This is a genomic window from Mycolicibacter sinensis (genome assembly GCF_001673565.1).
Lineage (GTDB): Bacteria > Actinomycetota > Actinomycetes > Mycobacteriales > Mycobacteriaceae > Mycobacterium > Mycobacterium sinense_C.
On the sequence record NZ_LZMF01000146.1, the window covers coordinates 1 to 41,023 of the forward strand.

Sequence of the window (41,023 nt, forward strand, 5' to 3'; positions counted from 1 at the left end):
CGACGAGAGCCTGGCCAGCCTGGGCTACTACCAGAACTGGGAGTTGGCCCGCACCGCCTCGGATTACCTGCGCGCCGGCGAGGCGGTCAGCCCGCTGCAGCACATCTGGTCGATGTCGGTGCAGGGCCAGTTCTATCTCAGCTTCCTGCTGCTGATCTTCGGTTTCGCGTACGCCTTCCGGCGGCTGCTGCGCACCCACCTGCGCACGGCGTTCGTGGTGCTGCTCACCGGGCTGACCGTGGCGTCGTTCTGGTATGCGATCGTCGCGCACCAGTCCAACCAGGCGCTGGCCTACTACAACAGCTTCGCCCGCGCCTGGGAACTGCTGCTCGGCGCGCTGGCCGGGGCGCTCGTTCCCTATATCCGCTGGCCGATGTGGCTGCGGACCACCGTCGCCACCGTTGCGCTGGCGGCGATCCTGAGCTGCGGTGCCCTGATCGAAGGCGTGCGGGAATTCCCCGGCCCCTGGGCGCTGGTGCCGGTCGGTGCCACGGTGGCGTTCATCCTGGCCGGTGCCAACCGGCACACGCACCCGAGCACCAGCGAAAAACTCCCGTGGCCCAGCCGGTGGCTGGCCACCGGGCCGCTGGTGACGCTGGGCGCGATGGCCTACTCGCTGTACCTGTGGCACTGGCCGCTGCTGATCTTCTGGTTGTCCTACACCGGCCACAAACACGCCTCGGTGCTCGAGGGCGCGGGCATCCTGCTGCTGTCCGGCGTGCTGGCCTATCTGACCACCCGGCTCGTCGAGGACCCGCTGCGCTCTCGCGCATCGGCCGCCGCCAAGCCCGCCCCGCAGCGCATTCGCTGGCGGAAACCGTCGGCCGGCTGGTGGAAACGGCCGACGATGGCGTTGGGCTCGACGGTGGTGCTGCTGGGCGTCGCGCTGACCGCGACCTCGTTCACCTGGCGCGAACACGTCACCGTCCAGCGCGCCAGCGGCAAGGAACTGGCCAAGCTCAGCAAAGACGACTACCCGGGTGCCCGCGCGCTGATCAAGCATCAGCGGGTGCCCAAGCTGCGGATGCGGCCCACCATCCTGGAGGCCAAGAAGGACCTGCCGCGCTCCACCCGCGACGGCTGCATCAGCACCTTCACCAATCCGGCCCTGATCAACTGCACCTATGGTGACCCGGAGGCCACCCGAACCGTCGCGCTGGCCGGCGGGTCGCATGCCGAACACTGGCTGCCGGCGCTGGACATCCTGGGCCAGAAACACCACTTCAAAGTGGTGACCTACCTCAAGATGGGTTGCCCGCTGTCCACCGAGAAGGTGCCGCTGATCATGGGCAACAACGCGCCCTATCCGCAGTGCTACGAGTGGGTGGGCAAGACGATGGACAAGTTGATCGCCGACCACCCCGACTTCGTGTTCACCACCGCCACCCGGCCGTGGAACATCAAACCCGGCGACGTGATGCCGGCAACCTACATCGGGATCTGGCAAAGGTTCTCCGAGCACAAAATTCCTATCCTCGGCGTGCGCGACACCCCGTGGCTGGTGCGCGACGGTGACCCCTTCCAGCCGGCGGACTGCCTGGCCTCCGGGGGTGACGCGATGTCCTGCGGCATCAAACGCTCCGAAGTCCTCGTCGACCGCAACCCCACCCTGGATTTCGTCGAACGCTTCCCGCTGCTCAAGCCGCTGGACCTGTCCGATGCGGTGTGCGACACCGACATCTGCCGCGCCGTGGAGGGCAATGTGCTGATCTATCACGACTCCCATCACCTGTCGGCCACCTACATGCGCACCATGACCGGTGAACTCGGCCGGCAGATGGGCGCGGCCACCGGATGGTGGTGAGCCCGGTCGCGCCCGTGGTCTGGCCAGGGCACAGCTACCCGCTCGGCGCCGTCTATGACGGAGCCGGAACCAATTTCGCGGTGTTCTCCGAGGTCGCCGAGCGCGTGGAGCTGTGCCTGATCGACGAGGCCGACAACACCGAGTCCCGGATCCGTCTCGAGGAAGTGGACGGCTATGTCTGGCATGCCTATCTGCCTGGCGTCGGGCCCGGCCAGCACTATGGGTTCCGGGTGCACGGGCCGTTCGACCCGTCGGCGGGGCACCGCTGTGATCCCGGCAAGCTGCTGCTGGACCCGTACGGCAAGGCATTCCACGGCGATTTCGACTTCGGCCCGGAGCTGTTCTCCTACGACCTGAACGACCCGGCCGGTGACGGGCCTCCCCCGGCGCTGGATTCGTTGGGGCACACCATGACCAGCGTGGTGATCAACCCGTTCTTCGACTGGGCCGCCGACCGCTCACCGCGCACCCCGTATCACGAGACGATCATCTACGAGGCGCATGTCAAGGGCATGACCCAGACCCACCCCGGGATACCCGAAGAGCTGCGCGGCACCTACGCCGGGCTGGCGCACCCGGTGATCATCGAGCACCTCAAGTCGCTGAACGTGACCGCGATCGAGCTGATGCCGGTGCACCAGTTCCTGCACGATCATCGGCTGCTGCAACTGGGACTGCGGAACTACTGGGGCTACAACACGTTCGGGTTCTTCGCACCACACAGTCAGTACGCGGCCAGCCGGGTGGCCGGCGGCGCGGTGGCAGAATTCAAGGCGATGGTGCGTGCCTTCCACCAGGCGGGCATCGAGGTCATCCTCGACGTGGTCTACAACCACACCGCCGAAGGCAACCATCTGGGCCCGACGATCAACTTCCGCGGCATCGACAACGCCGCCTACTATCGGCTGTCCGACGACGACCGGCGCCTCTATACCGACTACACCGGTACCGGTAACAGCCTCAACGCTCGCCACCCGCACACCCTGCAGCTGATCATGGACTCGCTGCGCTATTGGGTGACCGAGATGCACGTCGACGGATTCCGTTTCGACCTCGCGTCGACGCTGGCCCGGGAACTGCATGATGTCGATCGGCTGTCCGCGTTCTTCGATCTGGTGCAACAGGATCCGGTGGTCAGCCAGGTCAAGCTGATCGCCGAGCCGTGGGACGTCGGCGAAGGCGGCTACCAGGTGGGCAACTTCCCGGGGCTGTGGACGGAGTGGAACGGCAAATACCGCGACACCGTGCGCGACTACTGGCGTGGTGTACCGGAGACGCTGGGCGAGTTCGCCTCCCGCTTGACCGGATCATCGGACTTATACGAGGCGACCGGCCGGCGGCCCAGCGCCAGCATCAACTTCGTCACCTGCCATGACGGTTTCACCCTGGCAGACCTGGTGTCCTACAACGAGAAACACAACGAAGCCAACGGTGAGGACAACCGGGATGGCGAGAGCTACAACCGGTCGTGGAACTGTGGTGTCGAGGGGCCGACCGACGACCCGGCCATCCTGGCGTTGCGCGCACACCAGGTCCGCAACATCATGGCCACCCTGCTGATCAGCCAGGGCACCCCGATGATCGCGCACGGCGATGAGATGGGCCGCACCCAGCACGGCAACAACAACGTCTACTGCCAGGACTCCGAGCTGTCCTGGATGGACTGGTCGCTGGTCGACAAGAACGCCGACCTGCTGGCGTTCACCCGCGCATTGACCGCCCTGCGCGCCGCGCATCCGGTGTTCCGCCGGCGCCGGTTCTTCGAGGGCCGGCCGATTCGCGGCGGCGACGAGGTGCGGGACATCGCCTGGCTGACACCGGCCGGCCAGGAGATGACCCAGCAGGACTGGGGCAGCGAATTCGGCAGGTGCGTCATGGTTTTCCTCAACGGCGAGGCGCTGCCCGAGCCCGATGCCCGCGGCCAGCGCATCATCGACGACTCGTTTCTGTTGTGCTTCAACGCCGGTGAGACAGCGGTGGACTTCGTCACCCCCAACACCGAGTACGCCCACGGCTGGCAAGCGGTGATCGATACCGCAGATCCCATCGGCGCCAGTGACCTCGAAGTCCAGGCCGGTCAGACCGTGGCGGTCGCCGCCCGCTCGCTGATCATCTTGCAGAAGAGCCGCTGAGCTACGCCGCCCGGCGCCCGAAGTAGCGGATCCCGGCCAGCTGCGGAATCCGGTACGGGCTGCGCACGCGACGCCCCGCGTGTCCGCGACCGCGCAGGTGGTAGCGGCTCAGCTCGCGCCGCACCGAGGGCGCCAACAGCGGCCCCAGCACCGCGCCGGCGCCGAGCGCCAGCGCCAGCCCGACCGCCAATCCGAGCGTGCCGCCGGCGTTGGGCTGGCCGTTGACCAACTGCACGAAGCCCCGGAACAGGGTCAGTCCGGGAACCAGCGGGATGATGCCGGCCATGATGATCACCAGCGGCGTGACGCGCAGCCGGGGCGCGAGCAGCGTGCCGACCAGGCCGGTGGCCGCCGCTGCCGCGAACGAGCTCACGATCGGGTTGGCCTGCACGAGTTGCAGTCCGAAGAACAGCAGCGCCGCGGTCGCCCCCGCAAGACCCGCCGCCAGGGCGGCCTTGGGCTGCGCATAGCCCGCAATCGCGGCGGCCGCCGCGCCGATGGCCCCCGCCAGGGTGTACACCGGCACGCTCAGCACCGCGACCGGCATCTCGGGACTCACGCGCACTGCCACACCGAACACGCGGCCGATCTGTACCGCGATGGAGACGCCGACCAGGATGCCCACCGAGGAGAGCAGGATGTCCATACCCCGCGAGACGGCCGTGAGCTGGTAGCCGGTGATGGCGTCTTGCACCGAGCCGACCGTGGCCAGACCCGACAACAGCACCACGATGTTGGCCGCCACCACCGGCGATACCGGAGTGCCGGCGGGCAGCCAGCCGACGGCGTGCAGGCCGATGGCGACGCCGGTGGCCAGCGCTGCGGCGACCACCTGCTGGAACAACAGCGGCAGCTGCCAGCCGTTGAGCACTCGGCCGACGCGGTCGATCAGTGCGGTGGTGACCGCCGAGACCAGCGCCACCAAGGGCCCGGCGCCGATCAGCACGGAGAAGCCGCCGGCCATGACCGCCCAGCCTACGGTGGCCACCCACCGCGGATAAGGGTGCGCGGCCCGGCTCACGGCGTCCAACTGCTCTTGCACCCACTCGGGGTCGGGCGTCGTGTTCACCACGTGTTCGGCCAGATCGGTGGCCAGCTGCAGCCGGGTGTAGTCCAGCGAGCGCGACTGCACCAGATACATCGCGGTGACCGGGGCGCCGGGCACGCCGCGCGGCACCGACACCCGGATCGAGTTCGCCATGATGTCCACCTGGGTCTGCGGTAATCCGTAGGCGGTGGCGATAGCCAGCATGCTCGAGGCGACGTCGGCGGTTCCCGCCTGTGAGCCCAACAGCAGCTGTCCGAACCGCAGGGCGATATCGAGCACCTTGCGAACGCGGGTTTCATCCATGTGCGTTGTCTGCGATAAAGCCATGGCGGTACCACTACCCGTTCGGCACGATCGGTACCCGCCGCGCGGCGGTCGACTCCGCCCGGACGGCTACAGCAGGTAGCGGTAGGCCGGCGACCCGGGCTCCAGCGGCTCGACGTGGATCTCCGAGGAGCGCATCCGGGCCAGCAGGCCCTCGAGGTCTGCCGCGCAGCCCAGTTGCACGCCGACCAGGGCCTCGCCGGTCTCGCGGTTGTTGCGCTTGACGTACTCGAACAGCGTGACGTCGTCGCCCGGGCCGAGCACCTCGTCGAGGAACCGCCGCAGTGCGCCCGGCTCCTGGGGAAAGTCGACCAGGAAGTAGTGCTTGAGGCCCAGGTGTACCAGCGAGCGTTCCAGTATCTCGCCGTAGCGGGAGACATCGTTGTTGCCGCCGGAGATCAGGCAGACCACCGTGGAGCCTGCGGCGATGCCGGCCTCCAACAACCCGGCCACCGACAGTGCGCCCGCCGGCTCGGCGATGATGCCCTCGTTCTGATACAGGTCGAGCATCGCGGTGCAGACCGCGCCCTCGTCGACGGTGGTGACCGAGACCATGTCGCCGGCGGCGGCGAGCGCCGCGTAGGGCAGCGCCCCGGCGCGCTTGACGGCGGCGCCGTCGACGAACTGATCGACGTGGTCGAGGGTCACCAATTCTCCGGCGGCCAGCGCGGCCATCATCGCGGCGGCTCCGGCCGGCTCGACGCCCAGCACCGCGCTGTTGGTGGTCCGCTGCGCCAGGTAGGTGGTGATGCCGGCGATGCAGCCGCCGCCGCCCACCGGAACGACGACCAGGTCCGGTTCGGCGCCGAGTTGGCCGAGGATCTCCACGGCGATGGTGCCCTGCCCTGCCATCGTCCGCAGGTCGTCGTAGGGCGGCACCAGGGTGGCCCCGGTGCGGGCCACATCGTCCAGCGCCGCCTCCGCCGCCATGTCGTACGTCGCGCCGCCGACGATCAGCTCGATGAAATCGCCGCCGTGGTAGCGGATTCGGTCACGCTTCTGTTTCGGCGTCTTGGCCGGGACATAGACGCGGCCGTGCACACCCAGCGACCGGCAGGCGTAGGCGAACCCCTGGGCGTGGTTGCCGGCCGACGAGCAGACCACCCCGGCGGCCATCTCGTCCTCGCTCAGCTGCACCAAAAGGTTGTAGGCGCCCCGGATCTTGTAGGACCGCACCGACTGCAGGTCTTCGCGCTTGAGGTACACGTTGGCGCCGGTGACCTCGGAGAGCCGGTCGCTGTATTGCAGCGGGGTGGGTGCCACCACCCCGGCAATCCGCTTGGCCGCCGCGTCGACGTCGGCCGCGGTCAGCGGCCCGTTCATCGGGCCCTTCGCGGGGTCACTTCGGGTCTGACGCAGTTCGGCGGACACCGCAATATGGTGCCACCTAGCAGCGGGTTCAGCCCACCGGGGTCAGCACGAACACCGGGATCTGCCGGTCGGTCTTCTTCTGGTAGTCGGCGTAGTCGGGCCAGGCCGCGACAGCCCGCTCCCACCACTGGGCCTTTTCGTCGCCGAAGACCTCGCGGGCTTCGTAGTCGCCGGTGACCGTTTCGTCCTGCAGCTCGACCCGCGGGTTCTTGATCACGTTGTAGTACCAGACCGGGTTTTTCGGGGCGCCGCCCAGCGAGGCGACGATCGCGTACTGACCCTCGTGCTCGACGCGCATCAGCGGCGTCTTGCGCAGTTTGCCGGTCTTGGCGCCGACCGTGGTCAGCAGGATGACCGGCTTTCCCTTCATCTCGGTGCCCTCGGTGCCGCCGGAGGACATGTATTTCTCGGCGTTCTCTCGGGACCAATCCCACGGGCTGGGTGCGTATTCTCCGCTCAGAGGCATGGCGTCAGCTTAGTCCGATGCCGCGACACGCCCACCGGACCGAGAGGTTTCGGCTGGCCTAACAATTGGTTATCGCGTACCGTTAATTGCATGACCACCGCGGAGCGCCCCCGGCAGCAGGTGCCGATCGCGGGCGTGCCCTGGCCGGCCTACAAGCTGGTCGCGCTGGCGGTCGGCGTGGCAACCCTGCTGGGCGTCGGCGCCGTCACGGCCAGTGCGGCCGCCGCGGTGCTGACCGCCGCCGGTGTATGCACCGCGGTGTGGCTCCTCCTGGGCTTGCGGCACGGCTGAGAGTCCGGCCCCGATCTAGTCGGGGGGCGCGCCGTCATAGATCAGCACGTCACCGTCCACTCGTGCCTCCGGGATCGGCCGGTGCGGGCGCAGCTTGCCATCATGCATCAGATGGCGTACCTCGACGCCGCGGACCAGCGTGAGGTAGTCGGCGATCATCCTGCGGTGGCAGCGCCACCACACCGTTTCGGCGCACATCACCGCGATCTGCTCGAGGGCCGCGGTCGCCAGCAGCTCGTCGATCGCGGTCCGGAACTCGGTGGTGCGCATGTGCGCGGCGTAGGACCGAAACGACTCGACGCGCAACCCGGTGTCGGGGCTCTCCCCATTGACTCGGCGCCAGCCGCCCAACCGTGACTCCCACTGGTAGGCGATGCCCGCCTCGGGCAGCCAGCCGGCCATGGCGTCGCGTGCCGAGTCCGGATTGTGCCGGCTGCCGGGCGCGCTGCGAACGTCGACAAGCCGCTGCACCCCGGCGCCGGTCAGCAGCGTTGCGATCTCCGCGGCATCCGCGGTGCCGTGACCGAAGGTGAAAATTGGCGTGGCACTCACCTCTCAGACGGCGGTCGCCGGCCGGGCCGCCTCGGTGGCCGGCGGCTGGTGGATGTGCGGTCCGGGCTCGGCGGCATAGAGCGCCTCGATCTCGTCGGCGTACTTGGCGGCGATCGGCCGGCGTTTCAGCTTCATGGTGAGCGTCACCTCGTCGCCGCCGGGCTCCCACAGCGTGGGCAGCACCTGGAAGCGCTTGATCTGTTCGACCCGCGAGAGCTTGGCGTTGCCGTCGGCCACCCCGGCGGCGATCTTTTCGATCACGCCCGGATCGGCGGCCAGGGCGGCCGGTGTCGCCTCGGCAAGACCGTGCGCGGCGGCGTAAGGGCCGACCGAGTCGGCGTCGAAGACCATCAGCGCGGTGTTGTAGGGCCGGGATTCACCGATGGTGACCATCGCTCCGATCATCGGGCACGACGCCAGAATGGCGTTCTCGATGTTGGCCGGCGACATGTTCTTGCCGGCGGCGTTGATGATCAACTCCTTCTTGCGGTCGACCACCCGCAGATAGCCGTCGGCATCTTGTTGCAGGATGTCGCCGGTGTGCAGCCAGCCATCGGAGTCGATCGCCTCGGCGGTCTTGGCCGGCTCCTTGCGGTAGCCCCGCATCACCAGCGGCCCCCGGACCAGGAACTCGCCGTCCTCGGCGATGCGACTTTCCAAGCCGGGCAACAACTTTCCGACAGTTCCGAGCCGCGCTTCGCTCGGATGGGTGGTCGAGGCGACACAGCTGAGCTCCGACATGCCCCAGACCTCACAGATCGGGATACCGATCCCGGCGAAGAAACCCAGGGTCTCCTTGGGAATCGGCGCCGCGCCCGACACCGCCCAGCGCAGTTCGTCCAAGCCCAGCTTGGCCCGCAGCTTCGACAGCACCAGCTCATCGGCCTGCGCCCACTCGGCCGCCACGTCGTCGGGAACCGGCTCACCGGCCAGCAATGCCGCAGACCGCTTCGCGCCGACCGTCAGCGCCCACTGCAGGGCGGCGCGGCGGTTGTCGTCCGATTCGCCCGCCACCGCGAATTCGATTGCGGCCTTGAGTTTCTCCCAGACCCGGGGAACCGCACCCCAGATCGTCGGCCGCACATCGGGCAGGGCCGCGCCGATTTCGCGGGCGTCTGGCACCACCGTGACCTGCACCCCGGAGATCTCGGAGTTGTAGAGCGCCATCGCCCGGTCGGCGATGTGCGCCGAGGGCAGGTAGGAGGTGATCCGGTCGCCGAAGCGCACCCCGAGCACCGCATCCAGGGCAGCCGCCTCGAACAACAGGTTGGTGTGCGTCATCTCCACCCCCTTGGGCAGCCCGGTGGTCCCGGAGGTATAGATCAGCGTCACAACGTCGTCGGGTTGCACTGCGCGCCACGTCGTTTCGAAGTCGAAGTCGTCTTCACCGGCGGCCAGCAGCTCTTCGATCGACAGGGTGCCGTCGGGGTGCCCGTCGATGCACACGAGGTGTTCGATGGGAGCGCTACTGGCGCGGATCGTCTCGACGTAGGCCTGCTCGCAGATCACCACCTTGGTACCGGCGTTGTCGAACAGGTACCCGAGCTGCTCGGCGGGAAGCGTGTTGTACACCGAGAACGACGTGGCACCGGCGTGTTGAGCCCCGACCTCCAGCGGGTAGAACTCGATCCGGTTGGCCATCATCAGCGATACCGTGTCACCTCGCCGCACCCCGAGCCCCGCCAGTCCGGCCGCCACCTGCTGCACCTGTGCGGCGTAGTCGCGCCAGGTCAGCGTCTGGCCACCGCCGACGGTGCGCACCGCGACCGCGTCGGGATCGATGGCAGCGGTGCGCTGAAACGCCTCACACAACGTCGCCGGTTCACTGCGCGCCATCCCGTCCTCCTGCTCTGCCGCCTCAGCGGCGACTCATCCGTTCCAGATACGCCATTGCCCCCGCCTGCGACTCCGGGTCGTGCAGGGCCGTCACGAGCGCGTCGGCGTCGTTCCAGCTGCGCGCCGTGGCCACCATTCCCTCGCTCACCGCGTTGACCTGACGCTTGGTGCCGCACAACGTGAGCGCGGATTTGCCGACCAGATTCTCGACCAGCGCGTCGACCTCGGCGTCGAGGTCGGCCTGGGGCACCACCCGGTTGAGGAATCCGGCCGCCTTCGCCTCGACGGCGTCGAACGGCCGGCAGGTCATCACCAGTTCCTTGGTGAGCGCCGGGCCGATCTCACGGACCAGCCGCGGGATTCCGCCCCAGGCCAGCGGGATGCCCAAATCGACTTCCGGGATCGAAAACCGGGTGTCCTCGGCGGCCACCCGCAGGTCGCAGGCCGCGGCCAGCACCACCCCGCCGCCGACGCAGTGGCCGTGCAGGCGCGCCACCGTCACCGCCCGCATGGCCTCGATCGCCTCGGCCATCCGCCGCCCGGCGTCAGCGGCCTCCCGCATTGCTGCCGCGCTGTCGCCGGCCGCCGCGAACGCAGCCAGGTCGGCGCCGGCCGAGAAGGCCCGGCCATTGCCGGCGACGACGACGACCTTCACCGCGGGCCGGGCGTCGAACCAGCGGGCCGCCGCCACCAACTCCTCGAGGGTCACGGTGCTCAGCGGGTTGAGCTTGTCCGGGCGGTTCAACGTGATCGAGCCGCGCGCCCCCTCAGCCGCCACCGCCAGGGTGGTCGCCTGCTGCGATTCCATGGCCTCGACCGTAGCGGCGCGACGGGGACATTGGTTCCGGTTTGCCCGCTCGTGTCCAGTCGTCGCCTACGGTGAACCCCATGCCGATTGCCGTGACCGAGTTCAGCCGCCTCGAGCAGACCGCGTTTCTCACCGCCTACGCCCGCGCCCTCGACAACCGCGCCCCCACGCCAATCCTCGGCGACGAGTTCTCGGACCGGGTCGTGGGCTTGATCGACTACGACTTCGCCGGATTCCGGATCCCGGCCAGCGTGGTGCGGCAGACGGCGCTGCGCGCCAAAATGCTCGACGAGCGGGTCCGCAGGTATACCGCCGCGAACCCCGACGCCGTCGTGGTGGATCTCGGCGCCGGCCTCAACGAGCCGCTGGCGCGGGTCCAGCCACCGGCAACCGTCGACTGGTACAGCATCGACCTGCCGCACCTGGTCGCATTGCGCGAGAAGCTGTTGCCGGCTCAGCGCGCCGAGCACGTCATCGCGGCCGACCTGACGTCCACGGACTGGACTGACGGCATCCCGGTCGGCCGACCCACCATGGTGATCGCCGACGGCCTGTTCGCCTTTCTCACCGAACCGCAGGTCATCGCGCTGATCACGCACGTCATCGACTACTTCGGCACCGGCGAGTTGGCGTTCAACGACTACGGCCGGGTGGGCTGGCTCAGTTCCCTGGGGATGAAGCTGGCTCCGCGCGGCATGTTCAGCGTGCTCCGCCAGGTCTGGGCCAACCCCGGCTTCACCGACCCGCACACGCCCGAGCGCTGGGATCCCCGGCTGCGCCTGGTCGAGCAGGCCTGCCTGGCGCACGCCGCCGAGGTCGACTCATTCCCCCCGGCGGCCCGGCGCGTGACCCGGCTTGCCGGCCGCATCAAGTCGGTGGCCGGCAAGGCCCGGGTGCTGCGCTACAAGTTCTGACGGCGCCCGCTACATCGGAGCGGCGCAACCGCCAAGGAAGTCACACGGGTCGAAATCCAGGAGCGCGAACGGGTCGTTCGGGATGACGTAGTCCGGAATCTCTGGAGTCCACGCGTGGAACAGGCTGTTCCACAGCTGTTGCGGGGCCTCCTCGCCGAACTGGATCAAGCCCGCCGAAACACCGTTGAGCGGGTCGGTCACCACCGAGTAGGTCGTGCCGGCGGCGGACATGATCCAGTAGTTCAGGTCGTGCGGCCCCACACCATTGAGGGTCACGTTGGTGAAGGCGCCGTCGAACAGGTTGATCGTGTACATCGAGGAGCCGGCCAGGTAGCCGAAGTTGCCCAGCACACTCAGATCTTCAGGCGTGTCGGCGTTCGGCGTGAAGTCACCGAACTGGTAGGCCGACGTGGAGAACAACGAGTTCCAGTAGTCCTCGATCTTGATGTTGTAGCCGCCGACCTCTTCGCCGTTGAGGGTGACGTTGTAGAGCTGGTCACCCTTCCAGTCGGTGATCCACGGGCGGATGCCCTCATAGGACCAGTCCCGGCCCACGCTTTCGCGGGTCAGCGGCTCCATCACCAGGCAGACAACGCCGTCGCACGTCTCATAGGGGCCGTCCCATCCGGGGACCGGGCTGGTCGTGCTTTCGGCCGTGGCGGTAGCCATCGACATCGGCAGCACAAAGGCCGCGAACCCAGCAGCGGCGCCTACCCCGATCAGGGTAAGAAGACGACGCGATTTCCCCATGAAAGCCTCCGTTAAGCTTGTTGCACTTGAGCACCCGTGATGCCGCAGGTGACCAAACGTTACCCTCGTGTTACCGGATTCACATCCGAATCTGACGAAATTTTTTGTTGCTACTGAGTCTCGGTTCGTTCGGCTTCGACACCATACGCGTTGCTCCTAGAGTCCCGCCACCGAACCGTACTGGCCCGGGTCAAAGTCCAGTCCGGCCCACGGGTCATCCGGGATCAGGTAGTCGGGCACCGGCACATAACTCGAGTTATCGAGACTATTCCACAACAGCGTCGGCGCCGCATCTCCGGTGTACTGGATGTAGTCCTGCGACGCCCCATCCATCGTCACCTCGGTGTTGACGTAGTTCGGCGTGGTGACGATCCAGTAGCTCGCACCGTTGGCCGCGTCATTGATCGTCACCTGGTGGAAGTCGCCAAAAGTGGTGCTATACACGGTCGTACCGGTGAGATCGGCGAAGGCGCCCAGGTCGGCGCCGGTGTCGGCCGCGGTGAAGGCACCGTAGGTGTAGGTGGAGCTGGACATCATCGTGGACCAGTAGTCCTCCACCTTGATGTCATAGCTGCCCGCGTCGACCGTGGCGCCGTCGGCTCCGGTCACCTCGACGTTATAGACCTGGTCCCCCTTCCAGTCGGTGAAGTACGGCCGGAAGCCGCTGTAGGTCCAGGTGTCGGGGTCGTAGACGCCCATGACCAGACACGTCGACCCCTCGCAGGTCTGATAAGGGCCGGGGTCGGCGTAGCCGGCGTGGGCGAGCGCCGCCGGCATGACAAATCCGGCGAACAGGACGGCTGCCACTCCCGCGAGCAGCGATACAACGCGTTGTCGCACAGACATCACTAATAGTCCCTTCCCCCCAGAGCCCCACCAGTTGTGTGGGAAGTTTCAGACGTTACACCGGTGATGCTGTGTTGTTATCGGAAACGGACCTAAGCGTTATGTTGAGGTTGAGCTCGCTTCCGGCCACCGGGCCTGAACAGGCGTTTCAGTGCGCCTCAGCGTGTGGTCGCACCGGCGGCGGGTGGATACCGCAGGTACAGGCATCGATGGAGGGACATCGGCACTGCATGCCCCACTCGATCACCGCCCGCGCCCGGGACAAGGAGTCCAGCTGGGCGTCGATCGCGGCGAGCTTGGCCTGCGCCAGCGCTCGGCTCGCCGGGCGCCCGGGCACGTCGTCGGCGAACAGCAGTTGGATCTCGGTGAGGGCGAAACCCGCGGATTTGCACAGGCCGATGATCTCGAGCCGGGCCAGCACCGCCTCGTCGTAGCGACGCTGGCCACCGAGACGGGCCGGCGGCGCCACCAGGCCGATCTGCTCGTAGTAGCGCAAGGTGGTTGCGGCGACTCCGCTGCGGCGGGCCACCTCACCAATGGTCAATCGGCCGGACAACGACACCCCCTGGCGCTTGACTTAGAGCCAACTCTAGGTTGTTCACTGGCGCCATGCTCGCACAACGACTCGAAGAACTGCACGACGCCCGCTACGCGCTGCTGCGCTCCTTCCGCCGCGACGGCTCGGCGGTGGACACGCCGATATGGTTCGCGCTGGACGGCGCCACGGTGGTGTTCCGCACCAAGATCGGCCCGAAGACCCGGCGACTGGCACTACGCCCGGATGTCGCCTTGGTCCCCTGCGACTACCGCGGCCGGCGCCGTCCCGGCGCCCTCACTGTTGCGGGCCAGGCCACAATTCTCTGTGGCGACGAGGCCGAGGCCGCCAACCGAATCCTGCGCGCGCGTTACGGCTGGCAGTGGACCGTCATACCGATGATCCGGGTTCCGGCCGTGACCAATGTGCACCGCGACTTGCCGCTGCGCGAAAAACTGCGTCGGGCGCGAAGCCGCACCCTCTGGCCGGACAGTGCCATCGTGGCGGTGGCACTCAGGGCCGCTTAGCCGCCCAGGCACCCCGGACCCAGCAGCGCCTTCAGATCGCCCATCAGCGCCGACGACGGCGTCACCCGCAGCGAGGGATCCAACTCCAGCACCGTGATCCGCTCCCCGCTGATCAGCCGCAGCTGCACCTGCGCCGTGCCGGGATGGCGGGTCAGCACCTGCTTGAGAGCGCTGACCTTGTCGATGGTGCATTGCCGGGTCGGCAGACTGACCGCCAGTGGCCGGTCCGCGGCGTTGCCGGAGAAGTCGGGCACCACCAGCTCGTTGGCGATCAGTGAGATCCGGTCGTCGCGGATGGCGACCTTGGCGTTGACCAGCACGACCGCGTCGTCGACGACCTCGGCGCCGTAGGCGGAATAGGTGTGCGGGAAGAACATCACCTCGATGCCGCCGGTAAGGTCCTCCAATTGCGCTGACGCCCAGGGCATCCCGTTCTTGTTGACCCGACGGTTCACCGATGCCAGGATGCCGCCCACCCGCACCTGGGTGTCGTTGGCGATGTCGCCCTCCAGAATCGCCGGAATCTGGGTGTCGACCTGGGTGGCCAGCAGGTGCGCGATGCCGTTGAGCGGATGCCCGGACACATAGAGCCCGAGCATCTCGCGCTCCAGGGCCAGTTTGTGCTTGTCGGCCCACTCCTCCTCGGGAACCCGGATGCCGAACACCGCGTCGGCGCCGGCGCTGTCACCGTCTGCGCCGCCGAACAGGTCGAACTGACCCATCGCCTGGGCCTTCTTGGTGCCCAGCACCGAGTCGACGGCGTCGGTGTGCACCAGGAACAGGCCCTTGCGCGGATGCCCCAGCGAGTCGAAGGCGCCGGCCTTGATCAGCGATTCGGTGACCTTCTTGTTGCAGGCGGCGATATCGATCTTGTTGAGATAATCGGAGAAATCGGTGAACCGGCCCTTGTGCGTTCGGGTGCCGATCAGCGACCCGACCACGTTGGCGCCGACATTGCGCACCGCGCCCAGTCCGTAGCGGATGTCGGCGCCCACCGAGGCGAAGTTCAGTTCGGATTCGTTGACGTCCGGCGGCAGCACCGTGATGCCCAGGCGGCGGCAGTCGGCCAAATACACCGCGGCCTTGTCCTTGTCGTCACCGACCGACGTCAACAGGCCGGCCATATATTCGGCCGGGTAGTTGGCCTTGAGGTAGGCCGTCCAGTACGACACCAGGCCGTAGCCGGCCGCGTGCGATTTGTTGAACGCGTAGCCCGCGAACGGAAGGATGGTGTCCCACAACGCTTTCACGGCCTTCTCGGAGAACCCGTTGGCCGTCATCCCTTCGTAGAAGCCTTTGTACTCGGCCTCCAGCACTTCAAGCTTCTTCTTGCCCATGGCTTTACGGAGCGCATCGGCTTTGCCCATCGTGTAGGAGGCCACCTTCTGCGCGATGAACATGATCTGCTCTTGGTAGACGATCAGGCCGTAGGTTTCCGACAGGATCTCGCGCAGCGGCTCCTCGAGTTCGGGATGGATGGGCTTGATCGCCTGGCGGTTGTTCTTCCGGTCGGCGTAGTCGTTGTGGGCGTTCATGCCCATCGGGCCGGGCCGGTACAGCGCCAGCACCGCCACGATGTCATTGAACTCGGTGGGCTGCATGCGACGCAGCAGGTCACGCATCGGGCCGCCGTCTAGTTGGAACACCCCCAGCGTGTCACCGCGGCCCAGCAGTTCATAGGTGGCCGGATCGTCCATCGGCAGCGAATCCAGGTCGAGGTCCACGCCCCGATTGGCTTTGATGTTCTCCAGGCAGTCACCGATGATCGTCAGGTTGCGCAGGCCCAGGAAGTCCATCTTCAGCAGGCCGATTTCTTCGCACGACGGGTAGTCCCAGCCGGTGATGATGGCGCCGTCCTGCGGCCGCTTCCACAGCGGGATCGCGTCGATCAGCGGCTCGGAGCTCATGATCACCGCACAGGCGTGCACGCCGGCGTTGCGGACCAGGCCTTCCAGACCGCGCGCGGTCTCATAGATGGTGCGCACGTCGGGATCGGTGTCGATCAGCGTGCGGACCTCGGCGGCCTCCTTGTACCGCTCGTGGGTCGGGTCGGTGATGCCCGACAGCGGGATGTCTTTGGCCATGATCGGCGGGGGCAGTGCCTTGGTGATCCGGTCGGCGATCGCATAACCGGGCTGCCCGTAATGCACGCGTGCCGAATCTTTCAGCGCCGCTTTGGTTTTAATGGTGCCGAAAGTGATCACCTGGGCGACTCGGTCACTGCCCCATCGCTCGGCGGCATAGCGCACCATCTCGCCGCGGCGACGGTCGTCGAAGTCGATGTCGATATCGGGGGCCGACGGCCGCTCCGGGTTGAGGAAGCGTTCGAACAGCAGCCCGTGCGGAATCGGGTCGATATTGGTGATGCCCAGCGCGTAGGCCACCAGGGACCCGGCCGCCGAGCCGCGGCCCGGACCCACCCGGATGTTGATCGAGCGCGCGTAGTTGATCAGGTCCGCGACGATCAGGAAGTAGGACGGAAATCCCTTGCCGCAGATGACATCGATCTCATAGGCGGCGCGCTCGGTGTACTCGGCCGGCACCCCGGCCGGAAAACGGTTCTGCAGGCCGGCCTGCACCTCGTGGCGCAGCCAGGACCCCTGGTCGTGGCCGTCGGGAACGGGGAACACCGGCATCCGGTCGCGCGGGGTCCAGATGTCGGCGTAGGACTGCACCCGCTCGGCGATCAGCAAGGTGGAATCGCAGGCGTCGGGGATGGTGTCGTCCCACAACGCCCGCATCTCGGCGGCTGACTTGAGGTAATAGCCGTCCCCGTCGAACTTGAACCGGGTCGGATCCGACAGCGTCTTGCCGGTCTGGATACACAGCAGCGCTTCGTGGTTCTGCGAGGCGTCGCGGGTGACGTAATGGCAGTCATTGGTGGCCAGCGCGGGAATGCTGAGCTTTCGACCGACGTCCAGCAGCCCGTCGCGCACCCGGCGCTCGATGGACAGGCCGTGATCCATCAATTCCAGGAAGTAGTTTTCGGCGCCGAAGATCTCTCGCCATTTCGCGGCCGACTCCAGCGCCTCGCGCTCCTGGCCGAGCCGCAGCCGGGTCTGCACCTCCCCCGACGGGCAACCGGTGGTGGCGATGATGCCCTCGGCGTGCTCGGCGATCAGTTCGACGTCCATCCGCGACCACTTGCCAAGTTGGCCCTCGAAGGAAGCCAGCGAGGACAGCTTGAACAGGTTGCGCAACCCGGTGGCGTTCTCGGCGACCATGGTCAGGTGGGTGTAGGAACCACTGCCGGAGACGTCGTCGCTCTTCTGGCCGGGATCGCCCCAGTGGACCCGGCGGGTGTCGAACCGAGAACCGGGGGCGATGTAGGCCTCCACCCCGATGATCGGCTTGATGCCGGCTTTGGTCGCGGCGTTGTAGAACTCGCTGGCGCCGAACATGTTTCCGTGGTCGGTCATCCCGATCGCGGGCATCTCCAGCCGCTGGGCCTCGGCCAGCATGGGGGCGATCTTCGCCGCACCGTCCAGCATGGAGTACTCGGTGTGGTTATGCAGGTGTACGAACGAAGATCCCATAGGTTCGCCAGTCTATGACCGGCCACCGACGGCACTCGGCGTGTCGGCGGGTGTGTCTTCTCCGCGGGCGTTTCGCGGGACAGCGGCCGCCGCCGTGCACTACGTTGAGGTTCGCCGGAAGCGGAGGAGACACATACATGAGCGTGTACCGGGTGATCGACATTATCGGGACGAGTCCATCGTCGTGGGAGAACGCCGCGGCCGAGGCGGTGCACCGGGCCAAGCAAACCATCGACGACATCCGCGTCGCTCAGGTCGTCGAGCAGGACCTCACCCTCGACGAAAAAGGCGGGATCATCTACCGCACCAAGCTGCGGATCTCCTTCAAGATCCGGCCGCCGAAGGCATCACGCGAACCCAGCTGACCACCGTGCCGCGACGCTTCGACGAGCTGGTCGCCGAGGCCGCCGCCGCACCGGTCGACGGCTGGGAGTTCTCCTGGCTGGACGGCCGGGCCACCGAACAGCGGCCGTCGTGGGGGTATCAACGTCAGCTGGCGCAACGATTGTCGGGCGTGGCGGCCGCAGTCGACCTGCACACCGGTGGCGGCGAGGTGCTGGCGGGCATCGAGCAGTTCGGTACCTTCCCGCCCGCTATGGCCGCCACCGAGTCGTGGCCGCCGAATGCCGCCCGCGCCACCACGCTGCTGCATCCGCGTGGCGTCGTGGTGGTGACCGTGCCGGACCGGCCGCCGTTGCCGTTCGGCGATGACGCATTCGATCTGGTCAGCAGCCGGCACCCGTTGGCGACGTGGTGGGACGAGATCTTTCGGGTGCTGCGGCCCGGCGGTCATTACTTCGCCCAGCAGATCGGTCCGGCGACGATGCTCGAGCTCAGCGAGTTCTTTCTCGGGCCGATGCCGGGCAAAGGCGCCCAATACGAGCCCGAAGCGGTGCGTGCCGACGCGGCGGCCGCCGGTATGGAGGTGCTCGATCTGCGGATGGAACGGCTGCGCGCCGAGTTCTTCGATATCGGCGCGGTGATCTATTTCCTGCGCAAGGTGATCTGGACGGTGCCCGACTTCGCTGTCGACGAGCACCGGGACCGGCTACGCGAGCTGCATGAGCGCATCGAGGCCCAAGGCCCGTTCGTCGCGCACGCCACCCGGGTGCTCGTCGAGGCCCGCAAACCCGCGAATCCCTAGGCGGGTGAGGAGTAGCGCTGATAGCACAGCTCGGCGTCGCCCAGCAGCCCGGAACGGAACGCCTGGATCCGGGTGAAACCGGCCGGCACCGCCGCGCCGTCGGCGCCGCTGGCGGCCAGGCCGTTGGTGAGCAGGCCGGTGACCGCCTCGTCGAGGTCGTCGGCGCTCAGCGTCCCGCGGGTGCCCTCGTCCGACGATTCCGACAGGCGCCGCTGCCCCAGCCCCGTCAGGCACGCGGTGCGCAGCCCCGCCATCGCCGAGGTCAACTCGACACCGCGCTGGTGCTGCAACGCCAGCATGTAGCGCGACATCACCACCGACAACGCAGTATTGGCTCCGTGCAGCATCAGCCGGTTCCCGCCGTCGTCGTCGAGGGCGCCGGTCAGGCGCTGCAGACCGGGCAGGTCGACGGCGATGGTGTTGACAGCCGGGCAATACGACACCGGTGGGCTTGCCGCACCGTCGGGGCACGCCGACGCGATGGACAGCGCGGGCGGGCGCACCGGGCGGAAACGGGTGTTGAGCGCCTCGATCATCCGCCTCAGGCGGCCTTCATCGATGCGGGTCACCGGCGACGGCGTGTGAGAGGTGGGTCCGACCCGCAACGACGCCGGCGTGCCGGCCCGGCGGTGCTCGATGTCGCCGGTGTCGATCTCGGTGCAGCGCTGCACGCCGGTGTCGAAGCCCAGCTGCAGGGCACCGATCCGGTCCAGCGCGGTGCCGTGCCCGGCTCCGACGACCAGTTCGCCGTCCGGGCCGGGCACCGGATCGCGCAGCGTGATCAGCCCGGCCAGCAGCCCGTTGAGTCCGTCGGTGGTGCTCAGGGTCAGGCGGGGTGAATCGCCTTCGGCGACCCAGCGCAAATAAGCCCCGGTGAAGCAGTCGGCCTGCTGTTCGGCCACCAGGACCGGCGTCGAGCTGTCGACCAGCTTGGCCATGTCCTGCACCGCGTGCCCGTATTCGTGCGCCAGCACCCCGGTGACCGCCATGTCGCCGAAGTAGCGCTTGGCGCCCGGCAGCAACACCCCTCGGTCCCACGCCATCTTGTCGTGGCCGTAGCAATAGAACGCGTTGACGAACCCGTGGGTATTGACACCGCAGAGCGTCGAGCCGGCGGCGTCGCTGGAGTCATAAGAGATCAGCGTGCCGACCGGGGCGAAGCGGCCGTGCAAACCGTCGTAGTTGCGCTGCCAGAAGTCCGCGATGTCGTTGACCGACAGCAGTGCCAGCCGATCGATGTCGCCGCCGTCGCCGTCACGGACGGTACCGGTCGCCACGGGGGCGTCCGGGCGCGGCCCGCTGGGGCCGTCGGTCACCGGCAGGCCGCTGACCCGCCATGGGTCGTAGCGCATCGAGACCGGCCGGCCGTCGACGGTGTTGCTGTAGCCCGCCGGCGCCAGCGCCGCGGCCGCGCTGACCAATCCAGCGGTCAGCAACGCGCCGGCCCACCGAATACCTCGCCTGCACCGGCGTTGTCTCATACTCCGACCTCGCCCGTAAACCTGCACTACGACCCGCAAAGGATAGGGGGTGCTGCACCGGCACCCAAATCGGCGCGCCGTACCGGTTCCTGGAAACGCGGCGCCCTTTACAGCGCGTGCTGGTCGCGGTGCCGCAGCACGTCGAGGGCGTGTTGGAGATCACCCGGGTACTCGCTGGTGATCTCGACGCGCCGCCCGTCGCCGGGGTGGGCGAAGGCCAGCGAGCGGGCGTGCAGCCACTGGCGTTCCAATCCCAGCTTTTTGGCCAGGGTCGGGTCGGCGCCGTAGGTGAGGTCGCCGCAGCACGGATGCCGCAGGGCGGCGAAGTGCACCCGGATCTGGTGGGTGCGCCCGGTTTCCAAGTGCACGTCGAGCAGGCTGGCGGCGACGAAGGCCTCCACCGTGTCGTAGTGGGTGATGCTGTGCCGGCCGTCGGCGGTGACGGTGAACTTCCAGTCACGGCCGTGGTGCCGGCCGATCGGGGCGTCGATGGTGCCGCTGGACGGATCCGGATGGCCCTGCACCAGCGCGTGGTAGCGCTTGTCGACGGTGCGGGCCTTGAAGGCGCGTTTGAGCGCGGTGTAGGCGCGCTCGGAGATCGCCACCACCATCACCCCCGACGTGCCGACGTCGAGGCGGTGCACGATGCCCTGGCGTTCGGGCACCCCGGAGGTGGTGATGCGGTAGCCGGCCGCGGCCAGCCCGCCGAGCACGGTGGGCCCGGACCAGCCGACCGACGCGTGGGCGGCCACCCCGGCGGGTTTATCGACGGCGACGATGTCGTCATCGGAGTACAGGATCGTCATGCCCTCGACCTCGGTCGGGGTGTTCTCCAGCGGAGCCGGCGGCGCGGGCAGGCGCACGTGTAACCACGCGCCGGCGGCCAACCGGTCGGACTTGCCGGCGGGTGCCCCGTCCAGTTCGACGTCGCCGTTCTCGGCCAGGGTGGCGGCAACCGTGCGGGACAGACCCAGCAGTCGGGCCAACCCGGCGTCCACGCGCATGCCGGCCAGCCCCTCCGGCACCGGCATGGACCGTTCGGTCACGCCATCAGGCCTGGTCACCCGCGCCCGACTGGGGGCGCGGCTCCTCGGCATCGCTCCGCGCTGCCTCGTCGCCGGCGCGGTGCTGATGGCGCGGCTCCTCGGCATCGCTTCGCGCTGCCTCGTCGCCGGCGCGGCGACGGCCCACGGTGTCGAAGTCGAAGCCGAACACCGACAGCCCGACCAGCAGGATCGCACCGCCCACCACCGCGGGATCGGCGACGTTGAACACCGGCCACCAGCCGATGGAGAGGAAGTCGACGACGTGGCCCTGCAGATGGCCGGGCGCCCGGAAGAACCGGTCCACCAGATTGCCCAGTGCTCCGCCGAGGATCATGCCCAACCCGACCGCCCACCACGGCGACACCAGGCGGCGCGACATCCAGATGATGCCGAGCACCACCGAGCTGGCGATCAGCGTCAGCACCCAGGTGTAGCTGGTGGCCATCGAGAACGCGGCACCGGAGTTGCGCACCAGGGTCCAGGTCACGGTGTCGCCGATGATCGACACCGGCTGACCGGGGGTCAGCATCTTCACCGCGAGCACCTTGGTGACGACGTCGACCACCAGCACGACCGCGGCCACCGACAGCAGCAGGCCCAGCCGCCGCGGCGGCGCGGCCGGCTCCGGGTCCGGCACCGGATCGACGGCCGGCTCGGTCGAGTCGGTTGTCTCGTCAGTCACGCCCCCCATCATCCCTTAGCGCGCGTGCGGCATGATCGCGGCATGGTGTCCAAGCGCCTCACGGTCATCACCACCGGCGGAACGATCGCCGCCAGTACCGATGACGGCGGGGTGCGCCGGCCGACCGTGCACGGTACCGATCTGGTCGCCGGTCTCGACTCCGGCGCCGACGTCACGGTGGTCGACCTGATGGCGCGCGACAGCTCGGAGCTGGCCCCGGCCGACTGGGAGCGGATCCTGACCGCGGTGCGGGCCGCCGTGGACGGTGGCGCCGACGGGGTGGTGGTGACCCACGGCACCGACACCTGCGAAGAGACCGCGCTGTGGCTGGAACTGGGCTACACCGGGGTCGCCCCGGTGGTGCTGACCGGAGCGCAGCGCAGCGCGGACGCTCCGGACGCCGACGGTCCGGGCAACCTGCGCGACGCGCTGACGCTGGCCGCCGACCCGGCGGCGCGAGGGCTCGGCGTGCTGGTGTGCTTCGCCGGGCAGGTGCTGGCGCCGCTGGGCCTGTCCAAGACGACCACCACCGATCTGACCGGTTTCAGCGGGCCACGGCTGGGCACGGTGGCGGATGGGCGGGTGCGGCTGAACGACGGCAAGGCCCGTCCCCACCTGGAGGTGGCAGAGGCCCCCCGGGTTGACGTCATCACGCTTTACGCCGGCGCGGATGCGGTGGCCCTGGACGCCTGCGTGGCCGCCGGTGCGCGCGCGGTGGTGCTGGAGGCGTTGGGCTCCGGCAACGCCGGGTCCGCCGTGATCGAGGGCGTGCGTCGGCACTGCCGCGACGGGGTGGTGGTCGCGGTGTCCAGCCGGGTGCCGGATGCGCGGGTCGGTGCGGCCTACGGGCCGGGCCGGGCGCTGGTCGACGCCGGTGCCGTCATGGTGCCGCGGCTGCGGCCCCCGCAGGCCCGGGTCCTGCTGATGGCGGCGCTGGGAGCGGGGCTGCCGGTCGACGACGTCATCGACCGGTGGGGCTGACCCGCTCCCCTAAGCTGGCTCCTCCGGGCTGGCGGCGAAACCGGGCCAATCCAGGCTTTCGACCGGGTCGGCGCGGGTGATCGCCGGCTCGTCGATCGGAAACGTCCGCACCGGTCCCGGGCCCGAGCTGCGGGTCTCGAATCGCACCGTCATCACCCCGTGGCCGGCCCCCTGCACCCAGCCGTGCCCCAGCTCGCGGTGGGCGACGTCATCGCCGATCCGCCACGGCGCGGTGGCCGGCGGTGAAATCGCCTCTGCGGCAGGTGTTTCCGGCGACTCCGATGCGGCGGGTTCCGGAAAAGCCAGATCCGGGAACAGTGACTCCTGGCGGACATCGGTCAACCCGGAGAACCCCACCCCGAGCAGCCGGATCGGGCCGACCTGCTGCGGGTCGAGCAGCAGCCTGGCCGCCGCCGAGGTCAACGCGGCGGCATCGGTGGTCGCGTAGGGCAAGGTGGCCGAGCGGGTCAGCACGCTCATGTCGGCCTTCTTGAGTTTCACCGTCACCGTGCGCGCGCCCCGGCCGTCGCGCAGCAGCCGGCGATAGGCGTGCTCGCCGATCGGGCCGACCTCGGCGCGCAGCTGCTCCAGCGTGGTCAGGTCGGTGGCGAAGGTGGATTCGGCGCTGATCTGTTTGGCCTCGGCGCGTTCGGCGACCGGGCGGTCGTCGATCCCGCAGGCCAAGCGGTGCAGGGCGGGACCGATCGTGGCGCCCAGAATGTCGGCGACCTCGCTATCGGTCAGCGCGGCGAACTGCCCGATGGTGGCGATGCCCAGCCGGTGCAGCTTCTCTTCGGCGACCGGGCCGATCCCCCACAGCCGGCGCACCGGCAGGCCGTCGAGCAGCAGCCGTTCCTCGGCGCGGCTGACCACCCGCACCCCGTCGGGTTTGGCCAGATCGGAGGCGATCTTGGCGATCTGCTTGCCCGAACCGGCCCCCACCGAGGCCACCAGGCCGGTTTCCTCGCGCACCCGGCGCCGCAACTGCTCGCAGAACCGTTGCACGTCCTCGGCGCTCGTCCCCGCCAGCTCCGCCGGTTCGCCGAACGCCTCGTCGAAGGACAACTGCTCGACGACCGGGATCACCGCACGCACGATCTGGAAGACCCGGCGGCTGGCCATCCCATAGACCGCGCCGCGGGGCGGTAACACCACCGCGGCGGCGCCCACCAGCCGGCGCGCCTGATGCATCGGCATCGCCGAGCGCGCCCCGAACACCCGCGACTCGTAGCTGGCACCGGCCACCACGCCGCGACCGCCCAGCCCGCCGACCAGTACCGGCCGTCCGCGCAGCGTCGGGCGGGTCAACTGCTCGACGGAGGCAAAGAAGGCGTCCATGTCCAGGTGCAGGACCCACCGCGCGTCCACAGTGCTCGATCCTATTGGGCCGCAAGTGCGCCGCCGCCGGCCGACGCGGGACTAGCGTGAGATTCCATGGCGATGAATCTGGTTCACCGGCTGTGTTGCAGTTCGGCGTATTGGGCGCGCAGCGTCGAGCACAAGCTGCTGCCGTGGGCGCTCGCCGGCGTGGACCTCGGGGACGACACCTTGGAGGTCGGCCCGGGCTACGGCGCCAACATGCGGTGCCTGCTGGAGATGACGCCGCAGTTGACCGCGGTCGAAATCGATCCCCCGATGACCGAGCGGCTCCAGGCGAGATACGGCTCGCGGGCGCGCATCATCAACGGCGACGGCACCGACACCGGCCTGCCGGCCGGGAAGTTCAGTTCGGTGGTGTGCTTCACGATGCTGCATCACGTCCCGACGCCTGCGTTACAGGATCGGTTGTTCGACGAGGCGTTTCGCGTGCTCAAGCCCGGCGGGGTGTTCGCCGGGAGCGACGGCGTGCATTCGACCACGTTCCGCCTCTTGCACACTCGCGACACCTACAACCCGGTCTCCCCCGAGACGCTTCCGGACCGGTTGCAGCGCAGCGGATTCGCTGATGTGGAGGTGCGCAGAGCCGGCGGGCGCCAACGCTGGCGAGCAGTCAAGCCGTGAACTACTTGGCCGACTTGGCCGGGGTGAGCTGCTGCGGGCAATAGGTTTTGGCCGCGATCGCCGCGAACTGGGCGGCGCCGCTGATGGTCAGCGCCGGATTGGCCTCGCGCAGATCGGTGAGCAGCTCCAAGCCGCTTTCGCCGTTGGCCGCCAGACCGCAGACCGCCTGGCCGGCCGCCACGGCCTGCGCCGGGTCATCGAAGGTGATACCCACCTGGTGCAGCGAGGTGATGAAGTCGGTCGGATCCACGGCGCTCGCCTCGACGACACCGGGTTCGGCGTGCGCCGGCGCGGCAAGAACGATCGCGGGCAGTGCCACCAACGGGGCGAACAAGACTCGCATTGCAGACCTCCTGGACATCGGTCAGCCGAGCGCGGATTGCGCCCCGGCGGGCACTTCCTCGCCCTCGGCGCACACGTGGACGGCGTGGATACCCGGCTTCAGCGACAGCTTGGCGACCAGATCGTCGAGCCCGGCTTCGTCGACGTTCCAATGCTGCACCACGTCCGGCGTCTGCTGCAGCTGGGCAATGACCTGATCGAGCTTGACCGGAGCGTCACGGTTCTTGGTGTTGGTCGTCATGACTCGCACGCCCGGGCTGGCCACCCGCGCGGCCGGGCCGCCCAAAGCAGCTCCGGTCATGCTGCCCAGCGCGGCCGGACTGAGCAGTCCGCCGAGCCCTGCTGATGGCGCCGCGGCTGCTGCGGCGTTGGGCAACGCCAGCGAAGCCAGCTTGATCGCCGGGGCGGCGGTGGCCCAGCTGGGCGGCACCGACAGCGCCCCCACCGTCGAGGCGCTGCCCGCGGTCGCCGCGGCCGTGGCCAGGCCGCGGGCCGCGCCCGCGACCGGGCCGCCGCCGGTCAATCCGGTGCTCATAAGTCCGCCGCCCAGCGCCGATTTCGCGATCACCGGCGCACTGGGAAGCTTATGGAACAGCCTGACCTGGGTCATGCCCAGGTTGGTGGTGCCGCCCACCGCATTGGTCCAGGTGCCCTCCGAGCCGATCGAGGACTGGAAGTTCCAGAACGACTCGTAGAGCCCCGCCAAGTCGGGATTTCCGGTGGCGCCGTTGATCGCGCCCTCCGCCGCATCGGTGTAGCTGTTGGGTGCGGTGCTGATGGACTGCCCCAGCCTCGACAGCAGTGATTGCGCGTTGGAGCCTGCCGAGGCCTGGGTCGCCTCCGCGGTCGCGGCGGCCTGGCGGGCCGTGCCGCTGTCGTCGGTGGTCTGGGCCGGCGCCGCGAACGGTGTCAGCTGGGTGGCCGCCTGCGACTCGGTGGCGTAGCCGACCATCGCCGCGACGTCTTGCGCCCACATCTGGCCGTACTGGGCTTCGACGGTGGCGATCTCGGCGCTGTTCTGCCCCAGGATGTTGCCGGCCACCAACGATGCGAGCTGAACGCGATTGGTTGCGATCACCGGCGGCGGCACGATTCCGGCGAAGGCGGACTCGTAGGCACCCGCCGCGGCCCTGGCCTGGCCGGCGGTCTCCTCGGCTTGCGCGGCCGTGGTCGACAACCAGCTCACGTACGGGGCAACCGCGGCCGCCATGGCTGCAGCGGCCGGCCCCTGCCATCCACCGCTGGTGAGCCCCGAGACCACCGCGGCGTACGACTCTGCGGTGGCATGCAATTCGCCGGCCAGGCCGGTCCAGGCCGACGCGGCGCTCAGCAGGGGCGCCGCACCCGGACCCGAATAGATCAGACCGGAGATGATCTCCGGCGGCTGCGCCGCGAAGCTCTGAAAAACCATGTGCTGCGCCTCCTTACTTCTGAATCGGCGGGATGACGATGATGGTGGCGGTGGTGGCGATGTCCGGGGCGGCCACCGTGTTGGTGACCTGCGTGACGGTGCTGATCGTGCGGGTGGTGGCCGCACCCACCGCGTTGCTGACCGGTGCGCTGAAGGCCCGGCCCGCCAGACTCGACGCCGCCATCTGTCCGAACATGCCGCTCTGGCCGTTGGCCGCCAGCGCGGGAGCCGCCTCGAGTACGGTCGTCGGCAGCACCGACGACACCGTCTGGACCCCGGGAGCGGCCGAGGCCCAGCTGGTCGGGACCGACAGTGACCCGACCATGCCCGCGCGGCCGATCGCCGCCGACGCCGCGGGCACGCTCGCCGGATTGACCGCCGGCCCGCCGGTCAGGAGCTCGCTGGCCAGCAGCGGCGACAGCGCCCCGGTGATGGGTTTCGGGTTGAGGAACGAGGTCAGGCTCTGCGCACCGTTGTGCGTACTGACCAGACTGGAGCTGACCTGCCACCAGTTCTTGAACAGCCGCAGTATCCCCAGTGGCGAATAGGGACCGTCGACGACCTTGATGAGGTTGGTGATGCTGTCCATGCCGTTCTTCAGACCTGTTGCCGCCTGGGTCGCCGCCGACGACAGCGAGGTCGGGTTCGTGGTCAGCGTCTGCAAGGTGCTCGGCACCTGCGACATCAGCTGAGACAGCGCCGACTGCGCATTGGAGCCGGCCGAGGACTGCGTCGCGTTGGCCACCGCCGCCGCCTGGCTGCCTTGTCCGCTGGGATCGGTGGTCTGCGGGGGCGCGGAGAAGGGGGTCAGCTGGGTGGCGGCCGCCGAGGAGCCGGCGTAGGCGTACATCGCGGCCGCATCCTGGGCCCACATCAGGCCGTACTGGGCCTCGGTGGCGGCGATCGCCGGCGTGTTCTGCCCCAGAAAATTGGTGGCGACCAGCGATGCGAGCAGAGTCCGATTCGCCGCGATCACCGGCGGCGGGACGGTGGCGCCGAAGGCCAGCTCGTAGGCGCCAGCGGCCGCCCTGGCCTGAAGCGCCGCCTGCTCCGCCTGCGCCGCGGTGGCTCTCATCCATTGTTCATACGGCGCTGCCGCGGTCGCCATCGCACCCGCCGAGGGCCCGTGCCAGGCTGAACTGGCCAGGTCGGCGATGACCGACCCGTACCCCGTCGCGGTGGTATGCAGTTCGCCTGCCAGTGCATCCCAGGCTGTCGCAGCGGCCAGCAGGGGAGCCGACCCCGGCCCAGAATAGATTCTGGCGGAGTTGATTTCCGGTGGCAGTGCCCCGAAATCCATAGCCCTCCTCCGCTTCCGATCAGTAACCGACTGCAGCCACCGGCAATCAAGGATGATGTGTCAGAAGATTAGCCAGCGGAGGGCCGGTTTCCGGGCCGGCGAGACCGGTGTTCCCGGCCGCGCGAGCCACGTCTGGCAAGCGCTTGCCGCGGCGCTCGGAGGTCTGTTCGCCGGGCGCCGTCGGGCACGTTGATCAGCGCGAATACCGATTATCGGCCGCCGAGGCGCATCCCGCTGTCGGGGGCGGTCCGACCGCCGGTGACCAAAAGAATCTGGCTGCGAGAAACTCGCGTCGCCTCCGGGCCGCTGCGCTGATCACGCCTTGGCGATGCTCACCTGCACCCCGTCGCCGATCTCCGCCGCGCCGGCACCCGGGTCGCCGAATTCGAAGCCGGTGGCGAGGATCTCGCCGGCGATCAGGTCGCGATGGGCCTGCGCCCATCCGCGCCGCTGGTCGGGCACCGACATCACGACGCTGATCCGGTCGGAGACCTGCAGGCCGGTGTTCTTGCGCAGTTCCTGCAATTCGCGGATGCGGTCCTTGGCCCAGCCCTCGGCTTCGAGCTCCTCGGTCACCGTGCCGTCGAGCACGACCAGTCCGGCGCCGTCCGGCAGGGCCACGGTGAACTCCGGATCGGCGGCCACCAGCTTCGAGGTGTATTCGCCCTCGCGCAGCACCACCGGCCCGGCGCTCAGGGTGCCGTCCGGATGCACCACCCCCTGTCCCGCCTTGACGGCCTTGATCGCGGCCTGCACATCCTTGCCCAGTCGCGGACCGGCCACCTTGGCGTTGACCGCCAGGTCGAAGCGGCCGTAGCGGTCGATGTCGGCGGTCAGCTCCACCGCCTTGACGTTGAGCTCGTCGGCGATCAGTTCGGTGAACGGCGCCAGTCGCTGCGGATCATCGACGGCCACGGTGAGTTTGGGCAGCGGCAGCCGCACCCGCAGCTGATGCGACTTGCGCAGCGAGGACGCGGCCGAACACACCTCGCGCACCTGGTCCATCGCGGCGACCAGCTCGGGATCGGCGGGCAGGCCGGCAGGCTCGGGCCAGTCGGTCAGGTGCACCGAACGCTCACCGGTGACACCACGCCAGATCACCTCGGTGGTCAGCGGCAGTAGCGGTGCGGCCAGCCGGCAGGTCAGCTCCAGCACCGTGTGCAGGGTGTCGATGGCATCGGGGTCCTCGTCCCAGAACCGCTGCCGGGAGCGCCGCACATACCAGTTGGTCAGCGCCTCGGTGAACTGGCGCAGTTCCTCACACGCCCCGGAGATGTCGCAACCGTCCAGCGCCGCGGTCAGCTCCTCGCGCAATGCTGCCAGCTTCGCCAGGATGTAGCGGTCCAGCACGTGCGACGAATCGGTGCGCCAAGCCCCGGGTTTCGGTGCGTAGAGCGCCAGGAAGCTGTAGGCATTGGTCAACGGCAGCATCACCTGGCGCACACCCTCGCGGATGCCCGGCTCGGTGACGATCAGGTTGCCGCCCCGCAGGATCGGCGAGGCCATCAGGAACCAGCGCATGGCGTCGGAGCCATCGCGGTCGAACACCTCGTTCACATCCGGGTAGTTGCGCAGCGACTTGCTCATCTTCTGCCCGTCGGAGCCCAACACGATGCCATGCGCCACACAGGTTTTGAATGCCGGCCGGTCGAATAGCGCGGTGGCCAGCACGTGCATCATATAGAACCAGCCGCGGGTCTGACCGATGTACTCGACGATGAAGTCGCCGGGGTAATGGGTTTGAAACCAGTCGGAGTTCTCGAACGGGTAGTGCACCTGGGCGTACGGCATCGACCCGGAGTCGAACCACACGTCGAGCACATCGGGGATGCGTCGCATCGTCGAGGCGCCCGTCGGATCGTCGGGGTTGGGCCGGGTCAACTCGTCGATGTAGGGCCGGTGCAGATTATCCGGGCGCACCCCGAAATCCCGCTCGAGCTCATCGAGGCTGCCGTAGACATCGATTCGGGGGTACGCCGGATCGTCGGATTTCCACACCGGGATCGGGGTGCCCCAGTAGCGGTTTCGCGAGATCGACCAGTCGCGCGCACCGCGCAGCCAGTTGCCGAAGATGCCGTCCTTGACGTGCTCGGGGTACCAGGTGATCTGTTCGTTGAGTTCCACCATCCGGTCGCGGAACTCGGTGACGCGCACGAACCACGACGAAACCGCCTTGTAGATCAGCGGGTTACGGCACCGCCAGCAGTGCGGATAGGGGTGCTCGTAGGTTTCGTGGCGCACCAGCACCGCCCCGTTGGCGGCGACCGGTCCGGTGCCGTTCTTCAGGTCGGCGATGATCGCCTTGTTGGCGTCGAAGACGTGCTGACCGGCGTAATCGCCGACGCTGGAATCGAAGCGGCCCTTGGCGTCCACCGGGGTGACCGGGGTGATCCCGGCCGGATCGGTGGTGTTCTTGTCGTCCTCGCCGTAGGCCGGCGCCAGGTGCACCAGCCCGGTGCCGTCCTCGGTCGAGACGAAGTCGGCGGCGAGCACCCGAAAAGCGTTGGCGGAGTCCATGAAGTATCCGAACGGCGGCAGGTACCGCATGCCCAGCAGGTCAGCACCCCGGTAGCTCGCCAGTACTTGCGGTTCTTCGCCGAGTTCACGCGCATAGGCGCCAAGCCGGGCTTCGGCCAGTACGTAGCGGCGCTCCCCCACCGCGACCTGCACATAGGTCACCTCGGGGTTGACCGCGACCGCCATGTTCGACGGCAGCGTCCACGGCGTGGTGGTCCACACCAGCAGATGGGAGCCGGCCAGCTCCCCGGCCGACCCCTCTCCCGCCGCCCCGCCCACAATCTGGAACCCCACGGTCAGCGCGGGATCCTGGCGGCTCTGGTAGACGTCGTCGTCCATCCGCAGTTCGTGATTGGACAGCGGGGTCTCATCACGCCAGCAGTACGGCAGTACGCGGTAGCCCTCGTAGGCAAGTCCCTTGTCCCACAACTGCTTGAACGCCCACAGCACTGATTCCATGAACGGCAGGTCGAGCGTCTTGTAGTCGTTGTCGAAGTCGACCCAGCGGGCCTGCCGGGTGACGTAGGCCTGCCATTCGGCGGTGTAGCGCAGCACCGACTCCCGGCAGGCCTGGTTGAAGGCGGCGATACCCATCGCGTCGATCTGCGACTTGTCGGTGATGCCGAGCTGGCGTTCCACCTCCAGTTCGGCGGGAAGACCGTGGGTGTCCCAGCCGAACCGGCGCTCCACCTTGTAGCCGCGCATGGTGCGATACCGCGGCACGATGTCCTTGACATAACCGGTGAGCAGGTGCCCGTAATGGGGCAGTCCGTTGGCGAACGGCGGGCCGTCGTAGAACACGTATTCTTCGGCGCCGTCGCGGCGGGCGATGCTGGCCCGGAAGGTGTCATCAGCCGCCCAGTAATCGAGGACCTCGGCCTCGGCCGCCGGAAAGTCGGGGGCACCGGCGGCCGGCTTCGGATAGCTGCGTTCGCTCACTGTCTGTCGTCTCCCAAGCGCCCGGCCCGGGGACGACGCCGCGCAGGTTACGCGAGCACCGCGGTACCACCCCGCTTGCCGCGCTGCCGACGCGACCGCTCAACAAGGCTGTGACGGGCTTACCCGTTCGGTTCTACTGAGGCCGGTCTCTGCCTGGCCCGTTCTTCCGAAGGCTCCCCGGTGATGGCCGGATCATTGCCGTTGGCACCAGAGTCTAGATCCCCTGGTCGATCTTCGTATTGGCAGGGCCGCCGGACCCTACACTTTTTTGCGTGGCATTCAGCGCGTCCTATGCCCGCGATGTGGTGCTGCCGCTGGCGCAGGCGGCCTACACGGTGATGACCGGCGCCCAGCCCACGCTGCCGCCCGGGTTCGCCCAGACCGCCCTGATCAAAGCCGATTCCGCGCACCTGGCCGCACTGCCCGACCAGCACCCGGCAAAAGCGATGGCCAAGGACACCAATGTCTTCGGGTTGATGGGGCACGACACCGCGACCGGAACCGCGTTCGTGTCCTTTCGCGGCAGCGCGGACGTGGCCGACTGGATCGCCGACTTTGACTTCGTGCCGGCGGTCTATGCACCGGTCAGCGGGTTCGGCCAGGTCCATGCCGGGTTCCAGGACGTCTACCGCTGCGTCCGGGACAGCATCGCCGCCAACCTGCCCGCCGCCACCCACGGCTGCAACCAGATCCTGATCACCGGCGACAGCCTCGGCGCGGCACTGGCCGTGCTGGCGGCGCCGGACATCGCCCTGGCGATGCCACCCAACACCATCGAGCCGCGGCTGACCACCTTCGCCGGACCGCGGGTCGGGCTGCCCGACTTCGCCGCCGCCTTCGACGCGGCGATCGAATGCTGCTATCGGGTGGTGAACTTCCTCGACGTCGTGCCGCTGGTACCGCCGTCGCCGTACGTGCACGTGGGGGCCGAGATCGCTGTGGACAGCGGCGGGGCTATCGACGTCGGCTGGCGACACAGCCTGGCCGCCTATCACGCCGGGCTGTCGGCGCTGATCGCCGCGCCGCCATGACCAAGCCGGTTGCTCGCGGACTGTGTATGGCGGCCACCGTCCTGATCGGTCTCGTCCCGGCGGTACCGGGATCTCAGGCGGGTGAGGTGCGGCTCGCCGGCCTGGGAGACGGGTTAGCGCTGATCATGGGCGGCAGCGGGATCCCGCTCCCGCCGCCCGGCTATGTCGACGCCGCCACCACGCTCTACCTCCAACCGCACGGCTTCACCGGGACACCGCAGGCCCTGTTCACCCCGGCGGGCTTCTACCCCACGACCGGCGTCAAGAGCCTCCCGGCGTTCGTCTCCGAAACCCAGGGGGCGCAGATGCTCAGTGAGACGGTCAGCCGCCAAATCGCCGACGGCGGTGTGGACGCGACGAATCCGGTGGTGGTCTTCGGCTATTCGCAGAGCTCGGCGCTCTCCTCGCTGGCCATGACCCAGCTCGCCGACCAGGGCGAGCCGGCCGAGGATGTTCACTTCGTGCTGGTCGGCGACACCGCGGCACCCAACGGCGGGCTGCTGGAACGCTTCGACGTCCCGCTGGGTTCGAACCCGTCGATCCCGAGCCTGGGCATCACGTTCGGCCATCCCACGCCGGACCTCTACCCCACCGACGTCTACACGCTCGAATACGACGGTTTCGCCGACTTCCCGCAGTACACGCTCAATCCGCTGGCGGTCTTGAACGCCATGGCGGGAATGGTGCTCGAGCACTTCACCTATCTGGGGCTGGAACCCGACCAGATCGCCAACGCCATACCGCTGCCGACGGCGGACGCCGACTCACTGACCCACTACTTCATGATTCCGCAGGATCATCTGCCGATACTGGACCTGGTGCGCTTCCTGCCGTTCCTCGGCAATCCGCTGGCCGACCTGCTGGAGCCGGCCATGAAGATCCTGGTGAACCTCGGCTACGGAAGTATCACCGAGGGCTGGAGCCAGGGTCCGGCGGACGTGGAAACACCGTTCGGTCTCTTCCCGCCGGACCTCGATTGGGATGACGTCTTCAACGCACTGGTCAAGGCGATACCGGAGGGGATCGTCGCTGCCGGCAGGGATCTGCTGGACCCGCAGAATTACGACGTCTTCGCCTCGATTGCCGACAATCCGGCGACCGGTCCGCTACTGCGGGCGGCGTACGCCCTCGGCGACCTCACCACCAACCCGGCGGCCTTCCTCGACGATCCGAACCTGTCGACCTTCACCCAGGTGCTCAACGCGCTGGACCTCGGCTCATCGGGGACGCCATCGGAGGGTTACACCCAACTGCTCCCGCTGGCCGACATGTTCACTGCATTGACCATCACCCTGCCGGCCTACAACCTGACGGTTTTTCTCGACCAGCTCGAGTCGGGCAACCTCATCGAGGCAATCGGTCTTCCGATCGCGGCCGACATGGCGCTGATCCCGATCGCCGTGGCCCTCGGACTCGGACTCGGCGGCGGCCTCTAGCGCGCCTCCCGGCACTCCCAGGAATCGGGCATCAGCCCCGTCTCGATGAAGTCGGTCAGCTCCGCCGCCTGCTCGGGTTCCAGCTCGGAGTCGGCGGCGCGGTAGATCACCTGCTCCTCTTTGGAGTTGTGCACGGCGAGCTGATCGAGCAGCAGTCGGCAGATCGTGCCGGTCCGCTCGGTGTCACCGCCGGCCACCAGGCTCGCCAGCGCGTCCATGGTGCGCCAGATCTCGCCGTGCTCGGTCATCATCACCGCGACCGGCATCGCCATCCCGCCGTGCCGGATCGGCGGGAACAGGATCCGCTCCTCGAGGTAGATGTGCCGGCGCAGCGCTTCCAGAGCCGCGTTCACCTCGTCGGCATCGACCCGGCCGTCCCGGAGCCCGATCAGGAACGCCTCGAGGCGGGCGTCGACCTCTTGATGCTCACGTTCCAGCATGGCCGACGGGGACCTGTCTGATTTCTCAACGGACACCGGCGTTCCCCAATCCAACTCAGACCGCGGCTTTCGCGCAGACCCAGCCCTCGGGCATCCGGCCCGCTTCGAGGAACTCCGCCAGTTCGGCGGCCTGCTCGGGCGCCAGGCCGGTGTCGGCGGCCGGGTAGATCACCGGCTCCTCGACCTTGTTGTGGTCGACCAACAGCGCCACCAGCCGTTGGCAGACTTCCCGCAACGTATCGGGGTCTGCCGGGTCGTCCGGCCCGCCGACCAGGCCGTCGAGTGCGTCGACGGTGCGCCAGATCTCCCCGTGGCCGCGGATCATCCCGAACACCGACATCATCTGGGCGCCCTTGCTGATCGGCGGGAACAGGAGCTGTTCTTCCAGATAGATGTGGCGCCGCAGCGCTGCCAGGGTCGCCCGGAGGGCCTCGGCGTCCACGCTGCCGGCATCCAGCTTGTCCAGGAAATCCCCGAGTCCGCCGTCGATCTCCTGATGCTCGCGTTCCAGTGCGGCCGAGAGGTTTTCGTCAGACATTGGCAGGCAGCCCGTCGAGGGCACCGCTGCTGCCGTGGCCCAATGTTCCCGCCCCGGGCGTCAGCGCTCCTTCCCCGGTGGTCTGTTCGGTCCGATCCGCGATGCTCATCTGCCGCCTCCTCGGTGTGGACGCCGGCTGAGAGCTGGAACCCGCACCAGTATTTTTTACAATCAACGTTTGTTGAAACGTTAGTGCACGGGGCGGCGCGCCGACCAGAGCCGATCGGCCCTACTACCGGTCGGTTTCCTCCTCCGGTGGCTGCATGGCGGCCAGCACCTCACTGGCGCGATCCTCGCCGAGTACGTCGGGCCGTCCGGACAGCTCGGGGAACGCCGTGGCCACCATGTCCTCGAACGTCCGGTCGTCCTTGGCCGGTTCGGTCGTCTCGTCCGGTTCGACATCCGCCGAGACGTCCTGGTTGACATCATCAGCGTCGTCAGCGGCGTCGGAGTCCACGGCGACAACAGCCTCGTCAGCGTCGTCGGCGTCGGCAACGTCGGTGTACTCGGCGTCGGTGTCGATGTCGTCAGCGACCGCCGTGACCGGTCCGGTCACGCGCGGCGCGCGCGCCGGATGCTCGCGCACGTTCAGCGGCCACCAGAACCACCGGCCCAGCAGCGCAGCCATGGACGGCATCATGAACGAGCGCACGATCAGGGTGTCGAACAGCAGGCCGAGCCCGATCGTGGTGCCCACCTGGCCCACCACCCGCAGGTCGCTGACCAGCATCGAGGCCATCGTGAACGCGAATACCAAGCCGGCGGCGGTGACGACCTTGCCGGTGCCGCCCATCGCCCGGATGATGCCGGTCTTGATCCCGGCGCCGAGTTCCTCCTTGAACCGGGCGACCAGCAGCAGGTTGTAGTCACAGCCCACCGCCAGCAGGATGATCACCGACATCACCATCACCAGCCAGTGCAGGTGGATGCCGAAGATGTACTGCCACACCAACACCGACAGCCCGACCGACGCCCCCAGTGAGGCCAGCACCGTCCCGACGATCACCAGCGAGGCGATGAAGCTGCGCGTGATCAGCAGCATGATGATGAAAATGATTGCCAGCGAAGCGATTCCGGCGATCAGCAGGTCGTAGTCGGCGATTCCCTGGAGGTCGTTGAAGAGCGCGGCGGTACCGGCCACATAGACCTGGGCCGACGACAGCGGCGTTCCCTTCAGAGATTCGGTGGCGGCCTTCTTGATCAGGTTCACCCGCGCCATGCCCTCCGGCGTCGCCGGATAGCCGTCGTGGGTGATGAAGAAGCGCGCCGCGTGGCCGTCGGGCGAGAGGAACAGCTGGATCACGCGTTTGAAGTCCGGGTTGTCGAACGCCTCCCGCGGCAGGTAGAACGAGTCGTCGCTCTTGGCCGCGTCGAAGTCCTGGCCCATCGCGGCCGAATCCCCGCCGACCTCCTCGACCTGCGCCATCATCCCGGACATGGTGCTGTGCAACGTCAGCATCATGGTCTGCAGGCTGCGAAGCGCCGCGATCTGCGCCGGCATCATCTCCAGCAACTGCGGCGTCACCACGTCGACGTTGCTCATCACCGGCGCCAGCTCGTTGAGCTTGTCGGTGAGCTGGGTCGCGCCGTCCATCGAGGCGTACGCCGACCGCAGTGACAGGCAGGTTGGGTCCCCGCGGCAGTCGTTCGTGTCGACCGTTTCGCGCAGCAATTTGGAGTTCTGGTTGAAATCGGCCATGTGGCTGCGCATCTGCTGGGCCAGATCCATCGCCTCGTGCGAAACGCCGGTCGCCTCATGGGTGTTGGTGCCCAACTGCTGCATGAGCCCGTACATCCGTTGCAGCGACGCGATGGTGCCCTCGAGGTCGTCGGCCTGCTTGCGCATATCGGCGACCCGGTTCTTCATGAAGTCCAGGTTCTGCATCTGCCCGGCACTTTGCATGCTCAGCAGGAACGGGATCGAGGTATGCCCCAGCGGAGTGCCCTCGGGCCGGGTCACCCCCTGCACCATGGCGACGCCCTCGACCGCGAAGACGCTTTTCGCCAGCTTGTTGAGCACCAGGAAGTCCGCCGAGTTGCGCATGTCGTGATCGGATTCGATCAGCAGCACCTCGGGCAGCAACCGCGATTCCGGGAAGTGTCGTGACGCGGCCGCCCAACCGAGGTTGGCCGGGGTGTCGGCCGGGATGAACGACGGGTCCTTGTAGCTGACCTTGTAGCCCGGCAGTGCCAGCAGTCCGATGAGCGCGACCGAACACGCGGCCACGAAGATCGGTCCGGGCCAGCGCACGATCGCCGTGCCCACCTTGCGCCAGCCCCGATCCGACATCTTGCGCCGGGGTTCGAGCAGGCCGAAACGACTGGCGACGGCCAGCACCGCGGGGACCAGCGTCAGCGCGATCGCCACCGCGACCAGCATGCCGACCGCGCACGGGATGCCCATGGTCTGGAAGACCGGCAGCCGGGTGAAGCTCAGGCAGAAGGTGGCGCCGGCGATCGTCAGGCCCGACGCCAGCACCACGTGGGCGACTCCGCGGTAGGTGGTGAAGTAGGCCGTCTTCGGGTCCTCGCCGGCGTGGCGGGCCTCGTGGTAGCGGCCGATGAAGAAGATGCCGTAGTCGGTCCCGGCGGCGATCGCCAGTGTCACCAGGATGTTGATCGCGAAGGTGGACAACCCGATCCACCCGTTGTGGCCCAGGAAGGCCACGATTCCGCGCGCCGCCGCCAGCTCGACACCGACAACCGCCAACAGCACAGCGACGGTGCTGAACGAGCGATAGAGCAGCAACAGCATCAGCGAGATCACCGACACGGTGGCGATCAGGATCTTCAGCACCGCACGGTCACCGCTGGTGTTCATGTCGGTGACCATCGGCGCCGGGCCGGTGACGTAGGCGCGCACGCCAGGCGGCGCGGGCGTGCGCGACACGATGTCGCGGACCGCTTCGACCGATTCGTTGGCCAGCGCCTCGCCCTGGTTGCCGGCGAGGTTCAGCTGGACCAGCGCCGCCTTGCCGTCAGAGCTCTGGGCTCCGCCCGCGGTGAGCGGGTCCCCCCAGAAGTCCTGGATGTGCTGGATGTGCTTGGTGTCGGCGTTGAGCTGGGCGATCAGCTCGTTGTAGTAGTGGTGCGCGGCATCGCCGAGGGGTTCGTCGCCTTCGAGGACGATCATCGCCGCACTGTCGGTGTTCGACTCCTGGAAGGAGTGTCCCAGCCGCGCCATCGCCTGAATCGACGGCGCGTCCTTGGCGCTCAACGACACCGGGTGTTCCTTGGCAACCTGCTCCAGCGGTGGAACGGCGAGGCTCACCAGAAGCGTGAGCGCCACCCAGCCGAGAATGATCGGCAACGCGAACTTACGGACCAATCCTGCCGCAGACGACCGGCTATGGCTCAGGTGCGTTTTCGTCACTTATCCAAGGCCCCTCACCAGACGATTTCCCCCAAACGATCACTGTAACCCCGGTTCACCGACCGCGGCAGCGGAAGCTACCCGATCAGGTAGTCCGACAGGGGGAAGTGATCCTGCTCCTTGACCGCAGTGCGCACCGAGGTCGGCCGGAAGAGCGGGGCCTCTCCGGTGTTGTGGTTGAACCAATAGGAATTCGACGTCGCGCAGTTGCCGAGGTGGAACACCGAGCTGTCCAGCAGGCCCATCATCCGCTCGTAGAACGCGGTGTTGGCCTCTTCGGTGACCTCGAAGGTGCGCGCCTGGCGCCGCTGCAGCTCACCGAACAGCCGGTTCATGTGCCGCATCTGGTATTCCACGGTGTTGAACCAGGACAGCCCCACCCAGGCGAACGGGCTGGCCATGTTGATGAAGTTCGGGAACTGGGGCGCGGTCATGCCCTGGTAGGCCTGGAAGCGGGTCTCCCGCCACCACTTGCCCAGGTTGCGCCCGCCGCGACCCACCACCTCGATCGCCGGCAGGTTGCCCTCCCAGACGTCGAAGCCCGTCGCCAGCACCAGGGTGTCGATCTCACGCTTGGTGCCGTCCCGCGCCACGATGCCGTCGGGTTCGATCCGCTCGATTCCCTCGGTCACCAGGTGCACATTCGGCTTGGCGAATGTCGGGTAGTAATTGTTGGAGATCGACGGACGCTTGCAGCCGAAGTCGAAGTCGGGCGCCATCTTGCGGGCCAGCTCGCGATCCCGCACCGACCGCCGCCGGTGCCGTGCGGACTGGGCCGCCATCGCCTTGTTGAGCAGCTTGAACCGCCGGTAGCGCCACATCGTCAGGACCATCATGAAGTCGGTGACGTTGTCGGTGATCCACCGCACGATGCGCTGGGTGAACGGCACCCGGGCGAACATCCGCTGCACCACGGGCGGAAACGCCACGTCGGATTTGGGCGTCACCAGGATCGGCGTGCGCTGGTAGACCGTCAGCTCGGCGACCTCTTTGGCCAGCTCCGGGATCACCTGGATCCCGGTCGAACCGGTGCCGATGATCGCCGCCCGCCGCCCGGCCATGGAGTACTCGTGGTCCCAGGCCGCGGTGTGCACGATGCGCCCGGCGAAGGTGTCGATACCGGGGATGTCCGGTGTCTTCGGCTGGCACAAGAAGCCGGTGGCCACGATGAGGAACTGCGCCGTCAGGGTCTCGCCGCCGGCCACGGTCACCCGCCACACCTTGGCGTCCTCGTCCCATTGGGCGCCGTCGACGCAGGTGTTGAAGCGCATGAAGCGGTTCACGTCGTACTTGTCGGCGACATGCTCGGCGTAGGCCTGGACCTCATGGCCCGGCGCGAACAGCCGCGACCAGTAGGGGTTGGGCTCAAACCAATAGGAATAGGTCGTCGAGGGCTGATCGACGGACAGGCCGGGATAGTGGTTGACCCGCCACGTCCCACCGAGGCCGTCCTCGCGGTCGACGATCAGGATGTTCTGGTAACCCAGCCGGTTCAGTTGGATCGCCGCGCCGATTCCACCGAAGCCCGCTCCCACGATGATGGCCTCGTAGTGCTGGTACTGCTGGGTCCCCATAAGGTGAACACGCTACCGCAATTTCGCGGCACGCCGCTGTGCGCGCTGCCCGTTCGAACTGCGGGCTGCATGAGCCGGCGGTAGAGTAACGGGCGCCGACCGGTCGCGAGATGGCGGCAATCACACCACAACAGCGCGGCGGGTCTTAGTGTTTTGCCAATTTCGGCGGTAAGCTTCGGCCGAGCCGCCGACTTCTTCGCGCGGTGCCCAACGACGGAAGTGACTTCGAGATGCCGATCTGGCTCCAGATCCTCGGGCTGCTGGGCAGCCTGTTGGTCGTCGGATTGGTCTCCGCCACCGTCGCTCTCGCTGTTGCCCGCTACCGCCGCACCATGGACGTCAGCGACGATCCTCAGTACACGGCGACGCTGCAAAACCTGTCACAGAGCTCAGTACGACGCCGATTCGATCCGTTCACCGACATCGACTGGGACGCCCCCGAAAACGCCATCACCGCCGACGACCCGCGCTGGGTGCTGACCGACGACCCGCTGGGACGTACCGACTGGTACCGCAGCCAGCCGCTGGACAAGCAGATCGCGATCGGGATGTGGCGCCAAGCCAACATCGCCAAGGTCACCCTGCAGTTCGAAAGCATGCTGATCCGGGGCCTGGTCCAGTACGCGTCCCGGGTGCCCAACGGCTCGCCCGAACACCGCTACTGCATGCACGAGTCCGTCGAGGAGTGCAACCACGTCCTGATGTTCCAGGAGCTGGTGAACCGCATCGGGTTCGACGTTCCGGGGATGCAGTGGTGGATGCGCTGGCTGTCCCCGCTGATGCCGCTGTACGCGGGGCCGTTCCCCAACGTGTTCTTCTTCGGGGTTCTGGCCGGTGAGGTGCCGGTGGACGTGATCCAGACCAACGCACTGCGCGAGGCCGGCTCCGGGCATCCGGTGGTGGAGAAGGTGATGGCCATCCACATCGCCGAAGAGGCCCGCCATATCTCGTTCGCCGATGCCTACCTGCGTAAACGCGTGCCGAAGGTGTGGCGGATCAACCGGCTGTGGATGTCGGTGTACGTGCCGTTCGTCATGCGACTGCTGG

At 68.0% G+C, this 41,023-nt stretch carries 34 protein-coding genes; 12 read left to right on the forward strand and 22 right to left on the reverse strand.

Annotated features, from left to right (window positions below):
• Both A5648_RS21425 and glgX read left to right on the forward strand, forming a co-directional pair.
• A partial coding sequence (locus A5648_RS21425; RefSeq protein WP_065026495.1) for an acyltransferase family protein occupies positions 1–1,804 on the forward strand: 1,804 nt, incomplete at its 5' end.
• On the forward strand, positions 1,795–3,936 hold the full coding sequence (gene glgX, locus A5648_RS21430) for a glycogen debranching protein GlgX (protein ID WP_065026496.1): 2,142 nt from the start codon (positions 1,795–1,797) through the stop codon (positions 3,934–3,936). The genes A5648_RS21425 and glgX, both read left to right, overlap by 10 nt.
• 1 nt (position 3,937) lies before the next feature.
• Here glgX and A5648_RS21435 read toward each other — a convergent pair whose 3' ends face one another.
• From A5648_RS21435 to A5648_RS21445, 3 genes are all read right to left on the reverse strand, one after another.
• Positions 3,938–5,287, reverse strand: a complete 1,350-nt coding sequence (locus A5648_RS21435) for a threonine/serine ThrE exporter family protein (protein WP_065026497.1) — start codon at positions 5,285–5,287, stop codon at positions 3,938–3,940.
• Between the two features lie 90 nt (positions 5,288–5,377).
• The gene (gene ilvA / locus A5648_RS21440; RefSeq protein ID WP_065026498.1) at positions 5,378–6,679 is read right to left on the reverse strand and encodes a threonine ammonia-lyase; all 1,302 of its coding nucleotides are present in this window, start codon (positions 6,677–6,679) and stop codon (positions 5,378–5,380) included.
• Positions 6,680–6,707: 28 nt separating this feature from the next.
• A complete protein-coding gene (locus A5648_RS21445) occupies positions 6,708–7,145 on the reverse strand; it encodes a nitroreductase family deazaflavin-dependent oxidoreductase (RefSeq protein ID WP_065026499.1) in 438 nt (145 codons plus the stop codon).
• Positions 7,146–7,235: 90 nt separating this feature from the next.
• Between A5648_RS21445 and A5648_RS21450 the strand changes: the two genes are divergently transcribed.
• Positions 7,236–7,436: a hypothetical protein gene (locus tag A5648_RS21450; protein ID WP_065026500.1), complete on the forward strand. Its 201-nt coding sequence runs from the start codon at positions 7,236–7,238 to the stop codon at positions 7,434–7,436.
• Between the two features lie 15 nt (positions 7,437–7,451).
• On the opposite strand, the gene A5648_RS21455 is transcribed toward A5648_RS21450, so the two are convergent.
• From A5648_RS21455 to A5648_RS21465, 3 genes are read right to left on the reverse strand one after another with little or no spacing between them, the layout of a single operon-like run.
• Positions 7,452–7,988, reverse strand: a complete 537-nt coding sequence (locus tag A5648_RS21455; protein WP_065026501.1) for a DUF488 family protein — start codon at positions 7,986–7,988, stop codon at positions 7,452–7,454.
• 3 nt (positions 7,989–7,991) lie between these two features.
• Positions 7,992–9,824: a fatty acid--CoA ligase FadD11 gene (gene fadD11, locus A5648_RS21460; RefSeq protein WP_065026502.1), complete on the reverse strand. Its 1,833-nt coding sequence runs from the start codon at positions 9,822–9,824 to the stop codon at positions 7,992–7,994.
• A 22-nt stretch (positions 9,825–9,846) separates the two neighbouring features.
• Positions 9,847–10,632, reverse strand: a complete 786-nt coding sequence (locus A5648_RS21465) for an enoyl-CoA hydratase/isomerase family protein (protein WP_065026503.1) — start codon at positions 10,630–10,632, stop codon at positions 9,847–9,849.
• A gap of 80 nt (positions 10,633–10,712) precedes the next feature.
• Between A5648_RS21465 and A5648_RS21470 the strand changes: the two genes are divergently transcribed.
• The gene (locus A5648_RS21470) at positions 10,713–11,546 is read left to right on the forward strand and encodes a class I SAM-dependent methyltransferase (protein WP_065026504.1); all 834 of its coding nucleotides are present in this window, start codon (positions 10,713–10,715) and stop codon (positions 11,544–11,546) included.
• 9 nt (positions 11,547–11,555) lie between these two features.
• Here the strand turns inward: A5648_RS21470 and A5648_RS21475 are convergent, their stop codons facing one another.
• The 3 genes from A5648_RS21475 to A5648_RS21485 all read right to left on the reverse strand — a co-directional run bounded on the left by A5648_RS21475 (position 11,556) and on the right by A5648_RS21485 (position 13,698).
• Positions 11,556–12,296 (reverse strand): hypothetical protein, encoded by a 741-nt coding sequence (locus tag A5648_RS21475; RefSeq protein ID WP_131810607.1) that lies wholly within the window; start codon positions 12,294–12,296, stop codon positions 11,556–11,558.
• Positions 12,297–12,452: 156 nt separating this feature from the next.
• On the reverse strand, positions 12,453–13,142 hold the full coding sequence (locus tag A5648_RS21480; protein WP_131810608.1) for a hypothetical protein: 690 nt from the start codon (positions 13,140–13,142) through the stop codon (positions 12,453–12,455).
• Between the two features lie 148 nt (positions 13,143–13,290).
• Complete coding sequence (locus A5648_RS21485; RefSeq protein ID WP_065026525.1) at positions 13,291–13,698, reverse strand: MerR family transcriptional regulator; 408 nt, start codon at positions 13,696–13,698, stop codon at positions 13,291–13,293.
• 53 nt (positions 13,699–13,751) lie between these two features.
• Between A5648_RS21485 and A5648_RS21490 the strand changes: the two genes are divergently transcribed.
• Complete coding sequence (locus A5648_RS21490; protein ID WP_065026507.1) at positions 13,752–14,204, forward strand: PPOX class F420-dependent oxidoreductase; 453 nt, start codon at positions 13,752–13,754, stop codon at positions 14,202–14,204.
• Here A5648_RS21490 and dnaE read toward each other — a convergent pair.
• A complete protein-coding gene (dnaE, locus tag A5648_RS21495) occupies positions 14,201–17,740 on the reverse strand; it encodes a DNA polymerase III subunit alpha (RefSeq protein ID WP_065026508.1) in 3,540 nt (1,179 codons plus the stop codon). The genes A5648_RS21490 and dnaE overlap by 4 nt on opposite strands.
• A 137-nt stretch (positions 17,741–17,877) precedes the next feature.
• Here dnaE and A5648_RS21500 point away from each other — a divergent pair, with 137 nt between their 5' ends.
• Entirely contained in the window at positions 17,878–18,105 is a 228-nt protein-coding gene (locus tag A5648_RS21500; protein WP_065026509.1) for a dodecin family protein, read from the forward strand.
• Positions 18,106–18,110: 5 nt separating this feature from the next.
• The gene (locus A5648_RS21505; RefSeq protein ID WP_065026510.1) at positions 18,111–18,884 is read left to right on the forward strand and encodes a methyltransferase domain-containing protein; all 774 of its coding nucleotides are present in this window, start codon (positions 18,111–18,113) and stop codon (positions 18,882–18,884) included.
• On the opposite strand, the gene A5648_RS21510 is transcribed toward A5648_RS21505, so the two are convergent.
• The 3 genes from A5648_RS21510 to lspA form a co-directional block, all read right to left on the reverse strand.
• The gene (locus A5648_RS21510) at positions 18,881–20,365 is read right to left on the reverse strand and encodes a hypothetical protein (protein ID WP_065026511.1); all 1,485 of its coding nucleotides are present in this window, start codon (positions 20,363–20,365) and stop codon (positions 18,881–18,883) included. The genes A5648_RS21505 and A5648_RS21510 overlap by 4 nt on opposite strands.
• 107 nt (positions 20,366–20,472) lie before the next feature.
• Entirely contained in the window at positions 20,473–21,411 is a 939-nt protein-coding gene (locus A5648_RS21515; RefSeq protein WP_082966627.1) for an RluA family pseudouridine synthase, read from the reverse strand.
• A 4-nt stretch (positions 21,412–21,415) separates the two neighbouring features.
• On the reverse strand, positions 21,416–22,093 hold the full coding sequence (gene lspA / locus A5648_RS21520; protein WP_065026526.1) for a signal peptidase II: 678 nt from the start codon (positions 22,091–22,093) through the stop codon (positions 21,416–21,418).
• A 42-nt stretch (positions 22,094–22,135) separates the two neighbouring features.
• Here lspA and A5648_RS21525 point away from each other — a divergent pair, with 42 nt between their 5' ends.
• Positions 22,136–23,074, forward strand: a complete 939-nt coding sequence (locus tag A5648_RS21525) for an asparaginase (RefSeq protein WP_065026513.1) — start codon at positions 22,136–22,138, stop codon at positions 23,072–23,074.
• Positions 23,075–23,083: 9 nt separating this feature from the next.
• On the opposite strand, the gene A5648_RS21530 is transcribed toward A5648_RS21525, so the two are convergent.
• Positions 23,084–24,442, reverse strand: a complete 1,359-nt coding sequence (locus tag A5648_RS21530; RefSeq protein ID WP_065026514.1) for a DNA polymerase IV — start codon at positions 24,440–24,442, stop codon at positions 23,084–23,086.
• 66 nt (positions 24,443–24,508) lie between these two features.
• On the opposite strand from A5648_RS21530, the gene A5648_RS21535 reads away from it, so the two are divergent.
• On the forward strand, positions 24,509–25,075 hold the full coding sequence (locus A5648_RS21535) for a class I SAM-dependent methyltransferase (RefSeq protein WP_065026515.1): 567 nt from the start codon (positions 24,509–24,511) through the stop codon (positions 25,073–25,075).
• A gap of 1 nt (position 25,076) precedes the next feature.
• On the opposite strand, the gene A5648_RS21540 is transcribed toward A5648_RS21535, so the two are convergent.
• The 4 genes from A5648_RS21540 to ileS form a co-directional block, all read right to left on the reverse strand.
• A complete protein-coding gene (locus A5648_RS21540) occupies positions 25,077–25,418 on the reverse strand; it encodes a DUF732 domain-containing protein (protein WP_065026516.1) in 342 nt (113 codons plus the stop codon).
• Positions 25,419–25,439: 21 nt separating this feature from the next.
• Entirely contained in the window at positions 25,440–26,828 is a 1,389-nt protein-coding gene (locus A5648_RS21545; protein WP_065026517.1) for a PPE family protein, read from the reverse strand.
• Positions 26,829–26,841: 13 nt separating this feature from the next.
• Entirely contained in the window at positions 26,842–28,128 is a 1,287-nt protein-coding gene (locus tag A5648_RS21550) for a PPE family protein (protein ID WP_065026518.1), read from the reverse strand.
• A 315-nt stretch (positions 28,129–28,443) separates the two neighbouring features.
• Positions 28,444–31,584, reverse strand: coding sequence for an isoleucine--tRNA ligase (gene ileS / locus A5648_RS21555; protein WP_065026519.1), 3,141 nt, complete (start codon positions 31,582–31,584; stop codon positions 28,444–28,446).
• Positions 31,585–31,856: 272 nt separating this feature from the next.
• Between ileS and A5648_RS21560 the strand changes: the two genes are divergently transcribed.
• Both A5648_RS21560 and A5648_RS21565 read left to right on the forward strand, forming a co-directional pair.
• Positions 31,857–32,615, forward strand: a complete 759-nt coding sequence (locus A5648_RS21560; RefSeq protein WP_065026520.1) for a lipase family protein — start codon at positions 31,857–31,859, stop codon at positions 32,613–32,615.
• Between the two features lie 26 nt (positions 32,616–32,641).
• Positions 32,642–34,051, forward strand: a complete 1,410-nt coding sequence (locus tag A5648_RS21565; RefSeq protein WP_165607382.1) for a PE-PPE domain-containing protein — start codon at positions 32,642–32,644, stop codon at positions 34,049–34,051.
• Here A5648_RS21565 and A5648_RS21570 read toward each other — a convergent pair.
• From A5648_RS21570 to A5648_RS21585, 4 genes are all read right to left on the reverse strand, one after another.
• Complete coding sequence (locus A5648_RS21570) at positions 34,048–34,491, reverse strand: hemerythrin domain-containing protein (protein WP_065026522.1); 444 nt, start codon at positions 34,489–34,491, stop codon at positions 34,048–34,050. The two genes, A5648_RS21565 and A5648_RS21570, sit on opposite strands and share 4 nt — an antisense overlap.
• 55 nt (positions 34,492–34,546) lie before the next feature.
• On the reverse strand, positions 34,547–35,029 hold the full coding sequence (locus tag A5648_RS21575) for a hemerythrin domain-containing protein (RefSeq protein WP_065026523.1): 483 nt from the start codon (positions 35,027–35,029) through the stop codon (positions 34,547–34,549).
• 232 nt (positions 35,030–35,261) lie between these two features.
• A complete protein-coding gene (locus A5648_RS21580) occupies positions 35,262–38,402 on the reverse strand; it encodes an RND family transporter (protein ID WP_082966628.1) in 3,141 nt (1,046 codons plus the stop codon).
• Positions 38,403–38,479: 77 nt separating this feature from the next.
• Positions 38,480–39,976, reverse strand: a complete 1,497-nt coding sequence (locus A5648_RS21585) for a flavin-containing monooxygenase (protein WP_065026524.1) — start codon at positions 39,974–39,976, stop codon at positions 38,480–38,482.
• 332 nt (positions 39,977–40,308) lie between these two features.
• Between A5648_RS21585 and A5648_RS21590 the strand changes: the two genes are divergently transcribed.
• Positions 40,309–41,023 (forward strand): AurF N-oxygenase family protein (locus A5648_RS21590; protein WP_234787513.1); only part of this gene is annotated, 715 nt, incomplete at its 3' end.

What these genes read in the sequence shown, in the direction of transcription:
- A5648_RS21500 (WP_065026509.1), top strand. Translation starts at nt 17,878, where the DNA reads ATGAGCGTGTACCGGGTGATCGACATTATCGGGACGAGTCCATCGTCG.
- A5648_RS21490 (WP_065026507.1), top strand. Translation starts at nt 13,752, where the DNA reads ATGCTCGCACAACGACTCGAAGAACTGCACGACGCCCGCTACGCGCTG.
- A5648_RS21465 (WP_065026503.1), bottom strand. Translation starts at nt 10,632, where the DNA reads ATGGAATCGCAGCAGGCGACCACCCTGGCGGTGGCGGCTGAGGGGGCG.
- A5648_RS21540 (WP_065026516.1), bottom strand. Translation starts at nt 25,418, where the DNA reads ATGCGAGTCTTGTTCGCCCCGTTGGTGGCACTGCCCGCGATCGTTCTT.
- A5648_RS21470 (WP_065026504.1), top strand. Translation starts at nt 10,713, where the DNA reads ATGCCGATTGCCGTGACCGAGTTCAGCCGCCTCGAGCAGACCGCGTTT.
- A5648_RS21545 (WP_065026517.1), bottom strand. Translation starts at nt 26,828, where the DNA reads ATGGTTTTTCAGAGCTTCGCGGCGCAGCCGCCGGAGATCATCTCCGGT.
- A5648_RS21480 (WP_131810608.1), bottom strand. Translation starts at nt 13,142, where the DNA reads ATGTCTGTGCGACAACGCGTTGTATCGCTGCTCGCGGGAGTGGCAGCC.
- A5648_RS21550 (WP_065026518.1), bottom strand. Translation starts at nt 28,128, where the DNA reads ATGGATTTCGGGGCACTGCCACCGGAAATCAACTCCGCCAGAATCTAT.
- A5648_RS21575 (WP_065026523.1), bottom strand. Translation starts at nt 35,029, where the DNA reads ATGTCTGACGAAAACCTCTCGGCCGCACTGGAACGCGAGCATCAGGAG.
- A5648_RS21475 (WP_131810607.1), bottom strand. Translation starts at nt 12,296, where the DNA reads ATGGGGAAATCGCGTCGTCTTCTTACCCTGATCGGGGTAGGCGCCGCT.
- A5648_RS21570 (WP_065026522.1), bottom strand. Translation starts at nt 34,491, where the DNA reads ATGCTGGAACGTGAGCATCAAGAGGTCGACGCCCGCCTCGAGGCGTTC.
- A5648_RS21445 (WP_065026499.1), bottom strand. Translation starts at nt 7,145, where the DNA reads ATGCCTCTGAGCGGAGAATACGCACCCAGCCCGTGGGATTGGTCCCGA.
- A5648_RS21435 (WP_065026497.1), bottom strand. Translation starts at nt 5,287, where the DNA reads ATGGATGAAACCCGCGTTCGCAAGGTGCTCGATATCGCCCTGCGGTTC.
- A5648_RS21535 (WP_065026515.1), top strand. Translation starts at nt 24,509, where the DNA reads ATGGCGATGAATCTGGTTCACCGGCTGTGTTGCAGTTCGGCGTATTGG.
- A5648_RS21450 (WP_065026500.1), top strand. Translation starts at nt 7,236, where the DNA reads ATGACCACCGCGGAGCGCCCCCGGCAGCAGGTGCCGATCGCGGGCGTG.
- A5648_RS21565 (WP_165607382.1), top strand. Translation starts at nt 32,642, where the DNA reads ATGGCGGCCACCGTCCTGATCGGTCTCGTCCCGGCGGTACCGGGATCT.
- A5648_RS21525 (WP_065026513.1), top strand. Translation starts at nt 22,136, where the DNA reads ATGGTGTCCAAGCGCCTCACGGTCATCACCACCGGCGGAACGATCGCC.
- fadD11 (WP_065026502.1), bottom strand. Translation starts at nt 9,824, where the DNA reads ATGGCGCGCAGTGAACCGGCGACGTTGTGTGAGGCGTTTCAGCGCACC.
- A5648_RS21510 (WP_065026511.1), bottom strand. Translation starts at nt 20,365, where the DNA reads ATGAGACAACGCCGGTGCAGGCGAGGTATTCGGTGGGCCGGCGCGTTG.
- glgX (WP_065026496.1), top strand. Translation starts at nt 1,795, where the DNA reads ATGGTGGTGAGCCCGGTCGCGCCCGTGGTCTGGCCAGGGCACAGCTAC.
- dnaE (WP_065026508.1), bottom strand. Translation starts at nt 17,740, where the DNA reads ATGGGATCTTCGTTCGTACACCTGCATAACCACACCGAGTACTCCATG.
- A5648_RS21585 (WP_065026524.1), bottom strand. Translation starts at nt 39,976, where the DNA reads ATGGGGACCCAGCAGTACCAGCACTACGAGGCCATCATCGTGGGAGCG.